Annotated in this window: 50 protein-coding genes and 1 pseudogene (1 of these 51 running past the window's edge); 20 read left to right on the forward strand and 31 right to left on the reverse strand. The window is 44.2% G+C overall.

Going from position 1 to position 57,671, the window contains the following annotated elements; translation table 11 throughout:
- Positions 1–78: 78 nt before the first annotated feature.
- From NB463_RS01490 to NB463_RS01515, 6 genes are all read right to left on the reverse strand, one after another.
- Positions 79–2,166 carry a rolling circle replication-associated protein gene (locus NB463_RS01490; RefSeq protein WP_258430738.1) on the reverse strand — a complete coding sequence of 696 codons (2,088 nt, stop codon included), beginning with the start codon at positions 2,164–2,166 and terminating at the stop codon, positions 79–81.
- Positions 2,167–2,220: 54 nt separating this feature from the next.
- Positions 2,221–2,448, reverse strand: coding sequence for a hypothetical protein (locus NB463_RS01495; RefSeq protein ID WP_258430740.1), 228 nt, complete (start codon positions 2,446–2,448; stop codon positions 2,221–2,223).
- Positions 2,430–2,732 carry a hypothetical protein gene (locus NB463_RS01500; protein WP_258430741.1) on the reverse strand — a complete coding sequence of 101 codons (303 nt, stop codon included), beginning with the start codon at positions 2,730–2,732 and terminating at the stop codon, positions 2,430–2,432. The genes NB463_RS01495 and NB463_RS01500 overlap by 19 nt, the downstream gene beginning before the upstream one ends.
- Before the next feature lie 62 nt (positions 2,733–2,794).
- The gene (locus tag NB463_RS01505) at positions 2,795–3,130 is read right to left on the reverse strand and encodes a hypothetical protein (protein WP_258430742.1); all 336 of its coding nucleotides are present in this window, start codon (positions 3,128–3,130) and stop codon (positions 2,795–2,797) included.
- A 9-nt stretch (positions 3,131–3,139) separates the two neighbouring features.
- Positions 3,140–3,679 carry a phage regulatory CII family protein gene (locus NB463_RS01510; RefSeq protein ID WP_258430744.1) on the reverse strand — a complete coding sequence of 180 codons (540 nt, stop codon included), beginning with the start codon at positions 3,677–3,679 and terminating at the stop codon, positions 3,140–3,142.
- A 152-nt stretch (positions 3,680–3,831) separates the two neighbouring features.
- A complete protein-coding gene (locus tag NB463_RS01515) occupies positions 3,832–4,032 on the reverse strand; it encodes a Rha family transcriptional regulator (RefSeq protein WP_258430745.1) in 201 nt (66 codons plus the stop codon).
- 204 nt (positions 4,033–4,236) lie between these two features.
- Between NB463_RS01515 and NB463_RS01520 the strand changes: the two genes are divergently transcribed.
- The 4 genes from NB463_RS01520 to NB463_RS01535 all read left to right on the forward strand — a co-directional run bounded on the left by NB463_RS01520 (position 4,237) and on the right by NB463_RS01535 (position 9,917).
- Positions 4,237–4,842: a phage repressor protein CI gene (locus NB463_RS01520; RefSeq protein WP_258430747.1), complete on the forward strand. Its 606-nt coding sequence runs from the start codon at positions 4,237–4,239 to the stop codon at positions 4,840–4,842.
- Between the two features lie 140 nt (positions 4,843–4,982).
- A complete protein-coding gene (locus NB463_RS01525; protein WP_258430749.1) occupies positions 4,983–6,710 on the forward strand; it encodes a dsDNA nuclease domain-containing protein in 1,728 nt (575 codons plus the stop codon).
- Positions 6,695–8,872 carry a DEAD/DEAH box helicase gene (locus NB463_RS01530; protein WP_258430751.1) on the forward strand — a complete coding sequence of 726 codons (2,178 nt, stop codon included), beginning with the start codon at positions 6,695–6,697 and terminating at the stop codon, positions 8,870–8,872. The genes NB463_RS01525 and NB463_RS01530 overlap by 16 nt, the downstream gene beginning before the upstream one ends.
- 1 nt (position 8,873) lies before the next feature.
- Positions 8,874–9,917, forward strand: coding sequence for a phage integrase (locus NB463_RS01535; protein ID WP_258430752.1), 1,044 nt, complete (start codon positions 8,874–8,876; stop codon positions 9,915–9,917).
- Between the two features lie 130 nt (positions 9,918–10,047).
- On the opposite strand, the gene NB463_RS01540 is transcribed toward NB463_RS01535, so the two are convergent.
- From NB463_RS01540 to NB463_RS01560, 5 genes are all read right to left on the reverse strand, one after another.
- On the reverse strand, positions 10,048–10,992 hold the full coding sequence (locus tag NB463_RS01540) for a hypothetical protein (RefSeq protein ID WP_258430754.1): 945 nt from the start codon (positions 10,990–10,992) through the stop codon (positions 10,048–10,050).
- A 419-nt stretch (positions 10,993–11,411) separates the two neighbouring features.
- Positions 11,412–12,338, reverse strand: a complete 927-nt coding sequence (locus NB463_RS01545; protein WP_005394922.1) for a L,D-transpeptidase family protein — start codon at positions 12,336–12,338, stop codon at positions 11,412–11,414.
- Positions 12,339–12,344: 6 nt separating this feature from the next.
- Positions 12,345–13,760 (reverse strand): deoxyribodipyrimidine photo-lyase, encoded by a 1,416-nt coding sequence (phrB, locus tag NB463_RS01550; RefSeq protein WP_145472178.1) that lies wholly within the window; start codon positions 13,758–13,760, stop codon positions 12,345–12,347.
- 19 nt (positions 13,761–13,779) lie between these two features.
- Positions 13,780–14,583, reverse strand: a complete 804-nt coding sequence (locus NB463_RS01555) for a MerR family transcriptional regulator (RefSeq protein WP_047009571.1) — start codon at positions 14,581–14,583, stop codon at positions 13,780–13,782.
- Positions 14,573–15,523: a YbgA family protein gene (locus tag NB463_RS01560; RefSeq protein WP_258430759.1), complete on the reverse strand. Its 951-nt coding sequence runs from the start codon at positions 15,521–15,523 to the stop codon at positions 14,573–14,575. The genes NB463_RS01555 and NB463_RS01560 overlap by 11 nt, the downstream gene beginning before the upstream one ends.
- Before the next feature lie 397 nt (positions 15,524–15,920).
- Between NB463_RS01560 and deoD the strand changes: the two genes are divergently transcribed.
- The 9 genes from deoD to NB463_RS01605 all read left to right on the forward strand — a co-directional run bounded on the left by deoD (position 15,921) and on the right by NB463_RS01605 (position 26,606).
- Positions 15,921–16,631 (forward strand): purine-nucleoside phosphorylase, encoded by a 711-nt coding sequence (deoD, locus tag NB463_RS01565; protein ID WP_005394915.1) that lies wholly within the window; start codon positions 15,921–15,923, stop codon positions 16,629–16,631.
- A gap of 71 nt (positions 16,632–16,702) precedes the next feature.
- Complete coding sequence (locus tag NB463_RS01570; protein ID WP_005394913.1) at positions 16,703–18,172, forward strand: hypothetical protein; 1,470 nt, start codon at positions 16,703–16,705, stop codon at positions 18,170–18,172.
- 160 nt (positions 18,173–18,332) lie between these two features.
- A complete protein-coding gene (locus NB463_RS01575; RefSeq protein WP_047009573.1) occupies positions 18,333–19,817 on the forward strand; it encodes a tetratricopeptide repeat protein in 1,485 nt (494 codons plus the stop codon).
- The gene (locus NB463_RS01580) at positions 19,801–21,384 is read left to right on the forward strand and encodes a diguanylate cyclase (protein ID WP_258430771.1); all 1,584 of its coding nucleotides are present in this window, start codon (positions 19,801–19,803) and stop codon (positions 21,382–21,384) included. Before NB463_RS01575 ends, NB463_RS01580 begins: the two co-directional genes overlap by 17 nt.
- A 243-nt stretch (positions 21,385–21,627) precedes the next feature.
- Entirely contained in the window at positions 21,628–22,008 is a 381-nt protein-coding gene (locus tag NB463_RS01585; protein WP_006741936.1) for a DUF3302 domain-containing protein, read from the forward strand.
- On the forward strand, positions 22,008–23,138 hold the full coding sequence (locus NB463_RS01590; RefSeq protein WP_258430775.1) for an HlyD family secretion protein: 1,131 nt from the start codon (positions 22,008–22,010) through the stop codon (positions 23,136–23,138). The genes NB463_RS01585 and NB463_RS01590 overlap by 1 nt, the downstream gene beginning before the upstream one ends.
- A gap of 337 nt (positions 23,139–23,475) precedes the next feature.
- Positions 23,476–24,024 carry an ECF-type riboflavin transporter substrate-binding protein gene (locus NB463_RS01595; RefSeq protein ID WP_005375133.1) on the forward strand — a complete coding sequence of 183 codons (549 nt, stop codon included), beginning with the start codon at positions 23,476–23,478 and terminating at the stop codon, positions 24,022–24,024.
- Positions 24,025–24,030: 6 nt separating this feature from the next.
- Positions 24,031–25,770 (forward strand): ABC transporter ATP-binding protein, encoded by a 1,740-nt coding sequence (locus tag NB463_RS01600; RefSeq protein WP_258430788.1) that lies wholly within the window; start codon positions 24,031–24,033, stop codon positions 25,768–25,770.
- Positions 25,767–26,606 carry an energy-coupling factor transporter transmembrane component T family protein gene (locus NB463_RS01605; protein ID WP_258430789.1) on the forward strand — a complete coding sequence of 280 codons (840 nt, stop codon included), beginning with the start codon at positions 25,767–25,769 and terminating at the stop codon, positions 26,604–26,606. Before NB463_RS01600 ends, NB463_RS01605 begins: the two co-directional genes overlap by 4 nt.
- 124 nt (positions 26,607–26,730) lie before the next feature.
- On the opposite strand, the gene NB463_RS01610 is transcribed toward NB463_RS01605, so the two are convergent.
- The 4 genes from NB463_RS01610 to napG all read right to left on the reverse strand — a co-directional run bounded on the left by NB463_RS01610 (position 26,731) and on the right by napG (position 30,224).
- A complete protein-coding gene (locus NB463_RS01610; RefSeq protein WP_074190695.1) occupies positions 26,731–27,042 on the reverse strand; it encodes a YrhK family protein in 312 nt (103 codons plus the stop codon).
- A 171-nt stretch (positions 27,043–27,213) separates the two neighbouring features.
- Positions 27,214–28,395 (reverse strand): MFS transporter, encoded by a 1,182-nt coding sequence (locus NB463_RS01615; protein ID WP_258430790.1) that lies wholly within the window; start codon positions 28,393–28,395, stop codon positions 27,214–27,216.
- A gap of 204 nt (positions 28,396–28,599) precedes the next feature.
- Entirely contained in the window at positions 28,600–29,454 is an 855-nt protein-coding gene (napH, locus tag NB463_RS01620; RefSeq protein ID WP_258430791.1) for a quinol dehydrogenase ferredoxin subunit NapH, read from the reverse strand.
- Complete coding sequence (napG, locus tag NB463_RS01625; RefSeq protein WP_258430792.1) at positions 29,454–30,224, reverse strand: ferredoxin-type protein NapG; 771 nt, start codon at positions 30,222–30,224, stop codon at positions 29,454–29,456. Before napG ends, napH begins: the two co-directional genes overlap by 1 nt.
- Before the next feature lie 395 nt (positions 30,225–30,619).
- Between napG and NB463_RS01630 the strand changes: the two genes are divergently transcribed.
- Entirely contained in the window at positions 30,620–31,120 is a 501-nt protein-coding gene (locus tag NB463_RS01630; RefSeq protein WP_258430793.1) for a GNAT family N-acetyltransferase, read from the forward strand.
- A 43-nt stretch (positions 31,121–31,163) separates the two neighbouring features.
- On the opposite strand, the gene NB463_RS01635 is transcribed toward NB463_RS01630, so the two are convergent.
- Both NB463_RS01635 and NB463_RS01640 read right to left on the reverse strand, forming a co-directional pair.
- Positions 31,164–32,141, reverse strand: a complete 978-nt coding sequence (locus NB463_RS01635) for a phosphotransferase (protein ID WP_405054825.1) — start codon at positions 32,139–32,141, stop codon at positions 31,164–31,166.
- The gene (locus tag NB463_RS01640) at positions 32,141–32,416 is read right to left on the reverse strand and encodes a GNAT family N-acetyltransferase (RefSeq protein ID WP_006741945.1); all 276 of its coding nucleotides are present in this window, start codon (positions 32,414–32,416) and stop codon (positions 32,141–32,143) included. The genes NB463_RS01635 and NB463_RS01640 overlap by 1 nt, the downstream gene beginning before the upstream one ends.
- Before the next feature lie 127 nt (positions 32,417–32,543).
- On the opposite strand from NB463_RS01640, the gene NB463_RS01645 reads away from it, so the two are divergent.
- On the forward strand, positions 32,544–33,290 hold the full coding sequence (locus NB463_RS01645) for a flagellar brake protein (protein WP_043884593.1): 747 nt from the start codon (positions 32,544–32,546) through the stop codon (positions 33,288–33,290).
- Between the two features lie 122 nt (positions 33,291–33,412).
- Here NB463_RS01645 and NB463_RS01650 read toward each other — a convergent pair whose 3' ends face one another.
- The 3 genes from NB463_RS01650 to NB463_RS01660 form a co-directional block, all read right to left on the reverse strand.
- Positions 33,413–34,372, reverse strand: coding sequence for a porin (locus NB463_RS01650; RefSeq protein ID WP_005394882.1), 960 nt, complete (start codon positions 34,370–34,372; stop codon positions 33,413–33,415).
- Positions 34,373–34,770: 398 nt separating this feature from the next.
- Positions 34,771–36,399: a methyl-accepting chemotaxis protein gene (locus tag NB463_RS01655; RefSeq protein WP_005394881.1), complete on the reverse strand. Its 1,629-nt coding sequence runs from the start codon at positions 36,397–36,399 to the stop codon at positions 34,771–34,773.
- A gap of 294 nt (positions 36,400–36,693) precedes the next feature.
- Positions 36,694–39,054 (reverse strand): Lon protease family protein, encoded by a 2,361-nt coding sequence (locus tag NB463_RS01660; protein WP_005394880.1) that lies wholly within the window; start codon positions 39,052–39,054, stop codon positions 36,694–36,696.
- Between the two features lie 187 nt (positions 39,055–39,241).
- Between NB463_RS01660 and NB463_RS01665 the strand changes: the two genes are divergently transcribed.
- Both NB463_RS01665 and NB463_RS01670 read left to right on the forward strand, forming a co-directional pair.
- The gene (locus NB463_RS01665; protein ID WP_054866850.1) at positions 39,242–39,739 is read left to right on the forward strand and encodes a hypothetical protein; all 498 of its coding nucleotides are present in this window, start codon (positions 39,242–39,244) and stop codon (positions 39,737–39,739) included.
- Between the two features lie 85 nt (positions 39,740–39,824).
- Positions 39,825–41,456: an ABC transporter ATP-binding protein gene (locus tag NB463_RS01670; RefSeq protein WP_256899178.1), complete on the forward strand. Its 1,632-nt coding sequence runs from the start codon at positions 39,825–39,827 to the stop codon at positions 41,454–41,456.
- Positions 41,457–41,697: 241 nt separating this feature from the next.
- Here the strand turns inward: NB463_RS01670 and NB463_RS01675 are convergent, their stop codons facing one another.
- Both NB463_RS01675 and NB463_RS01680 read right to left on the reverse strand, forming a co-directional pair.
- On the reverse strand, positions 41,698–43,731 hold the full coding sequence (locus NB463_RS01675) for a prolyl oligopeptidase family serine peptidase (RefSeq protein ID WP_258430794.1): 2,034 nt from the start codon (positions 43,729–43,731) through the stop codon (positions 41,698–41,700).
- Between the two features lie 120 nt (positions 43,732–43,851).
- Positions 43,852–44,751, reverse strand: a complete 900-nt coding sequence (locus NB463_RS01680) for a LysR family transcriptional regulator (RefSeq protein ID WP_258430795.1) — start codon at positions 44,749–44,751, stop codon at positions 43,852–43,854.
- Between the two features lie 162 nt (positions 44,752–44,913).
- Between NB463_RS01680 and NB463_RS01685 the strand changes: the two genes are divergently transcribed.
- Both NB463_RS01685 and lldD read left to right on the forward strand, forming a co-directional pair.
- Entirely contained in the window at positions 44,914–46,605 is a 1,692-nt protein-coding gene (locus NB463_RS01685; RefSeq protein WP_258430796.1) for an L-lactate permease, read from the forward strand.
- A 315-nt stretch (positions 46,606–46,920) separates the two neighbouring features.
- Positions 46,921–48,060, forward strand: a complete 1,140-nt coding sequence (gene lldD / locus NB463_RS01690; protein ID WP_005383962.1) for an FMN-dependent L-lactate dehydrogenase LldD — start codon at positions 46,921–46,923, stop codon at positions 48,058–48,060.
- Between the two features lie 90 nt (positions 48,061–48,150).
- Here the strand turns inward: lldD and NB463_RS01695 are convergent, their stop codons facing one another.
- Positions 48,151–48,498, reverse strand: coding sequence for a helix-turn-helix domain-containing protein (locus NB463_RS01695; protein ID WP_005375109.1), 348 nt, complete (start codon positions 48,496–48,498; stop codon positions 48,151–48,153).
- Between the two features lie 300 nt (positions 48,499–48,798).
- Here NB463_RS01695 and NB463_RS01700 point away from each other — a divergent pair, with 300 nt between their 5' ends.
- Complete coding sequence (locus NB463_RS01700; protein ID WP_046875767.1) at positions 48,799–49,902, forward strand: mechanosensitive ion channel family protein; 1,104 nt, start codon at positions 48,799–48,801, stop codon at positions 49,900–49,902.
- Positions 49,903–49,973: 71 nt separating this feature from the next.
- Here NB463_RS01700 and NB463_RS01705 read toward each other — a convergent pair whose 3' ends face one another.
- The 8 genes and pseudogenes from NB463_RS01705 to NB463_RS01740 all read right to left on the reverse strand — a co-directional run.
- Positions 49,974–50,693, reverse strand: a complete 720-nt coding sequence (locus NB463_RS01705; RefSeq protein ID WP_104972908.1) for a carbonic anhydrase — start codon at positions 50,691–50,693, stop codon at positions 49,974–49,976.
- A 141-nt stretch (positions 50,694–50,834) separates the two neighbouring features.
- On the reverse strand, positions 50,835–51,803 hold the full coding sequence (locus NB463_RS01710; RefSeq protein ID WP_441351636.1) for a Csu type fimbrial protein: 969 nt from the start codon (positions 51,801–51,803) through the stop codon (positions 50,835–50,837).
- A pseudogene (locus NB463_RS01715) lies at positions 51,800–54,176 on the reverse strand (fimbria/pilus outer membrane usher protein). Before NB463_RS01715 ends, NB463_RS01710 begins: the two are co-directional and overlap by 4 nt.
- A gap of 59 nt (positions 54,177–54,235) precedes the next feature.
- The gene (locus NB463_RS01720; RefSeq protein ID WP_031776387.1) at positions 54,236–54,994 is read right to left on the reverse strand and encodes a fimbrial biogenesis chaperone; all 759 of its coding nucleotides are present in this window, start codon (positions 54,992–54,994) and stop codon (positions 54,236–54,238) included.
- Between the two features lie 21 nt (positions 54,995–55,015).
- A complete protein-coding gene (locus NB463_RS01725) occupies positions 55,016–55,549 on the reverse strand; it encodes a Csu type fimbrial protein (protein ID WP_005499803.1) in 534 nt (177 codons plus the stop codon).
- A gap of 3 nt (positions 55,550–55,552) precedes the next feature.
- Positions 55,553–56,098, reverse strand: coding sequence for a Csu type fimbrial protein (locus tag NB463_RS01730; RefSeq protein WP_005485799.1), 546 nt, complete (start codon positions 56,096–56,098; stop codon positions 55,553–55,555).
- Positions 56,099–56,499: 401 nt separating this feature from the next.
- Positions 56,500–57,531 (reverse strand): L-threonine 3-dehydrogenase, encoded by a 1,032-nt coding sequence (gene tdh / locus NB463_RS01735; protein WP_257081869.1) that lies wholly within the window; start codon positions 57,529–57,531, stop codon positions 56,500–56,502.
- A 44-nt stretch (positions 57,532–57,575) separates the two neighbouring features.
- On the reverse strand, positions 57,576–57,671 hold the 3' end of the coding sequence (locus NB463_RS01740; RefSeq protein WP_257081871.1) for a glycine C-acetyltransferase. It continues 1,098 nt past the right edge of the window; the window shows 96 of its 1,194 coding nt (coding positions 1,099–1,194); the start codon falls outside the window, past its right edge — the gene reads right to left on this strand; it ends in the stop codon at positions 57,576–57,578.

The raw sequence follows: 57,671 nt of genomic DNA on the forward strand, positions 1-57,671 counted from the left end.
AATAGCACTTTAAATCAACTTTAAGAAATAGCGGTTCACTACTCTAACCTTTAAGTTCTTATGACGACACAAACCGGACTAACTCAATATTGGAAAAAGCCGCCCCTCAAGATAATCTGCCGTAATGCTATGCCAATAAGAAAGCTCACTTTCATCAACTTCCATGTGTGGTATAGATTCATGTAATAGTGATTGCCAATAGGACTGATTCTCCTTAAATCGCTGATATTCAGATTGATAGAAGTGGCTCGCGTCTTGTTTTATATCGCTCAGGTCCAAATCCCTGCAGTTCAATGACCACCCTCTTGCACCAGCAGCCCAAACCATAAACTTGTCTACTTTATCCTTAGCCAGTTCTCCCTCAAACGTAATGCAGAAGCGATTGCTCGTATTCACGTGTACTCCCCTGCTATGCAAGTTCTGACTCAGCTTTTCGGCCTGCTTTTCCAAACGGATGATTCTCTGATAAAGCTTGTTCTGATACTCCTCAGATTTCTGCTGCTTTTTGGCGATCGCTTTGGCCTTGATGGTTTGCTCTTTGGCATTTCGTAGCTTGCGGATTTGCCGCTTAATTGGCTTTTTCCACTGCTCAAGTTTGTAGCCCAACTCCTTAATAATTGCGGTCATATTGCCAGCTTCAAACGAAGCAAGAGTTTCCCAGGCAGGAGCTCTTGAGCACTTCGCGATATTGTATCTATTTCCCTTGATTAGCCCTTGATCAGCATTTTCACCTTTCGCGGCATAGCCAACAGCCTTGATAATGTAGGAACCGGCGGCTTTTGGCTTTTTGATTCGCTCTAGTTTCGCAAATCCATGTCCCCATATTTTTTCAAGTCGCTTAGCCCAAGGGCTAAAGAGATGCTCTGGTACCGTCCAGCGTAGCAAAATATGAACGTGCGGATTAGGCTCTCCATCTTCATTAGCTGGACACTCGGCTACCCATATGTAATGGAAATCAGCAGGCAAGTAAGTCGGGCCAACATCGCCGGGCTGAACATGTTTAGCAACTTTCTCCTGAGATAAGTCGCAGTACTTTCGTCCACTATCTTTATCAACTTGGACGGTATGGTCCGCAACCCAGCCGCGTTGATACATTTTCTTTGCGCCATCAAGAAAACGAGAGACTTCTTTACCTATCGTTGTCTCTAAGGTTTTTTCCATCGAGAACTCTTGCTTGGGCTTTTGTTTAAGATCGCAATACGGCCCGGCTATGACACTGCCCTGGTTCATAGCTTTAACACGCTTACTATCTGAGGTTGGAAACAGCCAGTATTCTCCACCAATATCCGTGATTGGTTGGTCAACTTTCTTTTCACCACGCTTAGGATGTACTGTCACCATGTTGCGCTTATAGATTATTGGATGATGCGACCCCATGCTGACACACTCACTTCCATCCAACATTCCACCGAATATGGCCATTCGTTGTGCCTTGGTGAAAGTCAGCGTGAGAAAAGTAGAGAAACCACCATGGCAAGCTGCAGTGTAAGCCCCTGCCTCAAAGATTTTAGAAACAGAACGGGACGTCAACTTTTCCGAGAATCTCTCACCACTGTTTTCCGAAGGCGCAGCACTAGATGGCGTTTCGGTTACCGCCTGAAACTTATAAGTTTCATTCCAAGACCGGTGCATTAGCTGCATTGAAATAGGAATCTTTTTAGGTTCGCCTTGTCCTCGTTTTCCATTCTGATTGAGAATGGCAGGTTTGGAGCGCTCGTTCGTTTCATACAAAGCATCATGGCTGAAGTTGGCGTCGGCATTGCTGATGATACTTTTAGGGCGTAGAGACTTGCTCAGACTCATCAATTGCTTAATTTGCTTGTCTTTTCTGTGGCGAAATTTCTCTGTCGGACTTTTGCGCCCTTTGACTAGCCTATACTCTTCGGCGATTCTCGCCGCCGCTTCGCGGTCGTGTTCCGAGAGATAATTTACAGATTTATAGAAGTCAGTTCGCTCTTGAAGATCTCGTTCGCGCTTAGACTTTCGGTTGGGAACGCGATCGTATATCGCTATTTTTTTGACTATTCCACTATCTAGAAGTGCTTGTTCTTGGTCTGAGTAAATTTTGGAACCTAAAAAACCAGCATTATAGCTGGCGTCATTATTTTTGATTCGGTCCAAGGGCATCACTGCCCCGCCGATATATAGAAGATCAGATTGATTCATAATCTATCCGTAGTTTGTCTTTACCTACCGAGAAAACGGTAAACTTTTGGTGCGTCATACCGCCACCAAGTCTTGAGTCGTCACTATCATGAAACCACCTTTCATATTGCCTTTGCTCAATACACCTTTGCTTAGATGAGTACAACTGAGGGAAACACACGCTTGTTCGATGGCTTGGTCTAATGAGTCGAAATCACCAACTATTACATTGGCAACTTCTTGCGTATCTTCATGGCGGATAACACCGCCAGATGGGCAAAGCATTATTGCGGCATATTGCATAAGACAGGCTCCAGCTCTTTCTCATCGCGACGAACGGCAACGCGTTCAATCAGGTAATCTTCAATGTTCAGTAGTTCTTCAAGCGCACGCTCTTTATCAATCAACACAACGTTGTGGGCGTGGTTAGTCGTGTTCTCATCAAACACAATCACGTTGAGAAGGCTCATTTTTGATGAGTACTCGATACGAATACTGATAACGTCTGAGCTATCCAACGCCAAAACGAACAGACTATTAATGGTTGTTTGGATAGCGAGTTTGTTTGCAACTTCATTTAGATCCATCTTTTATGCTCCTACGCTAAGACGAAAAAAGCCCCCTATTACAGGAGCAAAGGCTTGAAGAATTAATGCGTACTACTGAATTGGTAATGCTTGAGGCGTCGAACGTCACCAAGATTGCGATCGAACAACGTCGCGATTTCTTTAATCTGTTGCATGCCGCTTCGGATTTTTTGGAGTTCCAAATCGTTGAAGCTTTCAAACTCTCGCACGTGCTCCGAGGCTTTCAGATCACCGGCGACTAAAACCATACCGCGAAAACGTGGTGGCATAGCGTCCCACAATTTTTTCAACTTGCCGCGAGTAACGGAACCATTGAACAATGCTTTACAAGCGGCAATGCTCTCACTGGCTTTGGGTGTTTGCTTTTGTTGTTCTTGTTGAATAGCTAACTGACTCATTATTACTCCTTAAACTAATCCTGGAAGTGGGGCACCGTTGGCAAGGAAATCAGTCCCCATTTGCATTAACGGCTGTAAACCTGTGGTGCGGTTTTCAAGGTCATTTATAAGCAAAACCAAGTTACCTAGCGCCGCTTGAGCTTTGGCGAGGGTTTTGCGCTTGCGAGATCGCGGTAAACGCTCTGCGGTGCACATTGCCAACGCATCGCTAGAAAGCTCACCGGAATGAGTGCTGAGCTGTAAGACGCGCTCGAGCAGATTCAGGTCTGTTTCTGCTTTTGGTAGCGGAATCGTGACAACGCCATCGTTTGAAAACAGCGTATTTACGATTGAGTAATCACCAGAAACACGGCTAATAGAAGCAAGTACAACTGGTTTAAGCACGTGCGGTTGGTTTGGGTTCAGCATGTTGCGAAGCATTGTGCCGTTTAGTTCTAACTTTCGGGCAATTGCTTCAACGTCGTGATTGACAACAAAATCACAGCAAGCAGCATCAAAAGCTTGTTGTTTGCGTTCACGCAATACGCACATTGAGTTATTTACATACATGATAAATACTCAAATGAACAAACAAGGAGAGCAAACAAATAACCAACCGATAAGATTGAACCAAAGTGGACATTTGTTTGGGTATTTGTCTTCCCAAGACTTACTCATAGCATCTTGCGAGGTAATCTTGACTTTAAGTAGGACAGAAAAGCTCATACTTGTTGCTCCGCTGCGCGCTGGTAGACCTTTACAAGGTTAATCAAAACACTGCCACGCTCTCCCCTCTTCTCTAGAATTGGGATTTCGCCGGCAGCAATAGCTCGGTCTAATGATGAACCAGACCAACCAGTACGACGAAGAAACTCTTTTTTAGTACAAAAAGGTGCATCAACCGCTATTTGAATACTTGCCATAAGTGGTATCCTACTTGTTTGAGATTTGTTGATGCTTATTGGTAGCACATGACAGCATCAAATCGTTTATGACATATTCTTGATCGCAAATACGAGTTGGTCAACTTTTAAATTCGACTTAGTTTGTTAAAAGCGATATTTAATCACCACAAACGTGATCGGGAACGCACTAACTGTGCGCTAAAAGAATGAGTGAATATCGAAATGAGCAAAATTCCTGCAAAAGTCCCCGCTTTTGACTATTTAAAAGGCAGAGATTTCACGGAAAAACTTAAGGAAGTGACAGGTTGTTCTACATTTGACTTAGTAGCAGATCACTACGGCGTTCCTAAATCGACATTTTTTACTTGGCACACTCATAATCGAACTGGCTTCGAATTAATTGTTCGAGAACACTTAGCATCAGGCGCTTCTGTGCGTTACTTAGCGCTAGGTCAAGGCGAGCCATTCCCCAAAAGCGAGACACCATCAGCAACTAACAGCATTGAAAAGTTTTCAATCGTTAACGGCAAACTCGAACAAATGGGAACTGTTGAACTCGGTTTTTCGACGCTAAATGAGTTTGGTCTTGTAAAAGAAAATCTAATTATTATCGAGCAGAATGGACGCCACTTATATGTAAACAAAGCAGAGTCTCAGCCTGCATCCGGTGACTACTTGTTGGATATTGACGGAGTTTTATCAATTAACTATCTACAACGCTTACCAGGTAAAAAGTTAGTAATCGCGTTTGACACATCAACTATCGAAGTATCTGAAGAAGATATAAAAGTAATTGGGCGCGTGTCTGTGGAAATGAAGAAGAAGTAATAAATTTAGCTTTATTACATAAGACTAATATTACAATGCCCTACAATTTAGGGCATCTATACCAATAATTGCAACAAATTGCATACCCATTAGTAGCTATGCCATAGGTTGTCATATTTTTATAGAATTAAGGGTTATCAATGAGTTTGACCGAAATGGAGCTATCCGATAGTGGTGGACCCGGAGCTCTAAAAGGCTTTACATATCAAAACGTTGCTGCTGCATATTATGTTTTAACTATGCTTGAGGACAAGACTCTACAGTCTGTGCGTTGCGAAGTTGTTGATGATATCGATTTAATATTCAAAAACAAAACGGTGTACATTCAAGTCAAGACAACTACCAGTGATTCAAATTGGTCGCTCAAGGATTTGGCTGAAGCAACGACTAAGAAAGTTGCTCCAGTAAAACCTCAACGTGTTGTGCAAACTGTCAGCCTAGAAGATTCTATCTTGCATAAATCAATTTTATGCGACAAAGGTAAAAAACCCAGCCAGTTTAAAATAATTACAGATAGAGAAGTGACTGGTGCCCTAAAATACCTCAGAACTCCATTAGCTACAAGGAATGAGAAAGAAGCCCTAAAGGGTAATCTAACTAAGCACTTAAATTCTCTTATTGAACGACACAGACCACGGAAAAAACCTCCTTTTATTTCTCCAAATGGAAACGGAGTGGAATATTGGGTTCAAAACGCTGAGTGGGAAGTTGTAAGCTCCCAAGAGCTTCTAGAGCACCGCTGCACTAAACTTATTTTGCAGTGCGCCCATAGAAAAGGAATTTACTTAAGCGCTAACGGCGATCCCGAAAGAATTCTGTGCTCCCTATTACATGCTCTTTTTAACAAAGCTAAAGCATCAAGAATTTTAAACTCCGTAACCACTAAAACCTATCACAGGAAGGATTTCTTACCATGGTTTGATGCTGAAATAGAGCATTACACAAACCTCAGCAAACAACACGTAAAAGTTTATCCGACTAATAACTCATGTTTACAGGCTATCCTTTCCGAGTTTTTTAGCAACAAAGACATCTACGGAGCAAAAGGGGTTGAAGGAGAGAAAGCATTAGTTGGTGTTGCAGGTGAGTACCACAGAAAACGGTATAACTACGAAGCTATCGCTAACAACCTTTATGACTGGTTTCACGAGGTACTATTGCTTCCGAGCGAAATTGCAGATCATAGCCCAGAAAAAGTCACCGCAAACTTTAGGACGCTTGCTTTACGCTACAAAAAAGAAGCCTTATTCATAAATAATTTGATTGCTAAAGCGTTACTACACTCAGTAATCAGAACTAAGTACAAATCTCAGCCTATAGCTGCCAGCCTGCATGTCGACGATGGTAATAATACCCGCTTCGATAATATTCATATCATATTAAACGTTCACGAGCCTGATACATTGCTCATGGGTTTCAGCCGTTTAGTAAGCGTTCAAGATGGTAAATTTATTGAAAGTATAGTCAATGAATTTGATGACTTGTTAACATCGAGCGCTTTTTCAAGCCAAAAAGAAAAAATTCTCATTGCAAAGAAAGATAACTATTTATTAGAGCATGATATCAATGAAGTTCTTGCGGCTAATCAATCCTTAGATAATAACCTCGATCGATTTAGATTCGTGTTTTTCATTGGCTACGAATCCGAGCACCTCGAGTGCAACTCTAAAAATATGCCAGAAGACTTTAAAAACAATCTCATCTTAGAGGCGACTGAGCAATTTAAAACTTTAGTAGACAAACTAATCGAATCAGATGATTTTTACGCAGACTTGCACATAGAAGCATATCTTTACCCTATACCATCATTAAAATCACTGATATCTACGGTAGAAACACAGGTTAAATCACAATGGACTACACTTTAGACCCACAATTATGCTTAGAAGACGTTCAAAGTAATAAACTAAGTGCGTTTTCCTACCTAAAAAAGGCTAATGATTGCTTATCTTCCCCTGATTTGAATTCAATAGGACAAGAGTTAATTATTCGAGCACTGGACTCACTACCTTTGTTTGATCAACAAGCTATACTACTTCAAGAGCTAATAAGAACTGCAGGGTTATACCCCTACCTAAAGAAGTATGGTTCGAATCTATCATTAGAAGAAGAACTAGCGTTAGATGTTTATAAAAGTAATTTCGACGATGACTTCATATTCCATTCAATGCAAGCTAGAGTTTTCAATTTACTTTTATCCGGCAAAAATGTAGTCCTAAGTGCCCCAACTAGTATGGGTAAAAGTGCAATTGTCGATGCTTTAATTGCGAGCAAGAAATTCAATAGTATTGTTATTGTTGTGCCGACAATAGCTCTAATAGATGAAACAAGAAGGCGTATTCAACAACGATTTGGAAATGAGTACCAAATTATTCATCATGGCTCTCAAGTTAAGCGAAAAGAAAAAGTAATTTATATCTTCACGCAGGAACGTGTGAATGAGCGTGAGGATTTAAAAAATATTGACTTTTTTATAATTGATGAGTTTTACAAGCTCGCTGATGTTAAGGATGAATTATCAAGACCTAGAGCCTTTGCGTTGAACATCGCTTTAAGCAAACTACTGACGGTGTCAAAACAGTTTTACATGATAGGCCCATACATAGATGCCATTGAAGGCTTGAGTTCATTGAAGCGTGCGTTCACATTTATTCCCTCCGACTTTAAAACTGTTGCACTCAATATCCATAAATATGATATCGGAGCAAACGATCTTCAGAATAAAAACGAACAGCTTGGAAAAATAATTAACACCTACGTTGGGCAAACGATGATTTACTGTAAATCCTCGAGTTCAATTACGAAAACAATTCGTTATTTAGTCTCACTTGAAAGCATACAAAACAACAATTTTCTCGCGACTGCCGATTCTTCGGTAAAGAAATACTATAAGTGGTTGAAGAAAAACTATGGCGCAGACTGGGGCTGTACCAAAGCTTTATCTTCTGGTATCGGTATTCATCATGGGGCCTTACCTCGTGCTATCCAACAAAAAAACGTTGAGCTTTTTAATAACGGAGAAATCAAATACTTAGTTTGCACGTCTACAATGATTGAAGGCGTTAACACATCGGCTCAGAATATTATTATTTACGATAACCGGAACGGAACCCCTAAAATTGATAACTTCACACACAAAAATATTTCAGGCCGTGCCGGAAGAATGGGTAGATATTTAGTAGGTAATGTTTTTTGCTTAGAGACTTTACTAGATCCAGAACCACATGTAGTAACTTTGCCCTTAGGTAAGCAGGATGATGAATCTCCGATCAACTTACTAGCAGGGATACAGCCAGATCATCTTTCAGAGCGAAGCCAGTGGAATTTAACTCAATTTGCTAGTCAATCCAGTGTCCCTATGGACATAGTTAAAAAGCACTCAAACTATAGCGTAGAAACATTAGAACAAGCATATGACTTAGTATCTAGACTCTCTATTTTAGAACTCAAAGCTATAGCTAACGTAACCAAACCTAAACGATTTCAATTGAAGCTGTTAACAGATTTCATCAAGACCGTAGAAAGCCGGGTACTTATGAGGCAACAACTTCATTATGAAGACAATGACGAACTATATAAAAGACTGGGTCGCTACATATACTCTGCCAATCATACTAAGTACATTCATAATCAAATTGATAGGTTATATTTATCGGTGGAAAGTAGTGAAATACGCTCAGATGAGACGGACAAAGAGCTAACTATAGTACGCAACATATTCAAACATGCTGTAGCTAGAGCGCTTTCACTACTAGAAGATCTTCTTAACGACCGTCTAAAGCTCTTAGAAGCTGACTTCAAATCTAACTTAGGCTGGCTTGTACATGTGTTCGAAAATAGTCACCTTCCTTCTTCATTCTCTGCGTTAGAGGAAATGGGGATACCTATCGAAACTTTGGAAAAACTAGTTTCTGAACGCTTAAAAAGTACAGATATTGATACGTTGGTTCGTTACTTGCGCATGTATAGAAGGCATTTTAAACAGCTTAATTCTGTTGATCACATGTTTATTGAACAAGCAATTATCTAACATGACTGTACGAAACTTAAAGGACGGAAACAAAAAGCCCTGGCTCTGCGAGTGTTACCCGCAAGGAAGGAGTGGTAAACGCATTCGTAAGCGGTTCGCAACTAAAGGCGAGGCACTTGCTTTTGAAAAATTCACTATGAAAGAAGTCGAAGACAAGCCTTGGCTTGGTGACAAAAAGGACCTGCGTACACTTCAAGACTTAGTCGAACTTTGGTACAAACTTCACGGCCAACATCTAAAATCCGCTCAAAAAGTTTACCCTCGACTATGCACAATAGTTGAAGAATTGGGTAACCCTTTTGCAATTAAGTTCACTGCAAAAGACTTTGTTCACTGGCGGTCTAGCAGAAAAGTGAAGCATAGACATATTGCGGCTGATACCGGAAAATTGATATCTGCGCCCACCAACAATCTCGATTTGAGATATCTGCGAGCTGTTTTTAATGAACTCATTTCTCTTGGAGAGTGGAATCAACCAAACCCACTTACAAGCGTTAAGTCGATCCCTGTTACTGAATCCGAAATGGGCTTCTTCTCTAATGAGGACATTACCATGCTCTTCGATAGGATCAGTAAAAGCAAGCGAGCAAAAGAGTACGAGCTCGTTTGCAAAATTTGCTTATCAACAGGAGCACGAATTTCAGAAGCTATTAACCTTCGCCTTCCACAAGTTACGAAGTACAAAATCACATTTATTGACACCAAAAGCAAAAAGAACCGTACTGTGCCGATTACAGAGAGGCTTTATAACGAGCTGATGGAGTTTGAACGAACGGGAGAAAAGGATAGGTTGTTTAAAAGCTGCCTTCATGGCATTGCCTATATCGTAAATCGGACATTTCCAGACTTACCGGATGGTCAGAACACCCACGTGTTTCGTCATACCTTCGCAAGTCGATTTATGGAGGCCGGAGGAAATATTCTCGTCTTGCAGAAAATCCTTGGTCACAGTGATATCAAAATGACCATGCGCTATGCCCATTTTTCACCCGATCACCTGATACAAGCGGCTGAGTTAAACCCTATTTCTAAACTGGGATTATAACTTCACTTCTAGTTAACTTCTTAGAAGATTCATTATATTTGTAGTGGTCAACTAAAGTTGTTTCAGATAACAATCTTAATATGCTCCCGAGCAACACTTAGTTACTCGGGAGCAAATTAAGTTGGTTATCTTATCGGAGACAAGTTTTGGACTGTGGTGCAATTGGTGTTGTTATCGATTTATTAAACTCATCCAGGGAACAAACTCCATATTGTAAACGGGCTAACTTTTCTGCCATTGGTTTAGTTAACAATAAAGAAGAAAACTTGAACTTGGCTCCGACTACTTTTGTTGCAGACTTAAACTCATTAGCTGGAGCACTTTTTCCACTATTTTCGCTGTATTCCATTTGCATCCATGTATAACCTAGCGAGTACCATACGTCTCTACCTACACTTTCAGTAGTTATTTCATTTTGTGCAAATGTTGTAGCTGTATTTTTAGTATTTGATTGACTTGTACAAGCTACTGCAAGGTCGGTTAATGCAGAAGTTATTTTGTCTGGATCACCAGTAAAGATACTTGAGACCGCTGCCGTTGCTTTAGTAATAAGGTCCTTATAATTCTTTTCTTCATAATGCAATTCTTTTGAATCAACGGTTACAATTTCGAAAAGCGATATGCTAGAAACAATCTGTGTATAATTTGCAAATCCTTTAGCACTGTCTTCACTATCACCAGAAATTGGGTCCCATCCAGACTCAACACGTGCGGCGTTAAGTAATGTTGATACTGCTTGAGATGGGTAGGCTTGAAAAACAGCGGCCATTTCTTCGATTTCTTGCTGCGTAGGTTCAGAAATAGATTGGTATTTCTGGACTCCCTCTTGACCTTCTTTTATCGCTTCTTCCGAATCAGACGAAGTATATGTACTTGGATTTGAACCAGGTACATATTGGTCATGGGGTTGATTTAGAAAGTCAACCAACGAAGAGCTAGAGGACAGTAAATGATCTTTCAACATTAATGATTTAGCTGCATTTTTTGTTGAAATAAATTCTTCACCAACAATCGACGTCAAATCATCAAAAAAGCCTGCTTCTTTGAGTGTCAATCCTTTAGTTTGTATGTTCATAATTCAGTCCATATGTTAATTACCATCAGACAATAATATGCACAAACGCACATATCATGAGTAGTATTATATAGACGTCGATTTAAACTAAAGCAATATACAGGATGTAGAAAATATGCAACACCATGAATTTGTTTGTGTTGTTTTCTAAGCTAAACTTAGTGAATATAATTAAATTAGAATATTCTGAATTAAAAGGAATTTCTTTAATGAACAGTCCTATTCATCGGGTCCCAACCTATCATAAGTGGCGACAAAATGGCGGCAAATTTTCTCAATACTGGTGATTATTGAATAGTATTGATAAAGCGGGTGGTTTTTAAAGCATTGAAATAGCTAAGAAACTATTGATTTTACTGGGTTGCGGTAATAGCTATGCATTACACTAAGTAAGATTTGATACCGCGTCTTAACGCCTGTTAAGGCGCGGTTATTTCGACAGGAACCCCATTCTGTGCGGCAATCGCTGCTTTAGCCTTCACATTTTTCAGTCCGAACTCATCCAGCCACCACTTTAACTCTTTTGGTACCTGTAGGTGATCTTTCTCACCATTGCTGCGAGTCAATGGCTCATGAGCCTCTAAAAATACACTTCTGTCCGGCTCTAGTGATACTTTCACTGGTTGGTTAATGATATTCACTTCTTCACCGTTACGAACTTTTTCAAACAACCATTCAATGTCGCTTGGGTCCATACGAATGCAACCCGCGCTGACGCGCATGCCGATGCCGAAATCTTTGTTGGTACCGTGAATAAGGTATTCACCATTTCCGTAGGCTAAACGCAATGCAAACATGCCAAGCGGGTTGTCTGGACCGGCAGGTACAACGGTTGGCAAATCAATACCTTTCGCTTTGTACTCGGCTCGAATCGAGGCTGGCGGCGTCCACGTAGGGTTTGGACGCTTTTGGCTAATACGCGTTGTCATCACCGGGGTGTCTCGCCCAATTCGCCCGATTCCCACGGGGAATACATGCACAATATCTTCTCCTTTCGGGAAGTAGTATAAGCGCAACTCCGCTAAATTAATGACAATGCCTTTGTGGGGTACATCTGGGAGGATCAGTTGTGTTGGAATAGTAAGAACGTGTCCCTCTTCTGGCAAGAAGGGATCCACGCCTTTATTTGCTGCCATTAAACCTAGCATCCCGACATCGTAATGCTTGGCAATATTTGCCATGGTTTCGCCTTCTTGCACGACGTGGTTTTCAAGGCGACCAATTAAACGACTGCCATCCTCTGGTAGCTCGTACATTTTAGCGAATGACAAACCACTCGCTAAAGATAACGATACAGATAACAGCGTACGTTTTGCGAAACTCATTGATCGCTTTTTGCTAAGCATTTCACTTTATTCCTTGGCACTTTTAAAGAGCCGTAAGGTTATCTCTCTTTCTGTCTTGTGATCAACCATCGGCTTGTGATATTCCAGTAAAGAAAATCCCTCCCAAGTCCAAGGTTTATGGATGTATTTATTTGGAACACTCTTGATTTCAGGCACCCAGTGGCGCACGAATTGACCATCAGAGTCAAACTTCTCACCTTGGCTTATCGGGTTGAAAATACGGAAGTACGGCTGCCCATCACAACCCGTCGATGCAGACCACTGCCAACCACCATTGTTTGCTGCGAAATCGCCGTCCACCAGCTTACTCATGAAGTACGCTTCGCCCCAACGCCAGTCAATGTGTAAATCCTTGGTGAGAAAGCTCGCGACAACCATGCGAAGCCTGTTATGCATCCAGCCTGTTTGGTTGAGCTGACGCATTGCTGCATCGACGATCGGGTACCCTGTCGCTCCTGTCTTCCATCGCTCAAAAGCCTGCTCATCATAAGACCACTGAATTTTATCCTCCCAGTCGATAAAGCCTTTGCCTTTAACGAGCTTTGGTTCGAAAACCAACAGATGCTGATAAAACTCACGCCAAATGATCTCACTCAACCAAGTTGCTTTTCCTTCTGTTAGGTCATTTTGTTGGTTTTCAGCATACAAGCGAGCAATACATTGCCTTGGTGACAATGCACCAATCGCAAGATAGGGAGACAGTTGACTGGTGCCATCAATAGCCGGAAAATCTCGCTCTTCCTTGTAAGCATCACTGCGCTCACGAGCAAATTCCCTAAGCTGCTTTAAAACATCATTGGTCGAAGCAAACCAATCCTCGCTGGACTCTCGGGGATAGCTAAACGTGAAGTCTGAACTAAATCGAATCGGCTCTAATTGTTCCAATATTTTGCTGCTTAGCGGCGCTTGTTCTTGAGGCTTTGTTACCGCTGGCATTTGAAACTGCGTCAACCAAGCACGTTTGAATGGTGTAAATACCTTAAAATACTCACCTTGCTTATTGAGAACCGTCGTTGGTGGGTGCACACATTTGTCGTGGAACAGTTCAAAGTCGATATCATGGGAAGCTAGCGCCTCACTCACTTGTGCATCGAGCTCTCGTTCATTCACTTCATAGTGAATATTCGCCATAACAGACGTTGCTTCAAGTGTTTTCGCCCATCCACTAATCACTTCGGTACAATCAGAAAACGACGGCACCTCTTTGTATAAAAAAGGAACATTCAGGCTTTCCAACTCGTCGTTGAGATACTCTAAACGACGAGCAATGAGATCCGCCTGCATCGGCGCCATGTGGTGTTCTCGCCACTGCTCTGGCGTCGCGATAAAACAAGCGACAACAGGCTGACCTGAATCTAACGCCGCTTTAAGTGCGGTGTGGTCTAACGTTCGTAAATCACGTCGAAACCATACTAAGATCATGGTGTCTCCTTCGTTTCGTCTACTCTGTTAGGTGCAGTTTCTCAATCACTTCAGAACATCCAATACGTTCGCCAAAACGTGTTTGAAGCATTTTGATGGACTCCACTTGCTTAGCTGCCAGCGCTTTATTGGAAAACAGGTAAATGAGCGAGTAGCTATCAACAACTTCGTGCTCCAGTAAACCAGAGACATCATCAACTTTGTCGATCAACGTCGTGTGATACCCTTGCTCACACAACTTCGCCGCTTGAATCCAGCTCTCTGCTTCCCTATGTTGTTCAAAGCTGATAAGCAAGCACTTCCCTTTGGAAGCGGCTTTGTTTTCAGAGTCGATAACAAGGGCAAGACGAGTAATCAAACAAGTTTGAAATAACCCCATCTGCAACGATCTCAGCGATCCTTTGACCATCTCCAGCGCGTCAAATACAGGGTCAATAAACTGTTCAATAACCAAATTCAATGGATACTCTTTGAGAACAGAAGCAAGTAAGCTCTCCGCTTTGCCTCGATTCAGTTTCGACAGTGCTGATAGCATGGTTTCTACTTCTTCGAGAGTACGAACTTCATTATTGACTTCTACGTCAGCACTTTTTCCCAAAAGTCCCTTTACTTTACCGATTGCAATCCCCTTCGCGAGCCAACTCTGGACTTCACGAATCGTATCGAGATCTTGCTGTCGATAAAGTCTGTGCCCTTTTTCTGTTCGCTGGGGCTGGATCAAATTGTATCTTCTCTGCCAAGCTCTCAGCGTAACTGGCTTCACACCCGTGATTTCTGCGACGTCTCGGATCGCGTATAGTTTTTCTTCTGAACTACAAACCATAGCGTAATCTCATCTCCTGCGGATACGGTTCTAAAAACTTCTGTTTTGCTAAATACTCATCTGGGTAAGTGTTTAAGTAGTGCTTAATCAATGTCAACGGTGCTAATAATGGCAATGTACCAGTGCGGTAGTCATGAATTACTGTTGCTAATTCTTCTTTTTCGTCTTTAGTTAAAGCGCGCTTAAAATACCCTTGTAAATGCATTAGTACGTTACTGTTATTTTTTCGGCTAGCACGATTCGCAAGTGCCTTCATAAGACCTAAGCGATACTCTTGATAGAATTCTTCGATTTCATAGCTAGCGACATCGGCAACTAAACGCCCAAGAGAGCGGTATGACTCAGGGTGATGCGCCATCAAGGTCAACTTATAGCGCGAATGAAAATCGATAATTTTGCCTCGAGTTGGCTCTCCGTCCATCGAGTCATAAAAGTCGTTCAGGCAAAATACTCGGGTAATAAAGTTTTCTTTTAATACAGGATCGTTGAGTCGGCCATCCTCCTCGACGGGCAACCAAGGCATTTTTTTCATCAGCGTTTGTGTGTACAAGCCGACGCCCTCTTTCGCTGCGTTATTTTTGCTATAAACCTTGACGCGCTCCATACCGCAAGTTGGAGACTTGGCACAGACGATGTAACCACAAAGTTGCTCGCTTTGTAGCTCCTCCACTTTATTAGCAGAGTAAGCAAGCATATTATCGGTATGGTCATTTTCTGGATTTTTAGTTTCTACCAGCGCCACACGCTCTTCTTCGGAAATCAAACGAATTGTTGGTCGCGGCACTGGCATTCCGACGCCCACTTCGGGACATACCGAAACAAAGTCAAAATATGGGCTGAGCTCTTTAGTCACAAAGTTACTTACTTTATGACCAGAGTCAAAACGAACCCGTTCACCCAAAACACAAGAACTGATACCTACTTTGATTGAAGATTCCATGATGACGCATCCCTATACAAAATGTTTTGTTGTATAACTTATAGCAAGGCTTTTTATATTGTACAAGAAAATAAACTGTACAATTTAATCGTTTTACTTTTCTCAAGAGCATTTCGATCAGCGCTTTCTCAAAAGTTTTTTATGTTCTCAATGTCCATTTTGTGCGCGCAATCGACAAATCGCTCAAAAGCGAATCGATTGCTCTTTTGCTTTCAACAGATTTAGTTATCAATGATGTTCATGGTTTCTAAAAGCGTGGTTTTTGTGACTAAGCTCTCAAGGGGCCACTGTACGTCCCGATATTATTGCTTCAACGAAAACGAACAAGTTCAACAGAATTGGTAATAGCGTTCTATACTAGAGGCGTTTTATCAAAACAAAACTTTGGAGAGCACTTATGGCAACCCCACACATCAATGCACAACCAGGTGATTTCGCTGAAACGGTTCTAATGCCAGGCGACCCTTTACGTGCTAAATACATCGCAGAAACGTTTCTTGAAGATGTGAAGCAAGTTTGTGACGTTCGTAACATGTTCGGCTTTACTGGCACTTACAAAGGCAAAAAAGTGTCTGTTATGGGTCACGGCATGGGTATCCCTTCTTGCTGTATCTACGTACACGAGCTAATCGCAGAATACGGCGTGAAAAACGTAATCCGTGTAGGTAGCTGTGGTGCGGTACGTGACGACGTTAACCTAATGGACGTTGTTATCGGTATGGGTGCTTCTACAGACTCTAAAGTAAACCGTATCCGTTTCAACAACCACGACTTCGCTGCAATCGCTGACTACGGCCTTCTAGAAGAAGCGGTAAACCAAGCACGTGCTCAACAAGTACCAGTGAAAGTTGGTAATGTATTCTCTGCAGACCTGTTCTACACACCAGAAGCTGACATCTTCGAGAAGATGGAAAAACTAGGCATCCTAGGTGTAGACATGGAAGCGGCTGGTATCTACGGTGTTGCTGCAGACCTAGGTGCGAAGGCGTTAACCATCCTAACGGTTTCTGACCACATCATCCGTGGCGAAAAACTAAGCTCAGAAGAGCGTCAAAAGTCGTTCAACGACATGATGAAAGTTGCGCTAGAAACCGCAATCAACATCTAAGAACAAGTAGTAAGTAATAATTTGCAGCCAGAGTTATTGCTGGCTGCCCGAATTATCCCGAGGGGGCGATTGTGTCTAACGGCGAACTGCCAAAAGACGCAGATGGGTTACAACTCAACTTTTGTAAAACATTGGCGTGTGACAACTTTGGATTGAGTGATGCAAAGCGTTACGTTCTGCAACATGCTAACCCTAAACGTCCGGCGATGGTATGCCGTGAATGTGGAGCTTTCCCCCCCTTACTTAACAATCGCGATGTCGTGAACGAACTTCATCGCCTGCGACACGTCCACAGTGACGGGTTGCCTGCGTGCCGCAATGATGATTGCGAGAACTTTGGACTATCCGTCCACACACATAAACACCTCTACCACGCTTTCGGTTACAGTGGTGATCGTCAACGTTACCGTTGTAAAGCGTGTCAAAGTACCTTTGTTGATAAATGGTCAGGCGCGAACAAAAAGCTACAATTCCAAGAGAATTTAATGGGCTTATTGTTTACTGGTTACTCTGTACGCGAGATCTGCCGAAAACTCAGTATCAACCCGAAAACCTTTTACGATCATGTTGATCATATTGCGAGTCGCTGTCGCCGTAAATTAGCCACTATTGATGCTCGTTGGGTAAACCACGCAACGCACTATGAATTGGCCTCAAATTATGTTGCATTGCAGCCAAACAGCAATAATGGTGTCTACTGGATTGTTTCTGGTGAAGCGCACTCAGGCTATATTCTTTGTCAACATGTGAACTATTCTGCTGATGAAGAGCCCATCGCCACGCTAGACCATAACCCGTACGACGAGGTCTCTCGTTTTGTTTCCCAAGAGTACACAGCGGAAGCAAGTGAACCGCCAGCGGAACCTTCGAACCTCCTGCGTGAGCGTATTGACCAAAAATACCAAACCATTTTGGCTCGCGGTAACGTGGAAGATCCTCTTGGTAATCTTTCCGTATTCCATTACCCATCTAAAGGGGCATTAGTTCGTCCGCCTTACACATCATACGCTCATTACCTGCATGTACTTGATATGTGTTGCCCCAACAAACGTGTATCTCTATATATGCCTCAAGACCCCCTACTACGTTCGGCAGCACTGAGCGTTTGTTTGTCTCGAATTAAAGAGAAAAATGTCGACTTGATGTACGTAGAAGAAGATGCAAATTGGGACATGAGCACACCTTTTGGCAAGGTCGATATCGCCTATATGAGCTGGTGGCGAGATCGCTGGGCGATCTCCACTCAAGACGAAAGCCACAAAGGCATTTGCTACCTTGCAGGTGATAGAAATGAGCCCGAGAAATGGTTTAACGTTGCAACAACTCGCCATGTGCAGTTCTATCAAAATCGCTTCCAGATCCTTTTCGAAAGCTTCATTAACGAGCCACGTCGCAAATTACGACCTGCTGGAATTTTACCTCTTTTAGATATATTCAGAGCTTGGCATAATTTGTGCTATCAGGATAAGCAGGGTCTTACCGCCGCACAAAGGCTAGAAGTCACTGATGCTCCTTTGACCATCAAACAGCTCCTATCGTAACTATTGGCATTTAGATGTAGTAATTAGGGGCTGTGACAGTATACATTACGGCACCTAATCGTTTACCAAAGCGCTATCCGCATCGTTTTGGTAATAAAACATGCATCTAACCACTTAATATTAGGTGTGAATTCCAGTTCGATAGTCATGGATGTGAACGTTGGATAAAAACCAAATTCAGCTAGAAGATGAGCTCAAAAAGCTTAAAGGCCAAATAAAAACGGCCCCTGAACACACCTTCAGTATTGCGCAGCAATACCGTATCCGCGCGGAGCAAATTTTATTTGTGGATGGTGAAATCAGAGCATTGCTGATAATGGCGCAGTGCTGTTGGTGCCTAATGGATTACCGACAAGGCTTAAAGCTAGTCAAAGACGCCTACAGCAAGCAAACCCAACTTGAAACCGACGACCACCTGCCCGAAATTCTTCATTTGTTTGCTCTCCAATATTGGGGACAAGCAAAGTATTACTCAGCCCAACAATATTGGATTAATGCACTCGAACAATCCGCCCTCGTTGATGATATTGAAATTCAAATCGAATCTCTAATTGGGCTTGGCAACGTATGGCGCATCACAAATGAGCATCAACTTGCCGCTTCCACTCATGAGTTGGCCGTTAAAGTGGCAAACAACGTCCGTATTGCTTGGTTGGAAGGCAAAGCTCGTATCCTGTTGGCTTGGGACTATTACTTACTGAATAAGTTTGTCGAAATGCTCACTGTGCTGGATGGTGCAACCGAAGTACTAAAAGATCATGATGACAGCACATGGCAAGCCGAAATCTGGGACTTTAAAGGCCTAGCGCTACTTGGGCTAGAACGCCTTGATGCCGCAGAAGAAGCCACACAAAAGGCCCATAAACTCGCTATTGAACATGATCTCATTTGGATGAAGGCACACTCGTTTATTAGCCGCGCAAGGCTCGAACTCTTGCGCAAAAATACGGATAGTGCAGCAAAGTTACTACTCGCAGCAGAAGAGTCCGCGCTTAGTTTTGACAACGGCGAGCTACTAAGTCAGATTTGCTTTCAGCAATCTCGAGTCGCTGAAGAGCAAGGTGATTTTGAATCAGCGTTTAACGCGTTTAAAAAATACCGTAAACATGCACTCAAAATGCTCAAAGAACAGACTCATCGAGTCAGTATGGATAAAGCACGCGGCTCCAAACGCCAGCTAGAGCAACGAGCGCGTAAGCTGATTAATCGAATCCGTTCTCAACATGAGTATGACCCTGAAAAACAGTTTTCTAATGTTGTGTCCGAGACCTACTGGTGGGAACAGTTAGTTCTGTTTAAAACAGAGCTCAAACGCTCCAACCACGCGATCATTATGATTCAGCATGCAAACCCCGAATTTCTCGATGTTTGTACTGAGCTAGTTCATGCATTGACGACCTCAAGTGATCTCATCTCACGAATTTCCAGTGACAGACTAGCTATGTTAATTGCAGAGAAAGGTCAAGCAGCAGAAGATGTCTATCGCACGGTTCAGGCAATGTTAGACATCTATCCATGGAAACGTCGCGGGCTGAAAGGTCCCAAACCGATACTGTATTTGCAAGATATCCTGACCTTCCCATTCACTTTAGAGCAACTCGAAGAAAGCTATATTGAGGTAATGAAGCATGGAACAACTGCTTAGCAAGGTTACTGACGCAGGCATCGATCCTTCTTCCGTCTCTGGTGAAGAAGCGATTACGCTGTGGGAGCACATCGGGTTACATATTGCGTCCACGAACCGAGAAAAAGCACATTGCTATATCATTAGTGCCGAGTATCGACGAGAAATTAAACAGCTCAACGACAGCATCGAAGAACTACGACAAGCCCTTGAGTTGCTCGTTTTACCCGACGATGTAGAAGATATTCTGTCTGTAAAAGCAAGCTTGAGTGATCGTTTAGTAGAAGTAGGTGACTACAACGCAGCATTAACCGAGTATGTTGCTGCAACGAATATCGCCGTCGAATATGGCTATATTGATGAGTACGTACTGGCTATTATTGGAATGGGCAATTTGTGCGATGCCTATGGGGATCACCATCGTGCTTTGCGTTATTACCAAAAAATCGATGCGATCGATCACGCCATTAGCAGTCGCTCCCTACGTCTGCGCTACAAGCTTTACATGCTTGCTTGTTACATCAGTTTGAACCGTACCGCAGACGCACAAGAATTATTGAGTGAGTGTGAAGAGCTAAGTATCCTCGTCAGTGATAAAAACCTTGCTGCGCAAATTCATCTCTACCGAGCCAAACTGCATCGTTTGCAAGAGGATTACCCTAACGCATTGCTTGCTATCTCGAATGTTCAGTATACGACGGGCAGTGCTACCACGTACTGGTTGTCCACAATGGTCAAAATCGAGACCGCATATTGTCTAAACGGTGTCGGACACATCTCTTTAGCCAACTTAGTGCTGGACTCTATCGGTAAACGAATTCAGAAGCACTCGTCTCCTCTTGTCGCTCAGCATTTTTACAACGCAATGAGTCAAGTTTACGCTTCTCAAGGGTTATTTCAGAAAGCATTAAACTGTGAAAAAAAAGCGTTTCGCATTGAATCTGACCTTGTCAAACACATTCCAATTAGTGAATTGGGTTCTACTCAATTACGTCGACTTTCTCGTTTTGAGCTACAGCTCAAACTCATTTTGTCAGAACTTGAAAACAAAGAGCTCAAGGAAACCACCAAACAACATAAGAATACGGTCGCCCAACTACAGCAAGATGTCTTTACTGACCCGCTAACCTCTTTGCACAACCGACGTTGGTTAGAAGTCAAACTCAAAGACCTGCTTTTGCACGATACTGAATTTGCGTTGATGGTCATCGATATTGACCACTTTAAGTCCATCAATGACGAGCTCAGTCACCTTGTTGGAGACAAAGCGATTAAACGTGTGTCTCAAGAATTAGCAGGATACTTCAAATTTAAAGGCGCTTCTTGCGTTCGCTTTGGCGGTGAAGAGTTTCTTGTCATTCTAGAGAATAGCAATCTAGGACGGGCAGAAATGCATGCCGAGAATTACCGCGAACGCATTTATCAATATGGTTGGGACGATATTCTTGGCGAGCGGGGGTTGACCGTATCGATCGGGATTACCTTACATCGAGAAGGAGAGAATACCCAACGTACCTTCTACCGCGCCGACAAAGCCTTGTACCGCGCCAAAGCCAATGGCCGAAACCAAGTCTGTACCGAACTTTAAACCATGCCCCAATCTTCACTTGGGGCATAACCGTGGCTTTTATTCTCTATTCCTTCCTTTATTACTACTTAGTTTGAATATAGTCGCCTTCACTTCTTATTGTCCCCGAATAGCAATCGATACGGATATCGCATAAACATAATTCAAGTACAAAATAACTTGATTGAACGATAGTTAAGACAAATACTTAAACTGTTCATTTACGTAAGATTTTCCATTAGGTAACAAGCACAGGCAGGTAAGATGTTTCTAGACTATTTTGCACTTGGGTTACTCATCTTCGTTGCTTTGGTGATCTTCTACGGGATTATCGTTATTCATGATATTCCGTATGAAATTGCTAAAGAACGCGAACACCCTCATCAAGACGCAATTCATTACGCAGGCTGGGTTAGCCTTTTCACTTTACATGCACTGTGGCCATTTTTATGGATATGGGCAACATTGTGGCGCAAGGAGCGAGGCTGGGGCTTCAAACAACTTGAGCAAGAAACGCACGACATTCATCACCGTCTTGAAGAGCTCATCGACGAAGTCAACGAACTCAAAAACGAAGTATCGATGTTGAAACAACAAAAGATTCAGCAAAGGCCTTTGACTGAACAAAGTAAAGAGGACGAATAATGGATTTATTGCTGATTCTGACTTATACAGCCCTTTGTATCGCCATTTTTAAAGTCTTTAATATTCCTTTGAACAAATGGACTGTACCCACAGCCGTACTTGGCGGCGTAGTGTTAGTGGGCACACTCGTCCTTCTTATGAACTACAACCACCCATTTACTCAGTTAGGTAACCAAGTGTTCCCAACTACGCCTATCGTCTCTGGTGTACGTGGCCGCGTTGTGGAAGTGCCCGTTCAAGCGAACCAACCGCTCAAAACGGGCGATATTCTGTTCAAAATCGACCCTGTGCCTTTTGAAGCGGAAGTCGCACGCCTTGAAGCGAAAGTGAAAGAAGCAAGCCAAGGTGCGTTGGGTTTAGAGTCTGACTTGAGAGAAACAGAAGCGGCGGTTTTGAAAGCGCAAGCCGATAGAGATAAAGCACAAAGAGAATTTAGCCGATATCAAAGGGGCTTTGATCGCGGCGCGTTTACTGAACAAGATTTGGATACTCGACGCCAAGCGTATAAAGCGGCAGAAGCCATGTTAGACGTTGCGATTTTGCAACAAGAACAAGCGCAAATCGCTCTGGACTCTGAAATCGGAGGCGAAAATACCCAAGTCGCGCAACTTCTCGCAGAACTGCGTAAAGCAGAGTTTAACCTAGAGCAAACCGTCGTTCGTGCGCCAACCGATGGTTACGTTACGCAATTGGCTTTGCGCCCTGGTGTGATGGCTGTGCCGTTGCCGCTTGCCCCTGCAATGACCTTCGTGCATACCGAAGACATTACGTACACCGCGGCGTTCAGACAAAACTCGCTACAACGTTTGAAGGCAGGCTTTGAAGCGGAGTTTATGTTCCGCGCAATTCCGGGCAAAGTGTTCCGTGGCGAAGTCATCGACGTGATTCCAGCTATTGGTGAAAGCCAAATTCAAGCCAGAGGTGCTCTGCTTGGTACCGATGCCCTGCGCACAAGCGGACGTGTATTTGCGAAGCTGAAAATCACGGACGATTTGAGCGAATACCACCTACCAATGGGTACCGCGGTTGAAGTCGCCGTTTACTCAGACAGCTTTACTCACGTGTCAGTGATGCGCAAAGTGCTGATTCGCATGAAGAGCTGGCAGAACTATTTGTACCTAGACCATTAATGAACAGCTAGCTCATTCATTTATCGATGAAAATAGTATCAGAAAGTGTAATCGGGGGCTGACAATCAGCCTCCGATTTCATTCTAGCCATCCAGACAGATAGCATTCCCACTTTTATCAATATTCTGTATAATGCGCGCCTTATTTTTAATGCTTGCTAAAAAACAAAGCCAGTCAAAGGGATACGTGAATCAAATCACACATTTCCTGAAGAAAAATAGAGCAAACAATAAGCAACTTGGTTGTTTTGGATATATGTTACACAATCAAATAACCAATGCTTTCCAACAATATAAATGAACGTTCTTTAAAATCGACCATTGAACTGAGGTTATCTATGAATCTTTCTGCTAAAACCGTTGTGGTTATTGCAATTGGTGCTGCTCTTTACGGCATCGGTGGCTTACCTATGTTTGGCATCCCTGTGTTTGCAAACACAACGCTAAAACCAGCCATGGCAGTATTAGCATTGTTCTCAGTACTATTTGGCCCACTTGTTGGCTTTTTGGTTGGTTTTATTGGCCACTGGGTCACTGACCTATTCGCAGGTTGGGGCGTATGGCTCACTTGGGTACTTGGTTCAGGTATTGTTGGTTTGATTATCGGTCTATTCCCTTCTCTAACGCGCTACCGTTTAGAGAAAGGCGATTTCAATATGAAAGACTTCGCGTTATTCGTAGTACTTGCGCTATTAGGCAACGTATTTGGTTACGGTTGCTCTGCATTCCTCGACACGATTTTATACGCAGAACCGTTCACTAAAGTGTTTACCCAGCTTTCTATTATCGCGATCGGTAACACCATTCTTATTGCTATTGTTGGCTTCTTCATTCTTAAGTCTGTCGCTAAACGTAACAAGCAAAGCCGTAACTTAACAGAGGCTTAATGTCGAATGACAATCGAATTTTCTAACTTCTCTTTTAGATATGAGTCGCTGGACAAACCGACGCTAAAAAATATCAATCTAAGGATAGAGAAAGGAGAGAAAATCGTCATTATAGGTCCAAGTGGTAGTGGTAAATCTACCCTTGGGCAATGTCTTAACGGACTGATCCCACACGCAATCAAAGGGGAAACCAGTGGAACATTGACCATCAATGGTCAAGACACCGCCCCTTTCGACATGCACCAATACACTGAGCAAGTTGGCACCGTACTGCAAGATACGGACAGCCAATTTGTCGGCTTGAGCATTGGCGAAGACATCGCATTTGCGCTGGAAAACCAGCTAACTTCTAACATCGACATGTACCCATTGGTCAAAGCCACGGCCAAAATGGTCGACTTGGAACAGATGTTAGATCGCTCTCCCCACGATTTATCTGGCGGGCAGAAACAGCGTGTTTCTTTGGCGGGCATTCTCGTCGATGACGTCGATATCCTTTTGTTTGATGAACCATTAGCTGCGCTTGACCCTAAAACGGGTAAAAAAACCATCGAGATCATCGATGAGCTACACCGCGAAACAAGCAAAACCATCGTAATCATTGAGCATCGTCTTGAGGACGTTCTGCATCGCTCAGTTGACCGTATTATCTTGATGGAAAGCGGCGAAATCATTGCCGATACAACGCCAGATGAAATTTTAGCGTCGCCTCTGCTAGAAGATTACGGCATCCGCGAACCGCTTTATATTTCGGCTCTGAAAGAAGCAGGCTGCGCGATTGAGGGCGATGCAAAACCTTCTAGCTTAACTACCTTACCGTTGGAGCAATATAAACCAGCAGTACAAGCATGGTTTGATGGTTCAACAGCACAACCACCTAAAACGCCAGCCGAGACTTTGCTTGAAGTCCGTGGCCTCACCTATTCTTACGACGGTGAGAAAAACGCGTTAGAAGACGTGAGTTTTGACATCAAGCGTGGCGAGTTTGTCTCTGTACTTGGCAAAAATGGCTCGGGTAAATCGACCATCACCAAACTGATTATGGGCGTTATTGAAGCGGATAGCGGCTCAATGAGCATGAATGGTCAAGATCTTAACGAACTAACCATCTTCGAGCGCAGCCAGAAAGTGGGCGTGGTGATGCAAAACCCGAATCACATGATTTCCCATCACATGATTTTCGACGAAGTGGCCTTCGGCCTCCGTAATCGTGGCATTGAAGAGAAACAAATCGAAGCTAAAGTACTTGAAGTCCTTGAGCTGTGCGGTTTGAGCAAATACCGTCACTGGCCAATCGAAGCATTGAGTTATGGCCAGAAAAAGCGCGTGACCATTGCGTCAATTCTGGTCTTGGAACCAGAGCTTCTGATCCTTGATGAACCGACGGCAGGTCAGGACTACCGGAACTACACGTCTATGCTGAGTTTCATCGAAAAGCTCAATCGCGAGTTGGGCGTAACCGTGATGATCATATCTCATGACATGCATTTAGTGCTGGAATACACCACGCGCTCTATCGTGATTGCAGACAGTAAATTAGTCGCGGATGCACCAATGACGCAGGTATTCAGCAGTCCAGAGCTACTAGACCAAGCAAACCTCACCACAACAAGTCTGTTTGAGTTGGCTACGAAAGTTGGCATCGAAGACACCAATGGCTTTATGCAGCATTTTATCAATGTAGAAAAAGAGCACCGCCAACAAAAAAGCAGCGAAGTAAACCAACCAGAGAAAGCGGTGGCATGAAAGACAATAAGATGAAGTTTGGTATCAACTACATCGATACCCAATCGCCACTTCATAAGTTGAATGGCATTACTAAGTTCTTGCTTTTCATTGCTTGGGTAACGGTGGTGTTGACCACGTTTGACTTGCGAATCATTGCACTGTTGATCGTGCTTGGTTTGGGCTTATTGAAAATGACCAAAGTGCCATTTCATGTCTACAAACCACTTTTACTCGGTACAGGCACGGTATTGCTGATCAATGCCCTGTTTATGTTCGCGTTAGCGCCGCAACAAGGCACTGAGTTCATGGGCTCATCAACGGTTTTACTCTCGTTACCCGGTAATTACTCGCTCACTCAAGAGACGTTGTTTTACCTAGTAACAGTGACGTTGAAATACTTCAGCATGTTCCCAATCGCGTTAGTGTTTGTATTTACCACTCACCCGACGGAGTTTTCAGCTAGCTTGAACCTCTTGGGTGTGCCTTACAAAATCGCCTATGCCGTGAGCTTAACGCTGCGCTACTTGCCGGAAGTGAAAAAGGACTTTGTTAACATCATGCACGCGCAACAAGCACGCGGAGTAGAACTGAGTAAGAAGGCTCCGTTGTTCACTCGTATGAAGAACGTGGCGAAGATTCTTGGCCCTCTTATTTTCTCTAGTTTGGACAGAGCAGACCAAATCTCAAACGCGATGACGCTACGTGGTTTTGGCCGTCACTCATCTCGCACTTGGTACAGCCTAAAACCACTTACCAAAGCCGATATGATCTGCATGGCGGAGATTGCGGTGATAGTGATTGCTGCGATCAGCAAGCGTGTTATGGACACACAACTGTTCTGGTATCCGTTTTAAATTCTAAAGCTTCAAACTGAACATAACGTGGTTAGTGTTGTGACCACGTTATGTTTCCCTTTTTCCCCTCGATAACCCGCTCATTAGCCTCTTGCTTGCAGGTGCTCAAAATAGGCGTGTAATCTCAGCGGCTCGTTGATGTGCCAGAAAGTTGCTTATTTAAGCGACCAACATGAACTAAACTCATCAGTTTTATCAGGGGCTTAATGATCAACTGCGCGCTGCCTACGATGAACAGCCAAGTCCCGCTTTCAATCAACGAATCATTCAAAAAGAAAAAGCTACCAATTAAAAACCAAATAGCAATGAGTAGGTCGTTTGCAGCACCTAACGCCTCATAGCGACGTTGAATAACGACGTGACGGTTTCCTAGATCTAAATCCAACTCCCTGCCATGTACCTGCACTGTAAAACTCTCCTTAGTGTTTCGACTCATGTTGTACCCGAGTAATTTCAACATACTTAGGTATAAAACCCTAACGGACCCAATAGATATGTACAACCATAGAAGACACAACATGAGGATAAAGAAAGGGGTGCCTAAGCACCCAATTCAATGAAGCTATTAACAGTAATTAAATTCTATTACTAGATAGTAAGTACCAACTTAGCTCCACTTTAATAAGCGGGTCTCATTGCCCTCTTCTGGCTTCGCTGGAATATTGAGTGACAGCAGTAAGCTCACAGCCGCCATACCTGCACCGATGTAAAATACGCTAGCAGGAGAAACCAGCCAAATCACACCAAACGTAACTGGTATCACAACCGCCGCAATATGGTTAATAGTAAACGCAACCCCAGCGGTCGACGCCATATCGGCAGGATCGGCAATTTTTTGGAAGTAGGTTTTGATAGCAAGCGCTAGCGCGAAGAACAAATGGTCGACAACATACAATGCAGCAGCCCACTCCGCGGTTTGCACCAAACCATAACCGACGAATACGAAGATCAAACCGACGTACTCAAACATCAGCGCTTTACGCTCACCAACAACGCCGATGAAGCGGCCGATTCGCTTCGCAAACAAGAAGTTAAAGACATAGTTGATCAAAAACAGCAAGGTAATGTCTGCGGCAGAGTAGCCAAACTTCTCGACCATCAAGAAGCCAGCGAAAACAGTGAAAATCTGACGGCGAGCACCACTCATAAACGTGAGCGCATAGTACAACCAGTAACGTTTACGCAGAATGAGTTTCTTGTTTTGAGGCACTTTTGTTTTAAATTGAGGGAAAGCAAATGCCATCACCAAAATAAGCACAAAACCTAGGCCACCAGCCATTAAGTAGACCGTTTTAAAATCAAGTTTGAGCTGTTCGAGCGAAACCCAAATGGCGCCGTAGGTAAACAGAGAAGCCAAAGCCCCAACAGAAATAAATTTACCCAGTATTTCCGGGGCTTCTTCTTTCGATAGCCATTGTAAAGACAAAGACTGCTTTAGTGTTTCAAAGTAGTGGAAACCGGTGGACATTAACAAGGTGGTAAAAAGTAGACCGTACAAAGTGGGAAAATAACCTGTTAATGCCGTACCAAGCGTAAGCATCGCCAAAGAGACGAGCATAAAGCGTTGTTCACGGATAAAAAATAAAACGAATACCGCAGTGAAAGCTAGAAAGCCAGGTACTTCCCTAACACTTTGAAGTAAACCGATATCAGCGCCATCAAAGTTCGCTTTCTCGATAACAAAGTTGTTCAACAACGCCATCCAGGTAGAAAAAGCAATGGGCACGATAATGGAAATTAACAGGAGGAAATTTTGCGGCGTTCTCCAGCCTTGCGATGAGGTAGTCATGATGTTTCCTTTAAATTTGAAGGCATCATCATAGCTTCAAATGTAACAAATTCGCAATATCATTATTATTTTCAACCCAAACCAAGCAGATATTGCATAGGGATATTGTTATGAAGATAAACATCGCACTCAATTCCTTGGTTAAGCGCGATGTTGAAATATCGAGAGAAATAGGTAAAAACGCCAGTGATGAGGCTCAGTAACTTAATCGATATTCTTTACTGTTAGACGATTCTTAAATTCAAACACATGTTCTGGACACACATCCAAACAGCGGCCACAGCTAATGCAGTTTTGATCCATAACTCGACGATCCCCCTCTTTCAATGGTTGTCGAAGCACCTCAGGTTCTGGACAGACGTAAAAGCAATCCATGCATTTGGTGCAATCTTCGCGGCGAACAGCAGTAACGCGCAACAGGCTTTTTCGGCCTATCACGCCATAGGTAGCACCCAGTGGACATAAGTGCCCACACCACCCATGCTCAACTAAGAGTAAATCCAGTACGAACACCAGTGCGATCAACACCCAACCTGCGCCCATACCAAACACCAATCCGCGATGCAGTGCCGCCACTGGATCTAACCATGTCCAAAGAATCGCGCCAGATAGCGCACTACCCAACATCAAAACAGGGATCAGCCAATAACGAATAGTAGGAGACCAACGATAGCTCGCTTTAATGTTGAGCTTTCTGCGCAGCCAAGCCGCCAAATCTGTCACGATATTTAACGGGCACACCCACGCACAAAATGCGCGCGGTGCTAAAATCGCGTAGAACACCACGACAATCACTACGCCTAACAGCGCATTAAACTCCGGAACATGCCCTGTCGCCAAAGCTTGAAGCAAAATTAACGGGTCACTTAAAGGGACCGTATCGAGCAACATACTCGATGAGAGGTTACCGGTTAGAACCCCTAATGTCGGCCCAGCCATAAACAGCGCAATGATGGTGAGCTGACATAGCCGACGTAAAACCAGAAACCGATGCGCGCGCCACCAACCAAGCTTTTCTACCGCTTCTTTGCCAGCATTTTGAGCTAAGTTCTTTGCCATTACTTACCTCCTTTTAACGATTCAAGCGCACCTTCCGGCACAGGCGTCTCACTAGGGAGGATATTTTCGAGTGGTTTGTCGATCTCTTTCCAACCAAAATTGTAGTGACTGCCCACTTTGCCTTTCGCCAAATCCGTCGGGACGACTTTAATAGCAGCGACATCCAACACGCACGCTTGTTCGCACTTACCGCATCCGGTACACGCTTCGGAATTCACTGTTGGGATAAGTTTGGCGTGATAGCCAGTTCGGTCGTTGTGAACCGTCTCTAACGTGATGGCTTCATCAATCAGCGGACAAACGCGATAACAAACGTCGCATCGTAATCCTTGCCAGTTAAGGCAAGTTTCATGGTCAATAAGAACCGCTGTACCCATTCGAGCATCATCAATATCGGTTAGTTTCGGATCCAGCGCCCCACTCGGACAAGCGACAACACAAGGAATGTCTTCGCACATTTCGCAGGGAATATCGCGTGCAGTAAAGTAAGGTGAGCCAGTCGCGACGGGTGAAAGTAATGTCGCAAGTTTCAATGTTTCGTAAGGGCATGCTTGAACACACAAGCCACATCGAATACAGGCTGATTCGAAATCGCCTTCTGGCAAAGCACCGGGTGGGCGAATAGGCACACCTTTCGTTTCTCGAGCTTGGCTTTGCAGCGATTGTAAGCCCAACACACATGCCGCTGCGCCAACGCCTGCCGCAGTTCGGACAGTATCACGCAAAAATCGACGCCGACTTTGCGATGTTTTAGACTGAGAGGATTTCATGCTATTTCCTCAACGAAACTCCTTTATCAAGTTAAGCATAAATAGCGCTAAACGTACCTCTTCCCCATACCTCATAAGAGGTAACTCCACCCTCAATTGATTCAAGTCAACTGATATACAGTGCCGTCGTCACAGTTTGAATAATTCCATTTATTTCCTCCAACATGAAATTCACCACGATACTCTGCCGTGCACGCCATTTTCAGTACAATAATTCAACGCCTTTGCAATCTATTCGCTAAATTCAAAGATAAATGACTACTAAAATTTAGAAAAACATCGCTATAACAACCTAATTTAAAAGGTGTTTATCTCTCAAACTTAAAAAAATACTATCCAAAATAAGGAACTATGGTTAGATTGAAAATTAATACTAAAAAGCGAAGGAGAGAAGCATGGAAATTATCGTACGTCCAACAACCGTTGAAGACGCAGCGGCACTCGTAGAAATCTATTCACAACCAAAAGCACAACGTGAAACCCTGCAACTCCCAAAACCTTCGCTCGCAATGTGGGTAGAACGATTGTCAAATATGCCCGCTGGCGTTTACAGCTACGTCGCTGAAATCGATGGTAAAGTAGTGGGTAACATTGGCTTTCATCACTCGCAGCGTCCAAGAACGGCGCACACGGCCGCGTTTGGTATTAGCGTTCACGACCAGTTTCACGGCCTAGGCGTGGGAAGTAAGTTAATTGAAACCATCATCGAGTTGGCGGATAACTGGTTGAATGTAAGACGCATCCAGTTAGAAGTTAATGCCGACAACGAGACCGCCATTGGCCTGTACAAAAAGCATGGATTTCAAATTGAGGGCGAAGCGATTGATGGCTCCTTCCGAGATGGCGAGTTCATCAATACCTATTACATGGCACGTATCAGGCCAAGTAAAAAATAAATCAAAGCCTCCTAATTGGAGGCTTTTCTTCTTAAACTTCTACTCACTTTCGTAAGTGAGCCAGCGCTCTACTAGTCAGTGCTTCTGTGTAAGGATTGATCTTCCAGTGATCAGGGCTCCAGCCTTTCACAAAGCGTTGAAAGTCAGCCCACGCAACCGCAAACAAAGGACGCCATTCGCGCTCGACTTCATTGGGGTCAAGATTCGGATGATAAACCATTAACGCCTGTTGCAACTGAGCAAAATACGTATCCAAGACCCAAACTTCCATCTCTGCACAACGTTCTGGCTTGACGGCGCTGCTCATGAACAGTGCTACGTCTTTCATCGCACAGCCATGTCCGACGTATTGAAAGTCGACCGCAGCAACGCTTGATTCTTCTCGATCAAAACAGAAGTTCGCCAATTTGGCATCACCGTGTACAAACGTCTTGAACTTGGCTTGCGAAAGCGTTTGATCAATCAATTGAGCGGCATCTTTTAGCTCGGTGTCTTGCAGCACCTCAAGCTCATCGGGTCTGGTTGCCAAGTGCCAATACGTGCCGCTATGCCACAGCTTATCCGAGCGAACACCGATGTAGCGCGCATGAAAGTTCGCCAACCAAGCAAGGCAGGCTCGTAGATGTTCTAGCTTTGCATCGGTGATGACTTTTGGAAAGCCTGCCTCGGCGAGATCTTCCATCACGATGAGCCATTCATTCTCCGATTGGAACGTTTTTAGACCTTGTGGTACTCGGCAGCGAGTGCTCACCTCTCTGGAAAAATCCGTATACCAATTCACTTCCACCTGATAAGAGTGCAGCTTTCTTTGGTGAGATCGGTCAGTATTCCAGCCTCTTGGATGCTCTGAAGGCTTAGGGAGTTTTACATGCTTAATGATCAACGAGCAAGTTGAATAAGTAACTCGGACTAACTCACCATAGCCTCCCCATAGCGATTGTATGACTTCTACCGATTGATAATTCCCGAGCTTTAGCTCCTGGCCAATGCTTTGGTAACGTTGCTGGTTGTCGTTCATCATCATGCAAGCAGATGTGACCACGCTTGGTTTTTCTCCATATAATGAATGACATATGGACAGACTGGTTTGATTTGATAACCGAGTGCCTCAATTTCTGGCAATACCGCTTCCATCATCACTTTTCCGTACCCTTTACCTCGTAATGCTTCAGGAACTACGGTTGATGTGATGTGCATGACATTATTCTCAAGCTGATAAACCACCTTGGCTTTATAACCTTGTTCTAAATCAACCCAAAATGTGTTGTTTTCAACTTCATGAGTTACTTTATGCATATCTTGCTCTCTAATTTTTGTTACGGATTGATTGAATCAAACTATATCACTGAATAGAATCAACACCATGCGGAAGTGCTCTGTCACTTCACGCCCTTACCTTCTCAAATCAGGTACGACAATAATAATGAGAAATATGAGCCCTATTGCCAGAGACGGCAAACTACCTCTGCAAAGCAAGAAGGCACCCGAACGTCAGGCAAGTACACTAAATAGCACCGATGCAATGGCAATGGTCGAACATGGCAGTGAAGTAAGTTTAAACGTCACGACACCTGTTGGTACCAAGTTTATTACAACCAGCACATTTGTCGGCTGTCACTCAAATAATACCGCATTGATAGAGGTTCCGAACATCTCCGATGAGGACTTGAAATTCTATTTTCAAGAAGGCTTTTGGATCAATGTAAAAGCGTACTCTCATCGAGGGGAAGGTGCTGTCATTCCATTTCGGGCGCAATTGCAGCACCGACTCGGCGACCCGTATCCAATTTTAGTGCTAAGTCTACCTAACACCATGCAGGTCTTTCAGCTTCGTAAAGAAGTACGTTACGAAGTGAATTTGAGAGCGCGCGTTTGTTTAGAAGCCTATCGAACTGAATGCGAGATAAGAGATTTATCTCGTAGTGGGTGCCGCTTTGTGACATCACCAATGAGCCGACCACTTCAGGTTGGTGATCGCGTTTCATTGGACCTAACCATGCCCGGTGAAAGCCACATGCTCGCGCCATTGCGAGGTCGTATTTGTAACTTACAAAAATCGACACACCATGCTCGCTATGGAATGGAGTTTGATGAGGTTGGTAAAACCAACGCTAAAAGTCTCCTGAGTCACCTAAAATTTGATGGGACTAAACTCACACTAAAAAGGTAGCTTTGATAACGAGCACCAAGCATCGGCCAGTTTTGATACCCGGAAAACAAGAAACCCCTTACTGTAAAGTAAGGGGTTTTGTTTACTAAGAATAAGGCAGAATCTTAGATAACAGTTTCGACTTAGAAGTCGTAACGTAGACCTAGCGCTAGCTCATCTTTTTCATCAGCACCTTCGTTATCCATTAGATCGAAGTTGTATGATGCGTAGCCACGGAAGTTAGGCTTGAAGTAGTAAGTAACATCAACAGCTAGGTTTTCTACAGTATCAGCATCTTCTAGCTCACCTTTGTTGAACGTAGAAGTAAATACAGTTTGACCCATAGTGTATGATGCAGCTAGTTCGTAGCCTTTGTAATCCGCAGACTCACCTGCAACATCCACGTCTGCGCCTGTGTAGTTACCAGCGAAGTAGAAATCACCTACAGAGTATGCAGCAGCAAGCATGAACTCATCACTATCGTTTTGGTCTGCATAACCAGCACCTAGTTCAATACCAGTATTAGCAAATGCGTAGATACCAGATAGAGAGAAGCCATCTTCCTCGTTGTCTGTAAAACCTTTTGCATCTGTTGTGCGATCAGCAAAGCGGTAGCTAGCACGTACAGCTAGTTGCTCGAATTGGCCTTTGTAAGACAGCATGTTGTCTGTACGGTCAGATACAGGCAGTTTAAGTGCTGCAGTGTTACCGTGGTAAGCCATAATATCGGTAAAATCAGTAAGAACGAATAATGCACCGTCGTTTTTACCGTAAGTTACTTCACCGTATTTACCGCCTAGGCCTGCGTAAGCGTAACGAGTTTCAAGATCACTGTTGTTATCTACGGCACCTTCTTCTTTTGTTTCGAACTCACCTTCCCAAAAACCAACACCGTATAGGTTTTCATTGATTTCCTGTTTGCCTAGGAAGTTAAGACGGATGCGAGTACGGTCTTTTGCCTTACCATCCATCATAGAAAGACGCGCTTCAGCGCGGCCGCCCATCTCAAGAGAAGTGCCATCTTGGTTGTATAGTTCTGAAGCGACAACTTGAGATCCTGATGCCATTAGCGCCACTGCTACAGCTAAAGTTTTTAATTTCATTGTTATTTTCCATATCATTGTTTTATATGTATTTTCTCACCAGAAAAACAGGACTTTTCTGTACCAACGAGAAAACTGGCGGCATAGTAGCAGCTGTTATTTTTCACGCAACGCGTTGAATAAACAGCACTTATAGAAGAAAACACCAAGTAAAATGACGATATGAATACCTCTCAACCATCAAGTTATCGGTTGAGGTAAAAAAATCGTTCGCGTCAAAAAAAAATTGACGCAAAAAATGTAAAAACAATCTCATTATATGTGATTTTGCTCGCAAAATATTTTCACTAAATGACTGTTTTAGATAGACTTCCTGATTTTAAATCAGTTTCTCACAAACAAAAAAATCCCCAAGCAATAGCTCAGGGATTTATACATTTTGTTAGGCGAATAGCGAATTAAAGCTTAAAGAAGCTCAATTGCTCTTTCTGCTTCTCTGCAAGTAATGAAAGCTCAGTACTCGCGCTTGCGCTTTGACTAATACCCGCCACATTCTGGTTAACGAGTTCAGACATGTTAACCACGTTGCGGTTGATGTCTTGAGTGACTTGAGACTGCTCTTCGGCTGCGGTTGCCACTTGCGTGTTTGAATCGTTAATGTTGGCTACCGACTCGGTAATACCAACCAATGCCTCATTCGCTTGTTGCGTCAGTTCGTTGTTACGACTGAGCATATCAAGGCTGACTTGCATGCTGTCATTCGCAAGCCCAGACTGCGCTTGAAGTTCTTCAATAATCGTTTGGATCTCTTGAGTCGAGTCTTGAGTGCGTGCCGCGAGCATACGTACTTCATCCGCAACAACCGCAAAACCACGACCAGACTCACCAGCACGCGCAGCTTCAATCGCAGCGTTCAATGCGAGTAAGTTGGTCTGCTCAGAGACACCGCGAATCACTTCAATAACGTCGTTGATCTGAACCGACTGCTCTTTTAAACGCAGTACCACTTGCGCTGCATCGTTCAATGCCTGAGACATCTGTGCGCTTGCTTCTGCGCTCTCTTGGAAGATAGCCAGACCTGATTGCGCAAGACCATCAGCTTCGCGAGCTGTCGAATCCGCAGACGTTGCGTTGTCGCTCACGTTGTTTGCCGTGCTGGCAAGTTCATTAACAGCCGATGCAACTTGTTCGATCTCAGCGAGCTCTAGCTGAGCATTCGCTTCTGCTTGCGTCATTACTGCGGCAAGCTCAGTCGATGCCGAGGCAACCTCTTCACTGATGCGAGTAAGCTGGTCGACCGTGTTATAAAGCTGTTCTGCTGTTTGGTTAACATCTTTGCTCAGCTTCGCAATTTCGTTATCACCGTCTACATCTGCGCGAACTGACAAGTTGCCCATTGCTAACTGACGCATCACTTCTTGAAGTTTTTGAATAGGCGTAACAATCATGCCTGATAAGATCCACGCACCCACCAATGAGAACGCAAATACCGCAAGAACTGTCAGCATAGCGTTGTTTTGTACACGCTCATTCTGTTGATGGCTTCTTATGGTTGACTGCTCTGCTTGATCATTCACATGCTTCGACAGAGTATTGATTTGTTGAACCATTTCTCGGCCAACATTACGGTACTCTTTAATGAATGCACGGTACTCACTGTCCGATTTCAAGCCTTGATCGTACTGGTTAAAGAAAGCCACTGAGCGCTCTGAATATCGAACATAGGCTTCGATCGCTTGGCGAACTTTAATCGCATCTTCACGAAACAGATTGCGAGCTTCAATCGCACTTAAATCAGCTTCAACCTGCTTTAAGCCTTCTTTCAATTCATTAAGAAAATTTTCACGACGGGAAGCGTCGTAGATAGCGTAAACCGCTGTAATACGAAGTGGATAAATTTCATCGTCAATACGCGCCAAAGTGTCTTTATGGAAAACCAAAGACTCTTGGTTGGAAGCAATAACATCTTGCTCAGCTTGAAGATTGTTTTTAGTAATCCACAAAGCAATAAACAAAACAATCGCGGTAAATAATACCGGAACCAAAATTTGCGTTCGTACTGACAAATTTTTCAGTGATAACTGCATGACTGGACCTCAGTTGTATGCGTGATGCCTATATCCAAACGAACTCAAGCAACTCTTAATACTGAAGCTGCATTTCGGTTATTTGAATATCTATGCTTCCTTGCGACGGGAAAGTTCCCAGACGAATAAACAAGTGGCGAATATTAGAGGTCGATCACACTTTTGTCTAGTACAAAAAGTCCCCATTTTCAATCTGTTATTGACAATATCCCGACAGTAGTGTCGGGATATTGTCGTTATGATAAATTGTGATCACTTATGATGAGATACATTCACATTTAGGACGGTTTTAGGCTATTTTCTCAACGAATTGAGCTTAGCTTGAGCAAGGCCAAAAATCGTATCTATTGGATAAGAACCTTCATCGGTTGGCTCACCGGCGACTTTCCCCGTGAACAGCTCGATGGCTTCAGTGACATGATCAATCGCCCAAATATTAAACTCACCTTTTTCTACTGCTTTCACGATGTCGGAACGGAGCATCAAGTTATGAACATTAGATTGCGGGATAATGACCCCCTGCCCTTCATGACGACCTTTAATCACACACACATCGTAAAAGCCTTCAATTTTTTCGTTCACACCACCAATCGGCTGAGCTTCACCAAACTGATTCATTGAGCCTGTAATCGCAATGTCTTGTCGGTTTGGTTGCTTTGAAAAAGCAGACACCACAGCACATAGCTCTGCCATGCTGGCACTATCACCGTCGACACCACCATAAGATTGCTCAAACGTAATCGTTGTGGTTAATGGTACTCGCGCCGTTTTACCAAACACGGAAGACAAGTAGGCCGATAGAATCATCACGCCTTTAGAGTGAATACTGCCGCCCAAATCCACACTGCGTTCGATATCGATAACATCCCCATCGCCGTAACACGTCGTCGCGGTGATGCGATTCGGCGCGCCAAACATGTAGTCGCTGGTGCTTAATACCGAGAGGGCATTCACTTGACCGATAGCCTTCCCTTCAGTGCGAATCAAGGTTGTACCGTTGACAAACGTTTCCATCACATTGTCGCGTAATCGGCTCACTCGCATTTCTTGGTTCTTGAGCGCCTCTTCCACATGACCGATACGGATCATGTTGGAGTTGGCTTGACGAGCAACGTAGTTTGACTCACGTAATAAATTCGCAATATTGGCAGAGTGGAGTGATAGCTTGGTTTGATCACCAGACAAGCGTGAACTGTATTCGATAATCCGTCCCATGGACTTTCTATCACAGTGCAGCATATTGTTATCGTTCACGACGCTAGAAATAAAGCGCGCATAGTGCAGTTCCGACTCTGGCGTTCGCTTCATCTCATCTTCAAAATCCGCTGTCACTCGGAACAACTCACTGAACTCTGGATCGTAATGCTGCAGCAATTGATAAGTTCGGTAGTCACCAAACAGAATGATTTTAATATCGAGCGGGATAGGCTCGGGATCGAGTGATACCGCCCCTGTCAATGTCACTTCTTTTTCTAGGGAGGTAAAGCTCAATTGACGAGCACGCAGTGCGCGCTTCAAACCATCCCAAACGTAAGGCTGTTCAAGCACTTTCTGTGCATCCATTAACAGAACGCCGCCATTCGCCTTATGCAAACTCCCCGCACGAATCAGCGAAAAGTCGGTAAACACGGTTCCCTTGAAAGTGGCAGTCTCAATCGAACCGAAGAGCGAATGGTAATTGGGGTTTTCTTCAACAACGATAGGAAAGTCACTGCTGTTGCGGCTTACCAAGACGTTCACTTTATAACGACGTGGCAATTTTTTATCCAACGACGCCGTTGCAATTTCGCCTTGCTCACCACTTTGATCAAGGAAGATATCTGCGTTTTCAACAATATCTTTTTGCAGCTCAGTTAAGTACGTTTTGATTTCAGAATATTCCGCGTAATCCACTTTGAGTTTTTTGATGAAGTGAGTAATCACATCGAGCGTCACTTCATCATTAAGCTTTTTGATTTTATCGCTGTACGTCTCTTCCCACTCCGTGAGCTCACGGACCATCGAGCGTAATCGCACTTCGAGTTCATCAATAGCATCGCTGAACTGCTCTTGCTCTTTCTTACTTAGTGCATCAAAAGACTCTTCCGTATGAAGCTCGTCACCATTCATGGCGACAAACTGATAATCGCCTTGTGTGGTAAGCGTCAAGCTAATGCCTTTCTCTTTTGCCTCTCGGCTAATGCGGTCCAGCTCGTTTTGTTGTTTCGCTGCCAATTGATTTTTTAATCGCTCAGCGCGGCTAAAGTACATTTCATTGTCGAACGCTAGGGGTAAAGCATTCAGTAGTTTGCCCATTAAGGCTTCAATATCAACACGTAACTTATTCCCGATACCACAAGGCAGCTTCAATACCTTGGGTGTGCGGGTATCTTCAAAGTTCGCAACGTAACACCAATCAAACAAGGCTGCTGCATCGTGCTGGTGACGATTCAGATAGCGCAGGATCATGGTGCGTTTACCTAGCCCATTCTGACCAATGGCGTAGATGTTATACCCTTTCTCTTTGATGGACATCGCAAACTCGACCGCTTTTTGCGCGCGCTCTTGGCCCACAATCTCATCAATTGGAGGTAACTCCTTGGTCGACTTACATGGCATATTCTCTAGATCTGCTACAGAATATAGCTGCTTAGCTTCCAATCTTAGTATTGCCATATCCACTTCCTTTTTTCTTATTTTCGTCATTTGAGTGTAGAGATTATTTGCTTAATTTTAAGTGATTTACCTTCCACCCTAGTTTGATTGGACATTTTATGAGCACAAAAGTGATATCAATACTCACTTGCAATTGATAATCAATTTCATTTAATATCAAAACAAATCAACTCTTGTGGAGATGGACATGAATATTGAGCAATGCTGGATGCGCTACTTGAAAGCAGAGCAATTGATGGAACAAGGCCACTGGCCCGAGGCACATCGTTTATACGACGATGTACTCAGCAATCTACCGAACCACATTCATTCGGCGCTCGAAAATGCTCAAACCAAACCTTGTCAGTTTGTCTGTCTCATCACCGGGCTTAGAGATGCGTGCGTCGCACAATCGGAGATTCTCAACAAACTCGGATTACAGCGCGATGCTTTTTCAACACTCAATCAAACGTACGCACTATTCCAATTCTTGCAATTAGAGAATCATGAACTTATTGAGCGTGTGGGTCATTTACTTGGTCAACAAAGTGAAGACTTGTTAGCTCATATGGCGGCATTTTGCTCTGCTCAACGCAATGCTCAATGGATGATTGAGCTAGACCATGTAACGCGCGCACATGAGCAGTTTTTGCATTTGCAAGCGATGAGTTCGGCAAAGTCTTCGCCTTCTCACCTTTATAATTAATCTAAAGCCCAAGCATTTAGGCCAGCTAGGTTTGTGCTGTCCATTGCTTGAGTATCATTTGCTTTACCAACCACAAGGATCTGTGATGTCTTCTAAAACCATTCTTTCGGTGAATAACCTATCGGTCAGCTTTACGACAAACGATGGGATCGTCGATGCAGTAAAGAATGTTAGCTTCGATTTAAAAGCAGGCGAGACGCTTTCCATCGTTGGCGAGTCTGGGTCTGGCAAGTCAGTATCAACCAATGCACTGATGAAACTATTGCCAGACAACGCTATTTTGCATACGAACTCATCCATCATGTTTGAGGGTAGCTCCATCTTGGATAAAACGGAGCGTGAAATGCAAAGCGTTCGCGGTGATCGTATCGGTATGATTTTTCAGGAGCCGATGACCTCACTGAACCCATACATGCGGGTGGGGATCCAAGTTGCTGAGGCCATCATGTGCCACCGTCCAGTGGATAGACGGAAAGCCAAAGCGAGAGTGTTAGAGCTGTTTGAACTGGTTCACATGCCAGAGCCAGAGAAAGCGTACAGCAAATATCCGCACGAGTTTTCTGGCGGTCAGTTGCAACGCATCATGATTGCAATGGCATTGATTAACGAACCCGATATTTTAATTGCCGACGAACCAACCACCGCGTTAGATGTCACGGTTCAAGCAGAAGTGCTGCACCTGATTAAAGAAATTCAGGCTCAGATGGGCATGGCAATCCTATTTATTACTCATGATTTAGGCGTCGTAAAACACTTTGCCGACCGTGTCATTGTGATGTGTAAAGGGGAAGTCGTCGAAGAAGGCGAAACGCAAACACTCTTCAAAGACCCAAAGCACGAATACACACGTATGCTGATCAACTCTATTCCAAAAGGCAGTAAGGACCCTATTAGCGAGAGTGCTACACAACTATTAAAAGCTGACGATATACGAGTCAAATTCTTGATAAAGTCGCATTTTATTGCCAGTAAAAATGAGTACTTCGAAGCCGTAAAAGGCATTTCTCTTGAGCTCAAACAAGGGGAAACACTCGGGATTGTTGGGGAATCCGGTTCAGGCAAGTCTACCCTCGGCCGCGCACTGATAGGCCTCCTGCCATCCACAGGTAAAATAGAATATAAAGGCCAAGATATGGCTTTGCTAACAAACAAAGAACGTTTTGAGCTGAAAAAAGACGTTCAGATGGTGTTCCAAGACCCTTATGGTTCGCTTTCTCCTCGTATGACTATCGGTGAGATCATCACAGAAGGATTAACTGTCCACCAGCCAATGTTGAGTAAAAAAGAACGTATGCAGAAAGCACGCGACGTGCTTCGAGAGGTTCGCTTAGATCCCGCGTCCATCAACCGTTATCCGCACGAGTTTTCGGGAGGCCAGCGTCAGCGTATTGCTATCGCGCGAGCACTGATCCTTGAACCTTCGTTTATTTTGCTTGATGAGCCGACCTCTGCATTGGACCGCTCGGTTCAACTGACTGTGATTGATCTCCTGAAAGATTTACAGAAAAAGCATAACATTGGCTACTTGTTTATTAGCCACGATCTATCAGTCGTCAAAGCTCTTTCTGACCGTGTTCTTGTCATGCAAAAAGGCGAGGTCATGGAGCAAGGTACAGCCGAAAATATTTTCCAAAACCCTAAAAATGACTACACGAAAAAGCTGATAGATGCCTCATTTGATCTTGAAAACAGTGAAAATCAGCACAGTGCGGCTTAGGTTCATCACAGTTTCATATTCATAAACTAGGATTAAGAAAAGGTGATGATTTCATCTTGTCTTAAGAATGGCGTAGCTGCCTTTCGGTTTGGCCGCCGAGACTGGTTGGTTCAAGAGTCAGACTTAGTCAACCTGGCTCACATACTGGCAAACAGTATGAATTGAGTTCCCCCAACCATGAAAAATGCCGCGACAGTGTCGCGGCATTTTTTATTCTCAGAAGCTTCGAGCAACTAAGGCATTAAATCGACTCAATACCCATATTGTATAACGTAAATGCATACACGTCTGTGGTGAGGTCAATTTGCTTACTCAGCGGCATCCCTGCACCATGACCAGCATTGACATCAATGCGTATCAATACTGGATTAGCACCTTGCTGCTTGTCTTGCAGCTCCGCAATAAACTTGTACGAATGTGCTGGAACCACACGATCGTCGTGATCGGCGGTTGTCACCAATGTCGCAGGATACTGCACGCCTTCTTTTACATTGTGAACAGGAGAGTAGCCAAGCAAGTATTGGAACATCGCTTCGCTTTGCTCAGACGTGCCATAGTCATACTTCCAGCCTTCTCCAGACGTAAACGTGTGGTAACGCAGCATATCAAGCACACCTACGGCTGGCAGCGCCACCTTAAATAACTCAGGACGTTGCGTCATACACGCACCAACCAACAAGCCGCCATTTGAACCACCACGAATCGCTAGACGCTCGGAGCTAGTGTAGTCGTTTTCAATCAGGTATTCCGCCGCCGCAATAAAGTCATCAAATACGTTTTGCTTTTGCTGCTGAGTGCCTGCGTTGTGCCAAGCTTTACCGTATTCACCGCCGCCTCGCATGTTGGCTACAGCGTAAATACCACCCAATTCTAGCCAGTTGGCCACATTGCCAGAAAACATCGGAGTGAGGCTGATGTTAAAACCGCCGTAACCATACAGCATGGTTGGCGCACTGCCATCAAGCGCGATGCCCTTCTTGTATGAGATGATCATCGGAACTTGCGTGCCATCTTTTGAGGTGTAGAACACCTGTTTTGACTCATACTCATTACGATCGAACGGCGCTTTTGATTCTTGAAACAGCGTCGATTCACCAGACTCAACATCAAATGAGAAGATCGTCGGTGGTGTCACATAGTTAGTGAATGTGTAGTAAAGCGTGGTTTCTTCTAACTTGCCAGCTAGACCATAAGCCGTGCCCTCTCCCGGCAATTCAACATCTCGAATCCATTCACCTTGGTAGTTAAACTGTTGCACTTTAGAAAGTACATCCACCATATAAGTCGCAAACAGATAACCGCCACCTTTGCTGATTTCTAACGGCTGTTCTTGTTCAGCAATCACATCCATCCATTGCGCTGTTCGGGTGTTGTAGCTGACAACTTTGCCATTCGGCGCATCTAGGTTGGTGTAAAGCAGCAAGGTTTCGTCTTGACTATCAATCAAGTAGGTGTCGCCTTGCGTCGTATCGCGCAGTGTCACAATCGCTTGGGACTCAGACTGTAAATCGATATAAAACAGACGATTACCCGATGTGGATTCTGCGCCAGAAATAATGAGGAAGCGATCGTCTGTCGTCGTGGTACCAGACACATAACGATGAACCTGCGTATCCAACTCACCGAAAATCACTTTATCTTCAGACTGAGGTGTACCAAGTTCATGATAATAAAGCTTGTGATGTTCAGTTCGCGCAGATAACTCACTGCCTTGCGGCTTATCATAGCTTGAGTAATAGAAGCCTTTGCTGCCCAGCCAAGAAATCGACGTAAACTTCGCATCCACAATCTCAGGCTCTAACTGTTCTTTGGTTTCCGCATCAATAACAAAGATCTTGCGCCAGTCACTGCCCCCTTCCGAGATGGAATACGCGACCAAACGATAATCTTTCGAGAAGCTGACTTCGCCAAGAGAGGTCGTGCCCTCTTCAGAGAACGTATTTGGGTCAAGGAAGACTTCGGCTTCTCCCTCGCCTTTACGGCGATACAATACGCTTTGGTTTTGCAAACCGTCGTTTTTGTAGAAATAGGTGTAGTCACCACGTACAAATGGCTGGGAATATTTTTCGTAGTTTTGGCTGTTCGCGACCAAGTCACGGATTTGTTGGCGGTACGGGACCTGACCAAGAAAATCGAAGGTCACTGAGTTTTGACCCGAAACCCATTGTGCGGTTTCTTCGCTGCGATCATTTTCTAACCAGCGATAAGGGTCGGCAATGTCGTGACCAAAGTAAGTGTCCACGACAGAATCTTTACGTGTTTTTGGGTAATGCATAACGTCCGTGTTACTCCGTTGTTTTTATTAAGTTGTTTATCTTCAATCGTTTTATTGCGGTGATTACCTTAGAGCACCCAATTTTGATTTCAACGACATTGTTTTAAATCTATGAAGAACCTAGAAATAATGAGATATCGTTAAGTATCGGTCACGAATGTGCTCAATAAGCAGCTTCACTTTATTCGGTGGTTGACGAGTAAACGGGTACACCGCGTAGATACCCAGCTTTTTACCCACTAGTTCAGGAAAAATATCGACCAGTTGGCCATTGCGAATATCGTGATACACCAAGCATCGCGGGACGTAAGCTATACCATGGCCGCCCAGAGCGGCTTTACGTAATGCGGTCGCGTTATCAGTAGAAAAGCAGCCCGATACTTTGACGATGTAATTTCCGTCTCCGCCTTTAAACTCCCAATCTGTTGCACCTGTGGTTTGGTAAGCGTATTGCAGACAATTGTGTGTAGTGAGATCAATCGGCTCGATCGGTTTCCCATTTTTCGCAATATAAGAAGGTGACGCGCATACCACCCATTGGGAATCGAGAATATGTCGTGCGATCAAACTGGAGTCGGCTAGGTAGCCAGTTCGAATGACTAAATCGTAACCATCAGCCACTAAATCGACAAAGCGATTATCCAATGACATGTCCACGGTCAGGCCCGGATGAAGGTTACAAAATTCGGCAACAGCATCAGCAAGTATCAAATCTCCAGAGATACACGGCACGGACATTTTTATGTGACCGCTCACATTCTCTCCAAAGCCTGCAACAGCGTCCATAGCCTCCTGAGTGGCCTGCTTCACATTTTTAGCACTGTGGAGTAACACCTTACCTGCTTCGGTTAAGGTCAATTTACGCGTTGTTCGATATAATAGCTGCGCCCCTATCTCTTCCTCCAACCTTGCCATTCTTTTGCTAACTACCGAATTTGTAAGGTTATTTGCCTCTGCAACCTTACTAAAACTACCCAGTTCGATTACTTGAGAAAATAGGATTAAGTCGTCTGCTCTCATACGATTATGTCACTTTTGGAATTAATTATTTTCATTATTTCCCTATATCAACAAAAAATAAAGGAGTAAATTCACGCCAAATTAACAAAACCATTACAACAAAAAGTCACCTCTACAGCGGATTGACACCGTTCGAGAAGTCAGCGTACGAAGGATGTACAAATGAGTGAAACCCTACTTGCCCTAGTGGCATTTTCGCCAATTGTTGTTGCCGCCATCTTATTGGTTGGTCTCAACTGGCCTGCTAAAAAAGCCATGCCTGTTGCGTTCGGTTTGACCGTCGCTATTGCCCTAATGTTTTGGGATATGTCAGCCAATCGCGTACTGGCTTCTGTATTCCAAGGGCTAGGCATTACTGTCTCTGTTCTATGGATCGTGTTTGGTGCCATCTTCTTGCTCAACACTTTAAAACACACTGGAGCGATCACCACTATCCGTAATGGATTTACCGATATTTCAGCTGACCGCCGTGTGCAAGCCATCATCATTGCTTGGTGTTTTGGCTCATTCATTGAAGGCGCATCAGGGTTCGGTACCCCGGCAGCAATTGCAGCGCCACTACTGGTTGCAATCGGCTTCCCTGCGCTAGCCGCTGTCCTAATGGGCATGATGATTCAGTCAACGCCTGTTTCATTCGGTGCGGTGGGTACACCAATCATCGTGGGTGTAAACAAAGGTTTAGACACGCATAACATCAGTGAGTCTTTGGCTGCACAAGGCGCAACATGGGAAATGTACCTGCAAGATATCACCGCGCATGTTGCTGTGATTCACGCTGTTGTAGGTACGATGATCCCTGTATTAATGGCGATGATGTTAACACGTTTCTTCGGCAAGAACAGAAGCTGGAGTGAAGGTCTGAATATTCTACCATTTGCTTTATTCGCAGGCGTCTCTTTCACTGTGCCATACGCGTTAACTGGTGTGTTCTTGGGTGCAGAATTCCCTTCACTTATCGGTGGTTTGGTTGGTCTTTCTATTGTTGTTACCGCAGCGAAAAAAGGCTTCTTAGTACCAAAGACTAAGTGGGATTTCGAAAGCGAAGACAAATGGCCTGCTGAATGGCTGGGCTCGCTAAAAGTCGATCTAAACGACAATCCTGGCAAGCCAATGAGCATCGTAAAAGCTTGGGTACCATATGTAATGCTGGCGGTAATTCTCGTCGCAAGCCGCGTAAGCCCAGAACTGAAAGGCTTTGTACAAAGCGTAAGTTTGTCGTTCAGCAACATTCTTGGTGAGACTGGCGTTAGCGCCGCTATTCAGCCTTTGTACCTTCCTGGTGGCATTCTGGTGTTTGTCGCACTACTTGCTGCAATGTTACAAAGCGGTAGCGTAAAGCCATTGCGTGAAGCATTTGGCGAGTCAAGCAAAACACTGATTGGCGCGGGGTTTGTCTTGGTATTTACCATCCCGATGGTTCGTATCTTCATCAACTCTGGTATTAACGGCGCTGACCTAGCAAGTATGCCGGTCACAACAGCGAACTTTGCCTCTGACCTTGTCGGCTCTGCGTTCCCAGCACTGAGTGCCACCGTTGGTGCGCTGGGTGCTTTCATCGCTGGCTCAAATACGGTTTCAAACATGATGTTCAGCCAGTTCCAATTCGAAGTGGCACAAACACTGTCTATTTCGAGTGTGGTTGTTGTATCGCTTCAAGCCGTTGGCGCTGCCGCAGGTAACATGATTGCGATTCACAACGTTGTTGCCGCATCAGCCACCGTAGGCTTACTTGGCCGTGAAGGCGCAACATTGCGTAAGACGATTATCCCTACGTTCTACTACATTGTAATGACGGGCATTATTGGTTTGGTGTTGATTTACGGCCTCCAAATGACGGATGTCTTGATGAAGTAACGCGAAACGCAGGGTTTGTAGCTCTGCCTAATTTGACACAGCTGTCAGCACTACTACCCCGACATGTTGATTTAGCTTGCTACATCAATCCCCCCGGCAGCTGTGTCATCCTTTCCAATTTGTATAACTGATTGAGTGATTTAACAAAATTTTTCAATCAATTATGTAAATGAGTTACCAACATCACCAGTTCAAAAGTAAGTGAACCATAGGTAACTATACTCATTTTGATGCCTTCACTGCTTTGCGATGAAGGCTCAACGAAAGAGCAAATTGCTCCACAACTTTGCTTAGAATAACCGCTAGGACACCATTATGATTATCTCAGCTTCTACTGACTACCGCGCTGCCGCGAAAGCCAAGCTTCCCCCGTTTCTATTCCATTATATTGATGGCGGCTCTTACGACGAACGCACGCTGAAGCGTAATACTGACGATTTGGGTGATGTCGCTCTTCGCCAACGCGTCCTACGCGATATGACAGATTTGAGCCTAGAAACCGAGATCTTCGGTGAGAAACTGGCAATGCCAATCGCGCTAGCTCCTGTTGGTCTAACTGGTATGTACGCGCGCCGAGGCGAAGTGCAAGCAGCAAAAGCAGCCGAGAAAAAAGGCATCCCGTTTACTATGTCGACTGTTTCGGTTTGTCCGATAGAAGAAGTCGCACCTGCAATTGAACGTCCAATGTGGTTCCAGCTTTACGTGCTTAAAGACCGTGGCTTTATGAAGAACGTGCTTGAGCGTGCAAAAGCTGCGGGCGTCACAACGCTGGTGTTTACCGTTGATATGCCAGTTCCTGGCGCGCGTTACCGTGACATGCACTCAGGCATGAGCGGCCCTAACGCAGCCATGCGTCGTGTCTTCCAGGCGATGCGCCACCCAAGCTGGGCACTGGATGTGGGTCTACTTGGTAAGCCGCACGACTTAGGTAACATCTCAACGTATCGCGGCGAACCAACAAAACTAGAAGATTACATCGGCTGGTTAGGCGCAAACTTCGACCCATCTATCTCCTGGAAAGATCTTGAGTGGATTCGTGACTTTTGGGATGGCCCTATGGTCATCAAAGGCATCCTCGACGAAGAAGATGCAAAAGATGCGGTACGTTTCGGCGCGGATGGCATTGTAGTATCTAACCATGGTGGTCGTCAGTTAGATGGCGTGCTTTCAAGTGCTAAAGCACTACCAAGCATTGCAGATGCGGTAAAAGGCGATCTTAAGATCTTTGTTGACTCTGGTATCCGTACTGGTCTTGATGTGGTTCGTATGCTCGCGCTGGGTGCTGACTGCACACTGCTTGGTCGTTCATTTGTGTACGCATTGGCTGCACAAGGCGGCGCAGGCGTTGAAAACCTACTGGATCTGTACGACAAAGAAATGCGTGTAGCTATGACGCTTACAGGCGCGAAGTCTATCGCGGATCTTTCTCGCGATTCGCTAGTGAAAATCCCATAATCTTTGCAAGCGAGCAAAACAGAAACGAAAAAACGAGCCACTGTTGGCTCGTTTTTTATTGCTCTTCAACCCGATAATTTGACGAGCAAGCTAACTAACTTGGTGAACGTACTCGATCACGACTTGGTTTCCGTCGATAAACACGTTACTGATATCGCCATCCACCGTCACACGATTTTGTAAATAAACCGTACCAGATGCAGATAGATCACGCTCCGTCAAAGACGGAATCACCTGACCAGGACGTACATGTAGCTGCTCGCATAGCTGTTTTACAAAACCTAGCGTCAGTGGAGAATTACCACGTAACAAGCCAGAAAACTCGTGTAGACTCAAACCAAGGCGCTTCGCCATTTCCATTTGAGTGATGTGCATTTTGGCTTTTTGTGACATCCAGATGTCGTAGAGCGCGTTTCGATCCAGCTCTGTAAATTCCATATCTGCCTCCGCTAATTCAAGAGCCAATACACTCTCACACTTACTTAAGATAAATGTTAGCGATAAGTCAGAGAAGTTATAATTGATCGTTCAAATATCAACGCGCATCGGAGATGACGAAGCTCCGCACACGAATGGAACGGCGGCTCATCACTCAGTTTCGACCACTCACTTTCCACCTCACGAACTAGCCTACCTCAGGCGATTTATACATAAGTAAATGATTTAAAGGAAATCACTGGGGTGAAGGAGTAATATCTGCTACCTTTCCTTCCATGGTTCACTAGAAAGAAGTTACATATGTCACAGTGGTTTACCGATTTGCAAAGCTATATTGAAACATCTCATCAAGATTGGAGTGGAAGTGTCCTTTTCATTACACTCGCCAGCTTTATTGCTTGGATAGCTTGGCGACTGATCCGCTCTCGTCTCGCAGTACTAGTAGAGAAAACCCCTTTCCACTGGGATGACATGTTGCTTGATGCGCTAAAAGCGCCAGTCAGTACACTCATTTGGTGCTGGCCAGCAACCGTCTCTATCGGCATCATATTAGAGAGCGAGCTCAACGATAAAATAAACTGGTTAAGCACGCTGAAACTGATTTTGGTGATCAGTATCTTCGTCTGGACCGTTATGCGACTCATCACCAATGTTGAAGAGTACGTCCTAGAACAAAAAAACCGAGATGAAACCACAGTGCAAGCGATAGCTAAAGTCGCGCGCTTGTTCTTTATTACCGTCGGAATTCTCACTGTGATGCAGGCGTTTGGCTTGTCACTGTCAGGATTGCTCACCTTTGGTGGTGTCGGTGGTTTAATCGTTGGTTTAGCGGCGAAAGATCTGCTGTCGAACTTCTTTGGTGGCCTTATGATCTACTTCGATCGTCCGTTTAAAGTTGGCGACTGGATCCGCTCTCCAGATCGCCAAATTGAAGGTACGGTAGAGCGAATTGGCTGGAGAATGACCATCATACGAACTTTCGACAAGCGCCCTCTTTATGTGCCAAACTCTGTGTTTAGCAACATAGTCGTAGAAAACCCATCTCGCATGCTAAATCGACGCATCTACGAAAAAATTGGACTTCGTTACGACGACGCCGAAAAAATGCCGCAAATCATTACAGCGGTGAAAGAGATGCTTAAGAATCACAAAGATATTGATGCACGCCAAACGCTTATCGTCAACTTCGATACGTTCGGTCCATCGTCACTGCATTTCTTCATTTATACCTTCACAAAAACCGTGAATTGGGTGAGATACCATGAGGTTAAACAGGATGTTCTTCTTCAAGTAATTAACATCATTAAAGAACACGAAGCAGATATCGCCTTCCCAACTCAAACACTCAAGCTCGACCCAGTTCAAATGATAAAAGCTGAGGAGCAAGAAGATCACGGCTTCTAATTTCCATTGATACCAATAACAAAGCCCGCTTTATTCAAGCGGGCTTTTTCATTTTTATTTGCTTGGATTGGTTAGTGTTGCATTAACACCATACGAGCATTCAATGGTTGGATGGGACGATTGTTTTTCCCCATCACTTTCGTAAACGCTTTAATCTGCTCAGGGGAAATGGTTTGTGCTTCTTTCATCACTAACCAACGTACCCCTTCAGAGCATGGTGGTGTCGTTAGTGAGCCATTAAAGCGATAATACGCTTTGTCTTTTGGAAGCAACGCATCCGCTTCAAATGGCAATTTAATCTCTACACCTTGATCTTTACTTGGTATGTTTGCCAGTAACTTCGCTAAATCTGGGTTCGCTTTTCCGGATTGAAAAAACACAGCCACAACCGCCAAATGGCCAGTTGTATCAGCATGTACAAAGTGCGCTTCTAATGGGTATTCTTTGCCATCCACATGGTTTTCTGACGGAGTATGGAAGTGGAACTGCTTTAACGTGAATGCATTGCCATCAATCAACAGTGTGTTGTCACCCTCTAGGCTGGTTTGCAGGGTGTGGCCGTTATTGAGCAATGAGATTGCTTTGCCATGGTAGTCGAACTGCAATTTGTCTAACTTCGCTTCTGCTGCGGAGACAATATTAATTGGGCTTTGGTTTTGACCTTTGGAACATTCAGACGCAAACTCGCCCCAATGCTCAGGCCCGTGACTCCCCTCGTAACCCCAGCTTGCTGCGTAAGCTGTTCCTGTAAATACCAACGCCAAACCTAGTGCTGCCAGTGACTTCTTCATAGTTTTCCTTATTCCTTCAAGTTAAATGTTGTGAAAACAAAACCATACTAATCGCACAGAATTAAGCGGGAATAGAGTGAAAACTATGATTACAAAAGTTTTTTGGAATAGATGCCTCTAGTTATGCAATTGATATGATGCTCAAAATTGAACATCAACGATTATCGAGTCGGTATAAGTGCCAGCTGGTGGGGTGGTTTGGCTTGTTATTATCTCTGCGCGATAATTGAAGTTCTGTGGAGTGATACCATCTGGAATGGCGTCGCCAGTATCGACATCACTCTGTTCGCGGCGCTCAGCACCAGCCGAGCCCCAGCGCTCCGTCGATGAAGACTTATAGATTTCATATTCCAAATAGTTACCATCAGATGCCATCCTTCGTTGGCCTCCTGAAGCATTTACGCCATCGTTTAAACCAATGGTGAAGGAACTGTTCTTGGTACAAGTTAACGATATAACCTGACTAACGGGATCGAAGCCCGCCACCAATGGGGATGAACCAAAATCAATATCCGGCGCGGTTATCATACAGTCGGGAGTCACTTCCAACTCGACCGTAATAGTACTTTGAGCACTCCCCTCATTCCGAATAATACATACTCCTGGTAGACCTACGCCCTTGCAGTAATTCCAATCCCAAGACGCTATAATTTGGTCTGTATAAGTTCCGGCCGAAAGGTTACTTCCAGCTCCCGTCCGAGCATAAAGAGGGAACTCAACTTGGTCTCCAAACAGCCCCAACAAATCTAACAAGTCGGTGTCTGTGAAGGTGTACAATTGGCCAAAAACATACTCTTCTGAAAGGCTTGAATCGCCAAAGATCTGATAGTTAATTACCGAACTGGCATCTCCTTGGGTGGTCATCTGCCCACCATTGAGGCTGGTAAATGTGACGGACACATAGTCGCCACTCAACAACGACACAAGTGTCGAAAAGTCACACGTTATCCCGGCATGAGGCTGAGCTGAACTTTGTTGCTGAGTGCTCGACACCGTAAATGAAGAAACATTGCCAAACTGGATTGAAGGTGTTAGCGCCGTGATCTCACATGCCATTGTCGAACAGGAGAAAAAGAGAAGTAGACTAGCCAGCCAGCGATGCAAAATCATAGTGCCGCCTCATCTTCTGTTTTGAGGCAAACCTGACTATTCAGTGTTTGTATTTTTTGACTATCGCGCTCATACAACCCTTCAATTGAAACTTTACATGGCGACTGCCCTTGAGGATAAAACAAAATGTAACTGCCCGGGTCAAGGCCTTCAAAGTAGGTAAACCCATCCCACCCAATTTGACTGACTAATCCTGTCTCTGAACGCCCAAACGTGCCAAGCGGCAGGACTAGGTGATTTTCATCCACAACGGTCATACTCAATGCAATTTGCAGCTCAATGGGAAACTCTAATAAATAACCGTAACCTGCATGTATCGAAGCGAACTGCTCTGTCGTCGAAAATGCCGCATTCGCTGGTAAAGTGAGTGGGTCAATTTCATATTTGGCGGTGTAATACGCGGTAGCCCAAGGCACTAGCAAATAGCCATCCTCGTCAGTCACGCCAACAATTTGGTTTTCATATTTAACCGGAATACCGTCAAAACCGCTGGTGCTGACCACGGCAAAGCTGTCATACACTTCGTTAGCAGGGAAGATTTTGCCATCCAATGTCGAGACCGAACCCGCCATTTCCGCAAAATAATCATAATTCCCACTGGTGCCATTGAGCCCTCCTCGAAACTGAGCCCACGAGGCACGATAGGTCAAATCGGCTTGCTTACGGTTTTCAGGATCTTCATTGAGGTCATGCGCTAAATTGATACCCCACCCGCCTTTTATAGGCGCGAGGCGACTGTATCCAACTCGCCCTCGCACATCGCCATCATCTTCCCTTTTCAGCGTTAAGCCGGCACTGCCGCCAAGCGAACCAAAGGGCAACGAGAACTGCGCTAATGTCACTGCCTGACCACCAATACTGTGGTTGTAAGAGAGCGACATATTGATATCAAAAGGCAAAGCATAACTGTACGTAAGATTGAGCGTACGCGAGCTAGAATCTGTTTGCTGAATATCAAAATAACCACCGGAAAGTGAGCCCCAATCCCCTAGCCGTACTCCCATGTTGACTTGCGATACATGGCGAGACTTCAGCGATGCCTCCTCCCCTTTATTAAGCTTCTCGTAATTTGGCAAATGCGACAGGGTATAGAAATCAGCTTGCTCCACTTGCGTTCTAGCAGCGAAGCTAAACAACCTAGATTGGTAACTGTAACTCAGAGCGTATGAGCTGGATTGATCTTTAAAATTACTGACTCGAAATGAGGCATCTACCGTACCTAAGTTGAACGCATTACTAACAAAACCCAGCCCTGCAACAATTAGGTCATCTTTTGCTTCAGCTTGTGTTTCCAAGGTTAACCAATCCGTCATGCCATGACGCATCGCTACAACAACGCCACCAGCACCATATTCATTCGATGCGTTTCCAAAATCTTCTCTGAGCGCACCAATACTGGCACTGTAGGAAGTAAATCCTGTTTTCAACAAATCGGAAGAGAGGAAAAACGGACTGGTCATGACCGTTTGTCGGCCTTGAGCATCAGTCGCAATGACGGTTGCTTCACCCGCGCCAGAGATCATGGGAATGTCGTTAATAACGAAAGGGCCTGGCCCGACGGCCATTGAGTCGGTTTTAAAGCCATTGATGAATAAATCCAAGGTCGTGGGCGCAGTGACCTCACCATAAAACGCTGGCAATGGCGTCGTCACTACGTCGGGGCGCATAGAAAAGTCATGCGACAACTGAATGCCCGCCATTCTCACCGGCTGACTCCAAGACAAAGGACGGACGATGTAGTCTCCGACTTCCAAACGAAGTCGGCGCGCCTGATTGGCGTACTCATACCCTGTATCGAAACGGGTGTATTGACTGCTTTGCTGAGACTGAACATCGCGGTGAAAATTGGATTTAAATATTCCCGTTGTAGAAAAAACGCCAAACTCAGAAAAGGCTCTGATTTCATGATCGATAGAAACCTCCTTTTGTTGGCTTTCGTTTTCATACACACCAAAAACGTTGTAGTTAAACAGTCCCCCACGACCAAACTTAGCTGGAGAAAATCGCCCCATATCGTGTGCAGATAAACTCTGCATCGGCAGCCAGTTCGGCGGAACGTCGATCGCCAGTTGCAGTGACGATTGCAAATAACGCACGTTAACCCCAGCGATGGAAGAAACGTCAATCCTGTCTTCCGTTCCTGGCAACGATTTGGCAGTAACGCCAACCGCTATTAGATCTTGCCGCTGGAGAAAGTACTTATCGCCAATGCGCTCGACTTCGGCAATATGCCCCGTCGCTCTTTGATTGATCACCAATTCTAGTTTCAAGCTAATATTGTTAAACTTATCAAAAGAAAAAGTTTTCAGGACTCGGTAACTCAGAAAAACTGTTGGGTGAGTTCGCACAAAGGCCAATATTGCTCCACGCCATACTTAGTAATCCAAGCCAAAGCAAGACATACATTTCATTGCGTCTGTTCATTATTGTCATTATTGCGTCAATGGTATTTTGTAGCGTTTACCTCCAATATTCGCACTCAAACTCATATTGTTTATATTCTTATATGAAATAGGCCAAACCTTATATTGCTCTGGAAGAATATAACCGGCTAATCCTTCAGAAATCATTAACGGTTCTTTATTCGGAGAATCCAGTTGTAAATTCACCAGACGCACATGATGATTTCCTGAGTTTTTAATGTGAATAAAGCGTTGATTATTTTTCTTAATCAATTGAGCTTGCAAACCATTCCACAACTCACTGTCCTTATTCTGCTGTTGAGTATTGTTAAGTCCTTTTCCATAGATAAATAAGGGGATGGAGTAGCGCATTCGAACTTTAACAGCGAGTTCATTTTCCATCGAATCGGTTAGAGGGTCGTGAGTTGGAGGCAGTTCATCGATGATCACTCGGTAAGCGTACTCTTTACCTGCTGTGGCTTCATCTTGATTGAGGATGCGAATCAGCTGTTTTTCGCCAGGTTCAATTTTGACAAATGGTGGCGTGGCAATCAGTTGATTTTGATTAGAATAGTTATCTTCACCTTCATTTTGTCCCCATTTAAAAATCCTCACTTGTAAGTAAGAATCAACGTTGCCTTTATTCACCATCCAAAGGTATGTCGCATTCGTCTCCGCTGTTATTTGGGGGTAGATCGGCCAAATTAATAATGAATTGGCGTTAGCATTGGAGATAAAAACAAAAAGGAAGGTCGCTATTAATAATGATTTTTTAAGTATGAATTCCATTTCATCCCTCCGAAACATCACTTACCACTCCAAGGTCAGCGTAAGCGTATCCATATAAATTCCGGCTATTTCATTCCCATTTATTATTGCCTTTGCCCAGATAGGAAACTGAATATTATCTGGGTCTTGAGTGGTATCGACGGAATATCGAGTATCGATATCAAGCACTTGTGTGTAATCCAGATCCTGAAACAAAAAGTAGTCTACCGTCGTGACCTCTTCGCTATGCTTTAACTTGCGCACGCCATCCGATGAATTCAGCCCACCGTTTAGAGAAACATTCATCGCAATACCCGGAGTACAACTTAATGTAAGTGATGAGCTGTATGTGACACTGCCTTGTACTTCCGCTGCATAAACAGAAGAATGTTCACCAAAATCCAACGTTCCTATTTGTCCAGCTTGCGTTGCGCTCTCTTCTTGTACTGCGCCATTAATCAAACAACCTGTGTCTACTGTTGCTGATACTTGAAAGGTTTCTGTCACATCAGCCAGCACAGTTGAAGAACACCAACTCATCACGACAAGTGAAAAGCCTCTAACAACCAGCGTCACGGTTTACCAGCTTAATGTCACACTGATTGTATCTGAGTACGATCCCGCAGTGCTGCTCGTACCGTAAGCTTTCGCAAAAAGCTCAATGGTCTGAGCCGTTGCGGTCGTAAACTCAGTAAGCGCCACCGTTCCATTTTGCACGATTTGGGTATTTCTGTCTGAATCGGTAAACAGCTTATATTCGATATACTCGGAACCATTCGACATCGCGTAGGAGCCTGCTGCCACACTTCCGTCATACAAACCAGTGCCAAGTGTAAAGGTCGGAGTCACACCGTTACTACAGAGCACTTCAATGCCCGTCGCGCTGCCACCATTGACCACAGCATCTTGCTCAGTAAAGATCGCTGGCACGTCGCCGAAATCAAGTAAACCAAAACCAATACCAGAGGCAGTGTCTACCGCATTATTTCCGTTGATCACACAACCTTGTACAAGGTTAATGGAAACATCAATGGTGCCGCTCACTGAGGCGCTGTTTGCTTGCCAACTGAATGACGTTAATAACAGAGGCATCATCAAATATATTCTTTTCATATAAAGCTCCATTTTCTAACATTCCACTGTATATCGATGATTGTTTTATTAGTTATAGCTCAAGTATGACAAACTAAATGCATATAAAATGCGAAACATTTAAAAGAAGTAAGTTAGGTATAAAAACATGCACGATTAAAAACAAATAACTACAAAAGTAAATTTTTACAAGATATAAAACCACAAAATACACTTAAAAATAAAATGGTCATTTGGTTATTCTAAATACAGAAAGTGAAGCTTTACTGAAGTTTCAGAAGAAAATAAAGTCGATTTGAACAGAGTCGAGCAGGAAATTGGTTATTAAACGGCAGTAAAATTCTAGGCTGAAATTAAGAAAATTGACGAAAAAGATAGGGCTAAAATAAACAAAAAAGCGCCCCCTTTTGGAGCGCTTTTCTTACTAGAACTGATTATTCCCAATCAAGAATAACTTTGCCCGACATGCCAGAGCGCATAACGTCAAAGCCTTCTTGGAAATCATCAATCTTGTAGTGGTGCGTGATGATTGGCGATAGATCCAAACCAGATTGAATCAGTGAAGCCATCTTGTACCATGTTTCGAACATTTCACGACCATAGATGCCTTTGATAACTAGGCCTTTGAAGATCACTTGGTTCCAATCAATGCCCATATCTGATGGTGGAATACCGAGTAATGCAATACGACCACCGTGGTTCATTGTGGTTAGCATTGAGTTGAATGCCGCTGGGTTACCAGACATTTCTAGGCCTACGTCAAAGCCTTCTGTCATGCCTAGTTCAGCCATTACATCTTCAAGCTTCTCTTCAGCAACATTTACTGCGCGTGTTACACCCATTTTACGAGCTAGCTCTAAACGGTACTCGTTTACGTCTGTGATAACCACATGACGAGCGCCGACGTGTTTCGCAACTGCGGCGGCCATGATGCCGATTGGGCCAGCACCAGTGATGAGCACGTCTTCACCGACTAGATCGAAAGAAAGCGCAGTGTGTACCGCGTTACCGAACGGGTCGAAGATCGATGCTAGATCGTCAGAAATCTCGTCAGGGATCTTAAACGCGTTAAATGCAGGAATCACTAGGTATTCTGCAAATGCGCCTTCACGGTTTACACCCACACCGATCGTGTTGCGACACAAGTGAGTACGACCGCCACGACAGTTACGGCAGTGACCACAAGTTATGTGACCTTCACCAGATACGCGGTCACCAATTTCAAAGCCACGAACTTCCTGACCAATCGCAACCACTTCACCCACGTATTCGTGACCGACAACCATAGGAACTGGAATTGTCTTTTGTGACCATTCGTCCCAGTTGTAGATGTGTACGTCTGTACCACAGATAGCGGTTTTCTTAATTTTGATCAGAATATCGTTATGGCCAACTTCAGGTTTATCAACATCAGTTATCCAGATGCCTTCTTCAGGCTTTAGCTTTGATAATGCTTTAATTTTCATAATGTAACCTTAATTAAAGGCCCTATTATCTAGGACCTAGAGTCTTAAATAAGACCCATGTCCTTACCAACTTCGATGAACGCATCAATTGCACGATCTAGCTGCTCACGAGAATGCGCTGCTGACATTTGAGTACGGAT

It is taken from the genome of Vibrio sp. RM-41-2B (genome assembly GCF_024744415.1).
Taxonomy (GTDB): domain Bacteria; phylum Pseudomonadota; class Gammaproteobacteria; order Enterobacterales; family Vibrionaceae; genus Vibrio; species Vibrio diabolicus.

Excerpts from the sequence above, each read along its gene's own strand:
- NB463_RS01490 (WP_258430738.1), bottom strand. The coding sequence starts at position 2,166 with ATGAATCAATCTGATCTTCTATATATCGGCGGGGCAGTGATGCCCTTG.
- NB463_RS01495 (WP_258430740.1), bottom strand. The coding sequence starts at position 2,448 with ATGCAATATGCCGCAATAATGCTTTGCCCATCTGGCGGTGTTATCCGC.
- NB463_RS01500 (WP_258430741.1), bottom strand. The coding sequence starts at position 2,732 with ATGGATCTAAATGAAGTTGCAAACAAACTCGCTATCCAAACAACCATT.
- NB463_RS01505 (WP_258430742.1), bottom strand. The coding sequence starts at position 3,130 with ATGAGTCAGTTAGCTATTCAACAAGAACAACAAAAGCAAACACCCAAA.
- NB463_RS01510 (WP_258430744.1), bottom strand. The coding sequence starts at position 3,679 with ATGTATGTAAATAACTCAATGTGCGTATTGCGTGAACGCAAACAACAA.
- NB463_RS01515 (WP_258430745.1), bottom strand. The coding sequence starts at position 4,032 with ATGGCAAGTATTCAAATAGCGGTTGATGCACCTTTTTGTACTAAAAAA.
- NB463_RS01520 (WP_258430747.1), top strand. The coding sequence starts at position 4,237 with ATGAGCAAAATTCCTGCAAAAGTCCCCGCTTTTGACTATTTAAAAGGC.
- NB463_RS01525 (WP_258430749.1), top strand. The coding sequence starts at position 4,983 with ATGAGTTTGACCGAAATGGAGCTATCCGATAGTGGTGGACCCGGAGCT.
- NB463_RS01530 (WP_258430751.1), top strand. The coding sequence starts at position 6,695 with ATGGACTACACTTTAGACCCACAATTATGCTTAGAAGACGTTCAAAGT.
- NB463_RS01535 (WP_258430752.1), top strand. The coding sequence starts at position 8,874 with ATGACTGTACGAAACTTAAAGGACGGAAACAAAAAGCCCTGGCTCTGC.
- NB463_RS01540 (WP_258430754.1), bottom strand. The coding sequence starts at position 10,992 with ATGAACATACAAACTAAAGGATTGACACTCAAAGAAGCAGGCTTTTTT.
- NB463_RS01545 (WP_005394922.1), bottom strand. The coding sequence starts at position 12,338 with ATGCTTAGCAAAAAGCGATCAATGAGTTTCGCAAAACGTACGCTGTTA.
- phrB (WP_145472178.1), bottom strand. The coding sequence starts at position 13,760 with ATGATCTTAGTATGGTTTCGACGTGATTTACGAACGTTAGACCACACC.
- NB463_RS01555 (WP_047009571.1), bottom strand. The coding sequence starts at position 14,583 with ATGGTTTGTAGTTCAGAAGAAAAACTATACGCGATCCGAGACGTCGCA.
- NB463_RS01560 (WP_258430759.1), bottom strand. The coding sequence starts at position 15,523 with ATGGAATCTTCAATCAAAGTAGGTATCAGTTCTTGTGTTTTGGGTGAA.
- deoD (WP_005394915.1), top strand. The coding sequence starts at position 15,921 with ATGGCAACCCCACACATCAATGCACAACCAGGTGATTTCGCTGAAACG.
- NB463_RS01580 (WP_258430771.1), top strand. The coding sequence starts at position 19,801 with ATGGAACAACTGCTTAGCAAGGTTACTGACGCAGGCATCGATCCTTCT.
- NB463_RS01585 (WP_006741936.1), top strand. The coding sequence starts at position 21,628 with ATGTTTCTAGACTATTTTGCACTTGGGTTACTCATCTTCGTTGCTTTG.
- NB463_RS01590 (WP_258430775.1), top strand. The coding sequence starts at position 22,008 with ATGGATTTATTGCTGATTCTGACTTATACAGCCCTTTGTATCGCCATT.
- NB463_RS01595 (WP_005375133.1), top strand. The coding sequence starts at position 23,476 with ATGAATCTTTCTGCTAAAACCGTTGTGGTTATTGCAATTGGTGCTGCT.
- NB463_RS01600 (WP_258430788.1), top strand. The coding sequence starts at position 24,031 with ATGACAATCGAATTTTCTAACTTCTCTTTTAGATATGAGTCGCTGGAC.
- NB463_RS01605 (WP_258430789.1), top strand. The coding sequence starts at position 25,767 with ATGAAAGACAATAAGATGAAGTTTGGTATCAACTACATCGATACCCAA.
- NB463_RS01610 (WP_074190695.1), bottom strand. The coding sequence starts at position 27,042 with ATGAGTCGAAACACTAAGGAGAGTTTTACAGTGCAGGTACATGGCAGG.
- NB463_RS01615 (WP_258430790.1), bottom strand. The coding sequence starts at position 28,395 with ATGACTACCTCATCGCAAGGCTGGAGAACGCCGCAAAATTTCCTCCTG.
- napH (WP_258430791.1), bottom strand. The coding sequence starts at position 29,454 with ATGGCAAAGAACTTAGCTCAAAATGCTGGCAAAGAAGCGGTAGAAAAG.
- napG (WP_258430792.1), bottom strand. The coding sequence starts at position 30,224 with ATGAAATCCTCTCAGTCTAAAACATCGCAAAGTCGGCGTCGATTTTTG.
- NB463_RS01630 (WP_258430793.1), top strand. The coding sequence starts at position 30,620 with ATGGAAATTATCGTACGTCCAACAACCGTTGAAGACGCAGCGGCACTC.
- NB463_RS01635 (WP_405054825.1), bottom strand. The coding sequence starts at position 32,141 with ATGATGAACGACAACCAGCAACGTTACCAAAGCATTGGCCAGGAGCTA.
- NB463_RS01640 (WP_006741945.1), bottom strand. The coding sequence starts at position 32,416 with ATGCATAAAGTAACTCATGAAGTTGAAAACAACACATTTTGGGTTGAT.
- NB463_RS01645 (WP_043884593.1), top strand. The coding sequence starts at position 32,544 with ATGAGAAATATGAGCCCTATTGCCAGAGACGGCAAACTACCTCTGCAA.
- NB463_RS01650 (WP_005394882.1), bottom strand. The coding sequence starts at position 34,372 with ATGAAATTAAAAACTTTAGCTGTAGCAGTGGCGCTAATGGCATCAGGA.
- NB463_RS01655 (WP_005394881.1), bottom strand. The coding sequence starts at position 36,399 with ATGCAGTTATCACTGAAAAATTTGTCAGTACGAACGCAAATTTTGGTT.
- NB463_RS01660 (WP_005394880.1), bottom strand. The coding sequence starts at position 39,054 with ATGGCAATACTAAGATTGGAAGCTAAGCAGCTATATTCTGTAGCAGAT.
- NB463_RS01665 (WP_054866850.1), top strand. The coding sequence starts at position 39,242 with ATGAATATTGAGCAATGCTGGATGCGCTACTTGAAAGCAGAGCAATTG.
- NB463_RS01670 (WP_256899178.1), top strand. The coding sequence starts at position 39,825 with ATGTCTTCTAAAACCATTCTTTCGGTGAATAACCTATCGGTCAGCTTT.
- NB463_RS01675 (WP_258430794.1), bottom strand. The coding sequence starts at position 43,731 with ATGCATTACCCAAAAACACGTAAAGATTCTGTCGTGGACACTTACTTT.
- NB463_RS01680 (WP_258430795.1), bottom strand. The coding sequence starts at position 44,751 with ATGAGAGCAGACGACTTAATCCTATTTTCTCAAGTAATCGAACTGGGT.
- NB463_RS01685 (WP_258430796.1), top strand. The coding sequence starts at position 44,914 with ATGAGTGAAACCCTACTTGCCCTAGTGGCATTTTCGCCAATTGTTGTT.
- lldD (WP_005383962.1), top strand. The coding sequence starts at position 46,921 with ATGATTATCTCAGCTTCTACTGACTACCGCGCTGCCGCGAAAGCCAAG.
- NB463_RS01695 (WP_005375109.1), bottom strand. The coding sequence starts at position 48,498 with ATGGAATTTACAGAGCTGGATCGAAACGCGCTCTACGACATCTGGATG.
- NB463_RS01700 (WP_046875767.1), top strand. The coding sequence starts at position 48,799 with ATGTCACAGTGGTTTACCGATTTGCAAAGCTATATTGAAACATCTCAT.
- NB463_RS01705 (WP_104972908.1), bottom strand. The coding sequence starts at position 50,693 with ATGAAGAAGTCACTGGCAGCACTAGGTTTGGCGTTGGTATTTACAGGA.
- NB463_RS01710 (WP_441351636.1), bottom strand. The coding sequence starts at position 51,803 with ATGATTTTGCATCGCTGGCTGGCTAGTCTACTTCTCTTTTTCTCCTGT.
- NB463_RS01720 (WP_031776387.1), bottom strand. The coding sequence starts at position 54,994 with ATGGAATTCATACTTAAAAAATCATTATTAATAGCGACCTTCCTTTTT.
- NB463_RS01730 (WP_005485799.1), bottom strand. The coding sequence starts at position 56,098 with ATGGAGCTTTATATGAAAAGAATATATTTGATGATGCCTCTGTTATTA.
- tdh (WP_257081869.1), bottom strand. The coding sequence starts at position 57,531 with ATGAAAATTAAAGCATTATCAAAGCTAAAGCCTGAAGAAGGCATCTGG.